General features: G+C 63.9%; 29 protein-coding genes and 1 riboswitch (2 of these 30 cut by a window edge). Of the genes, 15 read left to right on the forward strand and 14 right to left on the reverse strand.

Annotated features, from left to right (window positions below):
* Positions 1-82: the 5' end (the start) of a hypothetical protein gene (locus I7X09_RS24060; protein WP_200314009.1), read on the reverse strand. Its footprint begins 206 nt before the window's first position; the window shows 82 of its 288 coding nt (coding positions 1-82); its start codon is at positions 80-82; its stop codon lies off the left edge, out of view.
* Positions 83-131: 49 nt separating this feature from the next.
* Between I7X09_RS24060 and I7X09_RS24065 the strand changes: the two genes are divergently transcribed.
* Genes I7X09_RS24065 through galE form a run of 5 tightly spaced genes read left to right on the forward strand, consistent with a single transcriptional unit; the run spans position 132 to position 5,529 of the window.
* Positions 132-2,219 (forward strand): glycosyltransferase, encoded by a 2,088-nt coding sequence (locus tag I7X09_RS24065; protein WP_200314011.1) that lies wholly within the window; start codon positions 132-134, stop codon positions 2,217-2,219.
* 47 nt (positions 2,220-2,266) lie between these two features.
* The gene (locus I7X09_RS24070; protein WP_095970129.1) at positions 2,267-2,539 is read left to right on the forward strand and encodes a PqqD family protein; all 273 of its coding nucleotides are present in this window, start codon (positions 2,267-2,269) and stop codon (positions 2,537-2,539) included.
* A gap of 7 nt (positions 2,540-2,546) precedes the next feature.
* The gene (locus I7X09_RS24075) at positions 2,547-3,425 is read left to right on the forward strand and encodes a hypothetical protein (RefSeq protein WP_234036697.1); all 879 of its coding nucleotides are present in this window, start codon (positions 2,547-2,549) and stop codon (positions 3,423-3,425) included.
* Complete coding sequence (locus tag I7X09_RS24080) at positions 3,404-4,534, forward strand: nucleotidyltransferase family protein (protein ID WP_200314013.1); 1,131 nt, start codon at positions 3,404-3,406, stop codon at positions 4,532-4,534. The genes I7X09_RS24075 and I7X09_RS24080 overlap by 22 nt, the downstream gene beginning before the upstream one ends.
* Positions 4,531-5,529: a UDP-glucose 4-epimerase GalE gene (gene galE, locus I7X09_RS24085; protein ID WP_200314015.1), complete on the forward strand. Its 999-nt coding sequence runs from the start codon at positions 4,531-4,533 to the stop codon at positions 5,527-5,529. Before I7X09_RS24080 ends, galE begins: the two co-directional genes overlap by 4 nt.
* A gap of 7 nt (positions 5,530-5,536) precedes the next feature.
* Here galE and I7X09_RS24090 read toward each other — a convergent pair whose 3' ends face one another.
* Positions 5,537-6,520: a hypothetical protein gene (locus I7X09_RS24090; protein ID WP_200314017.1), complete on the reverse strand. Its 984-nt coding sequence runs from the start codon at positions 6,518-6,520 to the stop codon at positions 5,537-5,539.
* 515 nt (positions 6,521-7,035) lie between these two features.
* Here I7X09_RS24090 and I7X09_RS24095 point away from each other — a divergent pair.
* Positions 7,036-8,178 (forward strand): GGDEF domain-containing protein, encoded by a 1,143-nt coding sequence (locus I7X09_RS24095; protein ID WP_200314019.1) that lies wholly within the window; start codon positions 7,036-7,038, stop codon positions 8,176-8,178.
* Here I7X09_RS24095 and I7X09_RS24100 read toward each other — a convergent pair.
* From I7X09_RS24100 to I7X09_RS24115, 4 genes are all read right to left on the reverse strand, one after another.
* On the reverse strand, positions 8,167-8,640 hold the full coding sequence (locus I7X09_RS24100) for a DUF5709 domain-containing protein (protein WP_124568580.1): 474 nt from the start codon (positions 8,638-8,640) through the stop codon (positions 8,167-8,169). The two genes, I7X09_RS24095 and I7X09_RS24100, sit on opposite strands and share 12 nt — an antisense overlap.
* 73 nt (positions 8,641-8,713) lie before the next feature.
* Positions 8,714-9,889, reverse strand: a complete 1,176-nt coding sequence (locus tag I7X09_RS24105; protein WP_200314021.1) for a lipase family protein — start codon at positions 9,887-9,889, stop codon at positions 8,714-8,716.
* Positions 9,890-9,999: 110 nt separating this feature from the next.
* Entirely contained in the window at positions 10,000-36,576 is a 26,577-nt protein-coding gene (locus I7X09_RS24110) for a non-ribosomal peptide synthase/polyketide synthase (protein ID WP_200314023.1), read from the reverse strand.
* A gap of 279 nt (positions 36,577-36,855) precedes the next feature.
* Positions 36,856-37,212: a hypothetical protein gene (locus I7X09_RS24115; protein ID WP_166810175.1), complete on the reverse strand. Its 357-nt coding sequence runs from the start codon at positions 37,210-37,212 to the stop codon at positions 36,856-36,858.
* Between the two features lie 189 nt (positions 37,213-37,401).
* Here I7X09_RS24115 and I7X09_RS24120 point away from each other — a divergent pair, with 189 nt between their 5' ends.
* The gene (locus I7X09_RS24120) at positions 37,402-37,740 is read left to right on the forward strand and encodes an RNA polymerase-binding protein RbpA (protein ID WP_003944971.1); all 339 of its coding nucleotides are present in this window, start codon (positions 37,402-37,404) and stop codon (positions 37,738-37,740) included.
* A gap of 331 nt (positions 37,741-38,071) precedes the next feature.
* Here I7X09_RS24120 and I7X09_RS24125 read toward each other — a convergent pair whose 3' ends face one another.
* The 4 genes from I7X09_RS24125 to I7X09_RS24140 all read right to left on the reverse strand — a co-directional run bounded on the left by I7X09_RS24125 (position 38,072) and on the right by I7X09_RS24140 (position 42,823).
* On the reverse strand, positions 38,072-38,917 hold the full coding sequence (locus I7X09_RS24125; protein WP_200314025.1) for a hypothetical protein: 846 nt from the start codon (positions 38,915-38,917) through the stop codon (positions 38,072-38,074).
* A gap of 92 nt (positions 38,918-39,009) precedes the next feature.
* Positions 39,010-40,578: an apolipoprotein N-acyltransferase gene (gene lnt / locus I7X09_RS24130; protein ID WP_200318069.1), complete on the reverse strand. Its 1,569-nt coding sequence runs from the start codon at positions 40,576-40,578 to the stop codon at positions 39,010-39,012.
* Between the two features lie 37 nt (positions 40,579-40,615).
* Entirely contained in the window at positions 40,616-42,250 is a 1,635-nt protein-coding gene (locus I7X09_RS24135; protein ID WP_200314027.1) for an amidohydrolase, read from the reverse strand.
* Positions 42,251-42,262: 12 nt separating this feature from the next.
* Positions 42,263-42,823, reverse strand: a complete 561-nt coding sequence (locus tag I7X09_RS24140; protein WP_095970121.1) for an FxsA family protein — start codon at positions 42,821-42,823, stop codon at positions 42,263-42,265.
* Positions 42,824-43,074: 251 nt separating this feature from the next.
* On the opposite strand from I7X09_RS24140, the gene I7X09_RS24145 reads away from it, so the two are divergent.
* Positions 43,075-43,734, forward strand: a complete 660-nt coding sequence (locus tag I7X09_RS24145; RefSeq protein ID WP_095970261.1) for a hypothetical protein — start codon at positions 43,075-43,077, stop codon at positions 43,732-43,734.
* 37 nt (positions 43,735-43,771) lie between these two features.
* Here I7X09_RS24145 and I7X09_RS24150 read toward each other — a convergent pair whose 3' ends face one another.
* Positions 43,772-44,431, reverse strand: a complete 660-nt coding sequence (locus tag I7X09_RS24150; protein ID WP_003945024.1) for a response regulator — start codon at positions 44,429-44,431, stop codon at positions 43,772-43,774.
* Positions 44,432-44,488: 57 nt separating this feature from the next.
* Entirely contained in the window at positions 44,489-45,652 is a 1,164-nt protein-coding gene (locus tag I7X09_RS24155) for a sensor histidine kinase (protein ID WP_200314029.1), read from the reverse strand.
* Positions 45,653-45,690: 38 nt separating this feature from the next.
* Here I7X09_RS24155 and I7X09_RS24160 point away from each other — a divergent pair, with 38 nt between their 5' ends.
* From I7X09_RS24160 to I7X09_RS24175, 4 genes are read left to right on the forward strand one after another with little or no spacing between them, the layout of a single operon-like run.
* Positions 45,691-46,458: a TSUP family transporter gene (locus I7X09_RS24160; protein WP_095970119.1), complete on the forward strand. Its 768-nt coding sequence runs from the start codon at positions 45,691-45,693 to the stop codon at positions 46,456-46,458.
* 30 nt (positions 46,459-46,488) lie between these two features.
* A complete protein-coding gene (locus I7X09_RS24165; RefSeq protein ID WP_200314031.1) occupies positions 46,489-48,009 on the forward strand; it encodes a TldD/PmbA family protein in 1,521 nt (506 codons plus the stop codon).
* The gene (locus I7X09_RS24170) at positions 48,006-49,367 is read left to right on the forward strand and encodes a metallopeptidase TldD-related protein (RefSeq protein ID WP_200314032.1); all 1,362 of its coding nucleotides are present in this window, start codon (positions 48,006-48,008) and stop codon (positions 49,365-49,367) included. Before I7X09_RS24165 ends, I7X09_RS24170 begins: the two co-directional genes overlap by 4 nt.
* The gene (locus tag I7X09_RS24175) at positions 49,367-50,272 is read left to right on the forward strand and encodes a TIGR01777 family oxidoreductase (RefSeq protein ID WP_200314034.1); all 906 of its coding nucleotides are present in this window, start codon (positions 49,367-49,369) and stop codon (positions 50,270-50,272) included. Before I7X09_RS24170 ends, I7X09_RS24175 begins: the two co-directional genes overlap by 1 nt.
* A gap of 7 nt (positions 50,273-50,279) precedes the next feature.
* Here the strand turns inward: I7X09_RS24175 and I7X09_RS24180 are convergent, their stop codons facing one another.
* A complete protein-coding gene (locus I7X09_RS24180) occupies positions 50,280-50,660 on the reverse strand; it encodes a PPOX class F420-dependent oxidoreductase (protein WP_200314036.1) in 381 nt (126 codons plus the stop codon).
* A gap of 203 nt (positions 50,661-50,863) precedes the next feature.
* Between I7X09_RS24180 and I7X09_RS24185 the strand changes: the two genes are divergently transcribed.
* Complete coding sequence (locus tag I7X09_RS24185; protein ID WP_200314038.1) at positions 50,864-52,504, forward strand: GMC oxidoreductase; 1,641 nt, start codon at positions 50,864-50,866, stop codon at positions 52,502-52,504.
* A 39-nt stretch (positions 52,505-52,543) separates the two neighbouring features.
* Here I7X09_RS24185 and cobN read toward each other — a convergent pair whose 3' ends face one another.
* Positions 52,544-56,164 (reverse strand): cobaltochelatase subunit CobN, encoded by a 3,621-nt coding sequence (gene cobN / locus I7X09_RS24190; RefSeq protein WP_200314040.1) that lies wholly within the window; start codon positions 56,162-56,164, stop codon positions 52,544-52,546.
* A 39-nt stretch (positions 56,165-56,203) separates the two neighbouring features.
* A riboswitch (cobalamin riboswitch) is annotated at positions 56,204-56,336 on the reverse strand.
* 51 nt (positions 56,337-56,387) lie between these two features.
* On the opposite strand from cobN, the gene cobG reads away from it, so the two are divergent.
* Positions 56,388-57,530: a precorrin-3B synthase gene (gene cobG / locus I7X09_RS24195; RefSeq protein ID WP_200314042.1), complete on the forward strand. Its 1,143-nt coding sequence runs from the start codon at positions 56,388-56,390 to the stop codon at positions 57,528-57,530.
* 19 nt (positions 57,531-57,549) lie between these two features.
* A protein-coding gene (locus tag I7X09_RS24200; RefSeq protein WP_007729839.1) for a precorrin-8X methylmutase crosses the window boundary here: on the forward strand, positions 57,550-57,671 show its 5' end (the start). The gene runs 505 nt beyond the window's last position; the window shows 122 of its 627 coding nt (coding positions 1-122); its start codon is at positions 57,550-57,552; the stop codon falls past the right edge of the window.

Genomic DNA, 57,671 nt, shown 5'->3' on the forward strand with positions numbered 1-57,671 from the left:
CTGTCCCCACTGTGCCGACCGTGCCGACCACGCGCACCGAGCCGACTGTCCCGACTGTCCCGACTCCGCCGACAGATCCCACCGAGCCTGCGTAACCGATACGACGCCACTGGTTACCAGGGAGCACACCGATGACCGAGTTCGACGTCGCCTTGCACCGCGCTCTGAAGAACCTTCAGAGCGCGGGCCCAGTCAAGGTGAAGGAGACTCCGCCGCACGGAAAGCCGGCTGATCTCACTATCGCAATTGCGACCTATGACGATTTCGACGGCGCATACTTCACGATCCACTCGATCTTGGTTCATCATCGGGAGATTCTGGACAGAGTCGAGTTCGTGTTGCTGGACAACAATCCCGAAGGATTGCCGGCGCCGATGCTCGAATCGTTTGCGGGGTACATCGATCGGTTCCGCTACATTCCGTTCACCGACGTTCGATCGACTGCGGTGCGGGACGTGCTGTTCCGCAAGGCAACCGGAAAGTATGTCCTTGTCCTCGACTCGCATGTGATCCTGGCACCGGGATCGTTGTCGGCGCTGCTGACGTATTTCGACGCAAATCCGGAAACCGCCGATTTGATCCAGGGACCGATGCTCTCCCAGGATTCCTCACACATCGCGGCTACCCACATGGACCCCAAGTGGCGCAACGGAATGTTCGGCTCGTGGGGAGTCGATCCGCGCGCGAAGCAGCACCCCGACATGCCTTTCGAGATTGTCATGCAAGGCCTCGGCGCTTTCGCCTGCAGGCGTGAGGCTTGGCCGGGATTGAACTCGCACTTCACCGGATTCGGCGGTGAAGAGGGATACATCCACGAGAAGTTCCGGATCAACGGCGGCAAGGTCGTCTGCCTTCCGGCATTCGGTTGGCACCATCGATTCGAGCGTCCCGCGGGTGTTCCGTACCGCATAAATTGGGAAGACCGCGTTCACAATTACCTGCTCGGGTGGAACGAGGTCGGTTGGGACATCGATTCGCTCCATCGTCAGTTCTCCAAATACCTCGGTGATTCATATCCCGAGATTCGTCGCCGTGCCGAGTTGAGCGTCCAGCGACCCGACCTGGCCTTTGGTGGGGTGATCGTTCTCAGCGACGACCGCCGAGTCGCTCCCTGGCGTTCATGCCTGGCGGAGGCCGCGTCGATCGAACTGACCGTTCACCGTGCCATTCCGTCGCAGGACGACGGTCTGGACGGGTGGAGGACGGCGTCTGCGTTCGTCGCCGGACTCGACAAGGCAATTCTGCTGGGCTGGAAGTCTGTGGTTTTTCTGGACGAGGCGCGCGTGATCGAACCCGCCCTTGCGTACAAACTGCGAAACATTGCCGACGACCTCCCCGCTGAGGCCGATTCGGCTGTCGTCCACGCGCACGGCGAAGACCTGGTCGGGGCTGCACTGGTTGTTCGTGCGGCGGCATACCGAACTTTGCGAGACGAACTCTCACTGAGCATCAGCGGATCTCTGCCATCAGATTTTTCACTGGCAACCTATCTGCTCGAGCGGGGCGCAGTCGACGTCGTGCTCGATTGCTCTCTGTCGCCGGTGCGAGTACTTGGAGAGCCTGACCCGGTTATCGAGGATTCGAAGTCGGACCTCGGTGTTGTCGTCGTGAATCTCGATCTCGACATCGACAGGTGGAAGGCGTCCTGGCATCGATTCATTCGCTTACCGCGCGTGGCAGCGGTGGAAAGAGTGGCGGCTTTCGACGACGCCACGAATCAGGATGCCGCCTTTGCCGTCTCGTGGCGTCGTGCGGTTGCTCGCGCTACCGAGAAGGGCTGGGATTCGGTCCTCATCACTGCCGACGACGTGAATGTGCTGGACGCATCGGCGTCGATTCTGGAGCATGCACGTCGAGAGCTCGACCTCCGCCCCTGGGATGTCGTCCAACTCGGACACGACGCGAAATCGGGGGACGGAGCGCTGCTCGACGGTTCGGCGATGCTACGCACCAGTCCCGAGAACCGTGGAGTTCACGCTGTTCTCGTTCACTCGCGCGCCTTCGAGCGAATTCTCGACGCGATTGCGGATCCGGAGGCAGATCCCGAAGCATTCGGAAAGTGGGCGGGTCACCACCGAACTCTGGGCGACTACCTGGTGGAGGCGAATGCCGGGGGAATGCTCACCTGTCTGACACTCGCCCCCGGCATCGCCTCCACCCGCAGCCTGCTTCGTTCGGGCGCAATCGAATCCGAATACTCACGACGCTTCTCGCTCTGACCTCACCACCGACACGAACATCGGATTCGCCGCAACAAGGAGGTATCTTGACCGAACTACTCGAAGACGCGAGGCCCCAACGCTCACAGGCGGTGGAGAGCAACGATCTCACCGACGGTGTCGTGCTGTACGACAGCTCCAGCGAAGTTGCCCATCACCTCAACCCCGTCGCGACTTTGGTGTGGGAACTGTGTGACGGCCGGACCGTCAGTGACATCGTCCAGGCGGTCGTTGAGGTACTCGAGATCCCCGTCCATGATGCGGAGTCGGTAGTGAACGAGACCTATGGACAGCTGAGCGCCTCGCGTCTGCTGGTGTGAGAATCCAGTGACAGGCAACCACGTACCGCAATTCCGGGCGCACTACCTGTGGGTTGATGCGATTGTGCGCGGCCCCGCCATCCCTGAACTCGGTGTCGTCGAGCATCGAATTGCGAGCCCCTGGCCTGCGGGATACGACGTCGGAGTCCGGATCGAGCGAAACCGATCGACGTTCGGGCTCTGGGACGCCACCATCGAATCGACCATCGACGGCAGCAGTGACACGCTGACCGGTCTCGACGCCCTCCACCTCGCAGAGAACGTGTACCGCAGCGTGCACCGGGATGTCATGAAAGCCGCCCATGGCGAACAGTGGACTCGCCTGCACGCTGCTCTGGTCGACTGCGACGGTGTGCGAGTGGCAATCGCCGGACACTCCGGCGCCGGCAAGACCACCTTGGCTCTCGCCCTCGCTTTACGGGGCGCACAATTGCGCGCTGACGAAGGCGTCTTCATTCGTGGCACCGAATCGGTGGGCTTACCGCGTCGAGTTCACCTCAAAGCGGGTACGTTCGATGTTCTCCCCGAGGTCAAGGCACACGATTCGCTGTATCTCCCGTATGCCCCGCCGGTGTGGGCGCTGGACCCGTCAACTCTGTCGATACCGCCAGACGCCGACTCGGCGGTTCGCGGAATCGATCTGGTGCTGATTCTCGACGGTTGGGACGAGGGGACGACACGCATCGCACCGATGCCTGCAGCCCAGGCGATACAGTCACTGGCCGAGCAATCAGCCCTGTGGTCCGACAATCACGGATTGACTCTGAGAAACACCGCTGCTCTACTCTCGAATGCCCCGTGCTACAGAATGATTCGGCATCACGGCGATACCGGCGCCGACGCCGTGGAGAAACTGGTGGCGTCATGCGTGACACCCGGTACCTGATTTCCATGCTGGACTCCGAGCACGGGGCCGACCTCATCCGTTCGTGTTCGCCGCAGGATTGGCCGAGAGTCATCGACACCGCTGCCAGGCACAAGGTGTTGCCGCTGCTGGCCGCCCGCGCAGTCGACGCCGGCTTCGCCTCAGTCCTGCCTGCGAGTTTCGCGGAAATGCTGTCGGAGTCCGGAGCTACCGCGTCGAGTCCGGAATTGACGCTGAGCCTTGTCCATCACCGAAACGCGCGTCGTATCGCGGACCTCGACGCGCAGCGCGTAGAACTGCAAGAGTTGTTACACAGCAGCGGATTTCCAACGGTCGCACTGAAAGGTGCTGCCCTTCTCGAGCGAAGAATCTGGCCGAATCCGGCAGCACGACGGATGACGGACATCGACCTCTTGGTCGTCGATCCCGCACACGCCGTTCCGGCCAACGACGCGATCCTCGACTTCGGCTATCGAATGGTCCGCCCGGACGAGGTGGTGGGGGATTCCATCGATCGCGACGATCACCAGGAACCTGCGCTCCTGCGCGACGACCGTCACGGCTCCGTCGAAATTCATTCGCACTTGCTTCCGCGGTTCGCTCGTCATGCGTTGACCCGGGAGGCGGCGGTCCGAGGCATCAGCACGGGGACCGAAGGATCAAGACTCGAGATTGCCGATGTCACGCTGCATGTCATCGCTCACGCGCGACTCGCCGATCGGGCCTTGATTCGCGCCGATTTGTCGTTGAACAGCGTCTTCGACGTGGGGTACCTGCTCACTTCCGAACCGGAACTCGCTGTGACGCTCTCCAGACGCCAGTTGCCACGCGATGTCCGTCGGGCGGTGAACGTCCACTGGGCGGCGGTGGAATCGATCTTCGGCGTCAGTACCGGAGTGACGACCATCTCGGCGCGTTGGCGGTGGCAATGGACGCTGTGGTTGGCGGATCGCCCGCGGCTGCACTCGCTGTACCGCGATCTGGTTATGGTGCCGCTCTTTCTCGACCGTGATCGGCTCTCCATCCGGGACGGGTGCGACCTACGCGGATGGGACTTGGCGCGCGCACGCGTGTCTCACTTCCTCCGTCTTGCGAGGACTGCCGTCGAGGATGCCGGGGGAGCAGCATGAAAGTCCTCATCACCGGCGGAGCGGGATTCATCGGAAGCACCGTGGCGTCGAAGTGCGTCGACGCCGGGATGGATGTCATTGTCCTCGACAGCCTGCTGACCGGCCGTGCCGAGTTTGCACACCGATTCCCGTTCTACTGCGGTGACATCGCGGACGAGAAACTGCTCGACAGGATATTCGCGGATCATCCCGATATCGATGCCACAGTTCACTGTGCGGCTCTGATCGTGGTCGGAGATTCCGTGAGCAGCCCGGCGCGGTACTACGAAAACAATGTCTCCAAGTCACTGACGCTGGTCTCGAGTGTCCTTCGGAACGGGTGCAAGCGTTTCGTATTCAGTTCCTCTGCGGCGGTGTACGCGCCGAGCGACGGTGGATGTGTCGACGAACATTGGCGGATCGAACCGCAGAGTCCCTACGCGCACAGCAAAGCGCAGTTCGAAACGATGCTCGACGACATCGTGGCGGCCACAGGTTTGTCGGCGATGTCTCTCCGATACTTCAACCCTGTGGGGGCAGATCCCGAACTGCGAAGCGGAACAGCATCGGCACGCCCCACACACGCACTCGGAAAGCTGTTCGAATCATATTCGACACGAACACCTTTCAGAGTCGCGGGGACAGATTGGCCGACGCGCGACGGGTCCGGCGTGCGCGACTACGTTCACGTGTGGGACCTTGCGGACGCTCATGTTCGCGCATTGGAAAGCTTCGACCGGATCACCGCTGATTCATCACGCCTGACTGTGGTCAATGTGGGCAGTGGGCGGGGAACCACGGTATGGGAACTCATTCGCACCTTCGAGAACGTGCTCGGCAAAAACATCGACGTGGTCGTTGCAGCCCGACGCACCGGTGACACTGCCGGCGCCTACGCGTCGAACGATCGTGCGTTGCGACTACTCGGGTGGGTGCCGACGTTCACCCTGGAACAGGGGATCGAGGATACCGCACGGTGGCTGGCAGTGCGGCCGCACCTGCTGAATTCGGTGTAGCCGAACGTCAGCCCATCGGGTCGCCGTCAACGGTGATGTTGTTGCTTCGTAGCCAGAATGTAGCGTCTGGATCCCACCCGGCGAGTACGGTGGCCCCCGAGTTGGCCGACAACGGGATCGCGATGCCTGGCGTGGTCAGATAAGCCATCAAGGTCAGGTGGACGGCGTCGTAATCTGCGGCCACCGAAACCCAGTCCGGAATGAACCAGTCACGGTATTCACCGGTCGTGTCGTACCAAACGGAGCGTCGTGAAGCGGGCACTCGCAGGGGATAGGTATCGACCAGATTCGCCCAGTCCTGCGGACCAGTGATCTCGTAGATGCGGGGCGCGCCGTAGATCCTTACCGGCTGCACCCGAGCTTCGTTCGAGGAGCTGTCTTCTTCGAGAAACACCCCGAGGGCCCCGATACCGTCGCGGGCCCTGGTTGTTTCGGTGGTGCCGTTGGCAAAAGGGATAGACCACCATTCGCCTCCGATGTGGCGGTCCGGATCTTCGATCTGATATTCCAGAAACTGACGTTCGTTGTCGAGTGCCTCAGCGCGCCACTGTTCGAGGCCGTCCTTCGTGGGGTAAATCCGCAGGGGTAGGCCCGACCAGCCGTAAATGGGGTTTCGCTTTTCAACCAGATTCTGGTTCAGGCGGTCGATCGGCTCGGTCCACCAGGCGGTGTGTGGCGAGTCGAGTAGTGCTCCGGCAATCGGTCGCAGCGCCGCTGCGACATCCGGCCGGACGAAGATCAGGTCTTCGTCGTCCGGCGGCTCCCAGTAGCGTGCACAATCCACGGCATACGCAAGACAGTGCAGAATCTCGAGTTCCGACATTTCTGCGATCGCGCGGACATCAACAGCGTCGAGAACTTCGAGCGCATGTTCCGGCGATTGAGGCCAGTGTCCACCGGACGTGCGTGCGCCGGCGCGGCATGCGTAACCGACGTTCGCACAGAAGCGACGGCCACGTGGTGAACCGAGGATGAGCGCAACTAAATCCATGTGGGTAAAGCTAGCGGACAGGCTGACGGGGGACGTTCGAATAACCATTACTTGACATAATGTAGATTATCGGCGAATTGCCGACCTGGGGATATCGGCCCATGGTTCGTTTCCCGCATCCTTGTCGCACGTCACCTTCGTAGGTCGATCCGTAGGTGTATTTGCACACTGCTCACGTGCTTCCGTCCTGACTTGCCGGACACCTTGCGTGCGGTGATCATCTCGAGTCGGCTGCCCGCCGGCAGGCTGCCTTGGATTGCTACTGACCTCAGGTGGCTGTTTGGTGGCTGCCTAGTAACCTTGCCGCTCAGGTGGCAAGACCACTCGACAAGCCGTCTGATGCGGATTGATGACAATGAACGAGTCTGGGCCACCTCCAGCCACACCATCCTAATACGTCACTGTGACGTATTGAGTTGGAATCGCTGGAGGCGGCGCAGGTTCATTGTCATCGCCGCGGACTACTATCGCCGCATGCGTTGTATTCGACCGGCCGCTCATTGCCGGTGGCCACGATGAGCGGCACCGACAAGGCTGTCCAACGCTGGCTCGCAGTGCCAGACCAATTTGACCGATTCACACGATTCCTGCGCGACAACGGAATTCTGATGCCGACTCGGATAGGCATCGGCGTGTTGGTGTTCATCCTGGGCGTCACGATTCTTCTCAAGCGTCTGGGCACACACTCGGTACAAGCCATCGGATTTCCGTTGGACGTCGTCGTCGCAGTGCTCGTGATGATCGGCGGTACAGCGTTGCCGTTCACCGCGACCACCCGGGAACGGTCGTATCTTTTCGTCATCGCGGGCGACTTCGCTGTCGCGGTGATCGTGCTGGCGGAGGCCAATCCGGATCAAAGGCTGCTGGGATGCCTCGTCTTCGGACTCGTCGGATCGTACATAGCGTTCTTTCACAATCTTCGAGCTCAGCTGTGGCACTTGCTGTTTTCCGGGGCGGTCATCGTTGTTGCGAGCATCGGCGTATTCACCGATGTACCTTCCGGCCTCTCAGACGTCCTGGGACGCATTGCCTTTGCCATTCCTGTCATCACCGTCATACCGGTGGTCACGCAGATTGCTCTGGCGCTCCTGAGCAACGACGCTCAAAGCTCCGAACTCGATCCGTTGACGGACCTGTTGAATCGACGCGGACTGTCACGGCGGACTTCCGAACTCCTGCAAGCGAAATCCGGCCTCGACCAGTCCTTGCTGGTGGTGGTGATCGACATCGACAATTTCAAGCACTTCAACGACACCTACGGTCACGACGTCGGCGACCGCGTCATACTGCGCACGGCCTATCGACTTCACGACTGGGCCAGATCGGACGCAGCAATCGCTCGCGTCGGCGGTGACGAGTTCGTCGTCGTGCAGATGATGCCGTTGCCGTACGTCGGCGATTTACTGGCGCGGATCGCCCCCATCATGAACTCCCCCACAGGCGAACCACTCTCGACGACGAGCATCGGCATAGCCATACACAACGGCGCCTGGCCGGACGTGCAAGCAGCAGAAAGCGGCCTTCGCGACCTCCATCGCCTAGCCGATTCGGCGATGTACGAAAGCAAGAGAATGGGCGGAAACCGCGTCCATTCCATCGTTCTCACCGATCAGCAGCCACAGCAGCCACAACGGTCAGACGGACGCTCAGTCCTCTGATTCGTCGATCAGATGCATCGCGGCTTCCTCCGCCGATGCTGCGCCGCCGTCGATTCCGACGTCTCCGGCAACGAGTTCGCTTTCCTCGTCCTCGTATCGGCCCTCGTCTTCGGCAACGAGACGCCCGACGCGGCGATTTCCGACTTCGTCGCCGTTCGGGAATTCTTCCTCTCGTTCGAATTCGTCGGCATCTGCCGGATCCTTCAGGGGATCTCCCAGCGACGCGTACGGATCTGGTTCTTCTTCGGCAAGTCGCTCGTCGAGGGTCTCCCCCGCCGATTCCTCGCTGCCGGTCAACCCATGAGCGTCCAGTCCGAGTGGGCGCTCGGGTGGTGAGATTCCCTCGTCGAGAATGTCGTCCACGCCTCGATCGATCAGGGTGTCTTCGGGTTGAAGTTGGTCGTCGGGATCGAGACTGTAATCGCCATTGCCGGCCGCGCCGGTGTCATCCGTGTCGCTCATACGATCAACGATGCCACGGGCACACCGAGTTGGCCATGTGCCGCGCCTGCCCGATACATCACTCCGGAGACATTCAGCACGAACGTGGGGCCGGCACTCCGTCGAATCGGTCCTGCAGGTACTCGAATGCGGTGGGCAGACCGAGGACCGCCGTGGTGAGGTGGTCCGGGCTGGGGAACAGCTGAGATTGAACCGTGGCTCCGGCGGCGCAGTACCGCGAAATCGTGTTGACCACTGAATCGGTGGGGATCAGAACGTCGTCGGGCGTGTGCCATTCGAATACCGGGGCAGTCGGCACACCGGGATAGAGTTCGACGCTGTTGTCGTCCATCACCTTTCGCACTTCAGGACTGGACAACAGGGAGGTCGACGTCGACACCTGAGAGGCACTGCGCCCGGCACCGACCCTCAGGATGTCATTGGTGCACGCGTTGGTGAATTCGGCCCGCATCGACCGACCGAGGTCGTTGAGCTGGTTGCTCAGCGGAAGAAGGTCGGGATACTCGCGTTCGAGGCCCATTGCTGCGGCGAACGCGAGGCCGAATGCCGGGTGCGGATCCTGTCCGAGGCCGTTGGCCATCTTGGACAGATTCATCGGAACGCCGCCTTCGGCTACGCCGACGAGGTTGACCTCGGGTGCGTAGCTCGGGGCCAGTGCGGCCGCCCACGCGGTGGCCATACCACCGCCGGAGTAACCGGCAATACCGACAGGGCTGGCGCCACTACGCAATTCGGGGACTTTCTGAACGGCGCGGATACCGTCGAGCGTGACCTGTCCGCCCAGGCGCGCGGCGCCGTACGCGCTGTTGGGTCCGAGATGGTCGGGAAGGGCAATGGTCCATCCACGTTGAAGCGCGACGTTGAGGATGGGCGCTTCGCGGATGACGATGTTGGGATCCGACGCGTAAAGCGCGCGAGATGGCGCACATCCCGTTCCGAGTGCGTTGACGATGTGCTGATAGGAGAGCAACGGTCCGTCTTGCGCTTGATTCGGCGGGACCAGGATCGTACTGACCGCGGCAATCGGCTTGTTCTCGGAGTTCGTGGACCGATAACTGACCTGCCAGATCGCGACACCAGGGAAGGTCATCAGGTCAGGGGCCCGGCGCACGGAGATCGGCGTGCCGGCGACCCCCTCGGCCGCTGCTTGCGAATAGAACGGGTCCGGGTCAGGTGCCGGATATGCGGGATCTGCCTGTGCAGTCCCTCCGGAGAGCAGTGCGGCAGTCAGTGCAGCGGCAGTCAGCATCGATCCGGTAAACACGCGTCTGGTTCGCAGTTTCAACGTTTTCCCCTCGTCCGGACCCACCCGGGGTCCATCACCCTGTGTGTTTCACTCATACCCATGTCGAACCTGGTTCAGACACCCCACTGAGCGATAACTTCTCGCAATCGTACAGCTATGGTTGCCGCCGGGCCCGGTTCGATCATCTGGTTGTGTTCACAATCGACTTCCGTGACTCGGATGTCGCCTTGTACGAACCGTCGCCATTCGGCGACGTCGTGTCCGTTCTCCGTAGATCTTCCGGCTACGAAGAACTCGACGTCTCCACGGTGGACAGGCGGTTGGTGCCGATTCGTCAATTCGACGGAGTGGGAGTAACCGCGACTGATCCGCGCTAGATGCTCCGCTTCGATTCCGATTCCGGCGCCAAGGGTCTGCTCCAGCAATTCCGCCGCTTCCTCGAAGCTCTCGACGGCCTTGGATCCCGCGGGCATCGCGAGCCCGGCCAGTAGTTCGGAGACCGAGAGTTCTGCGGGCTGATCGGAATCCGACGACGGGTAGCTGTCGAGGATCGACAGCGTCACGTCACGGCCGGTGCGAGTAAGGCTGTGCGCCACGGCGTGTGCGATGACGCCGCCGAGCGACCAGCCGGCCAGATGGATCGGGCCGGTCGATGCCACGGCCGCAATGCGATTCGCGTAGTCGTCGGCGAGTTCGGTGAGAGAGTCGAAGCTGGGCCCGCCGCTCAGGGACGGTAGCTGAAGACCGTATACGGGTTGATCCAGCTCGAGGTGCTTGACGAATTCTGCATAACCCCAGGACAATCCGATACCCGGATGGACGAAGAACAGTGGTGCACGATCGGATCCGGCACGCAGCGTGATCATCGGGGCGAGCAGATCCGACGAATCGTCCGGCGAGTGTGCGTCCATTCCGTCGGCCGCGCGGGCGACACCGGCAGGGGTCGGGTCCAGGAAAAGCGATTGCAACGGCACGCGCATCCCGAGGCGCTTCTCGAGTTCGATGGTGATGCGAGTGGCCACGATCGACGTTCCACCCAGTTCGAAGAAGTCGTCGTCGATGCCGATGTGCTCGTGGCCGAGCACGGTCTCGAAGATGTCGACGACCGTTCGTTCGGTGTCGTTTGTCGGCGGTGCGTACGGGACCGTACGACGCTCGAAGCTCGGGGTCGGCAGTGCCTTGCGGTCGAGCTTGCCGACCGGTGTCACCGGAATGCGGTCGACGACGACGATCGCGCCGGGAACCATGTGCGCAGGCAGGCGAGAAGACAGGTGGCGGCGAAGCTCCCAGTCGTCGACGGTCTGTCCGTCCACGGGCTGGATGTAGGAGGCGATCATCGTCTCCCCCGACGGCGCTTCGTGCCCAAGTGTCGCGGCGAAGTAGACGGATGGGTGTGCCATCAGGACGGAGTCGATTTCGCCGAGCTCGATGCGGAATCCGCGGACCTTGATCTGGAAGTCGCTGCGGCCGAGGTATTCGAGGGTGCTGTCGGAGCGCCAGCGCACCAGGTCGCCCGTGCGGTACATGCGCTGGCCCGGGTCGCCGAACGGATCGGCGACAAATCGGTCAGCGGTGAGATCGGGACGATTGTGGTAGCCGCGGGCGAGTCCGGGGCCGGTCACGTACAGCTCCCCGATGACTCCCACTGGCACCGGCTTGAGGTGCCCGTCGAGGACCAGGCCGGCAAAGCCGATGGCCGGTCGGCCGATGTTGATGTCCTTGCCCGGCCGCATGGGTTCACTGACGCTGGCCTGGATCGTGGATTCGGTAGGTCCGTATCCGTTGAACATGCGACGGTCGCGGCCCCAGATGTCCACGAGTTCGGGTGGGCAGGCTTCGCCACCGACGGCGAGCACGCGGAGTTCGGGCAGCGCGGAACTTTCGATGGAGCTGAGTGCGGTCGGCGTGATGAACGCGTGTGAGACGTGTTCGTCGGCAAAGATTTCGGCCAACTCGGATCCGCCGAAGACCGTGGGTGGGATGACGACCAAGCAGGCACCGCTGCCGAACGCCATCATGAGTTCGAAGACGGAGGCGTCGAAGCTCGGTGATGCCAAGTGAGAGATCCGCGAATAGGGCTGAACATTGAACCTCTGATGTTCTTCGGCGTTGAGGTTGGACAACCCGAGGTGGGTGACGATGACGCCCTTCGGCTTCCCGGTCGAACCCGAGGTGTAGATCAGGTAAGCGGGGTGGCCGTGATGCAGAGGAATCGTCCGGTCGCGATCGGTGATCGCGGCGGCGCTCTGGTGCTCGATCTCGTCGACGGTCTCGGCTGCATCGAGGACCATCCACTCGACCGTGTCGGGAAGTTGACTGCGGTGAGCGTCGTCGGTGATGCCGAGTACGGCCCGCGAATCGTCGAGCATGTGGTTGATGCGGTCGTCGGGATAGTTCGGGTCTACGGGCAGGAATGCCGCTCCGGTCTTCGTGACCGCCCAGATGGCGATGATCTCCGCCGTGGACCGCGGCAGACCCAGAGCCACGAAGTCTTCGGGCCCGACACCGCGCCGGCACAGCACTCGCGCCAGCTTCGTCGATTCGTCGTCGAGTTCGCGGTAGGTCATCGACCTCTCTCGACTCGAGAGGGCCGGCGCATCCGGGTTGGACGCGACTGCCTCGGCGAGGATCTCCGGCCACACCCGTGCTCGAGTCGCGGCTGCACCGGACGCCGGCACCAGAGCCGCTGTTTCGTCGGCGGCGAGGATGCCGATGTCAGCGATGCGTGTCGCCGGTTCGCGTCCGACCGCGCCCAGGATCAGGCGAAGTCGGTCGGCAAACCGCCGAATGGTGGCGGGTTCGAAGAGATCGGTTGCGAAGTCGAAGGCTGCGGACATCCCGGCCGGGATGCCGAACTCGTCGAACTTCTCGTCGACGATCAGTTCCAGGTCCTCCTTCGCGAATTTGGTTTCCACGGTCAGGCCTTCGATGTCGAGGCCCGGTAGGTGGAAATGTGCGGGTTCGTTGTTCTGAAGTTCGAGGGCGACCTGGAACAACGGTGAGTACGACGTGGATCTGGTGGGGTTGATGACGTCGACGAGCCGTTCGAATGGCAGGTCCGAGTTCTGGAATGCGGCCAGGTCGATTTCCCGGACGTGCTCCACCAGTTCGGCGAACGTGATGTCGGGATCGACGCTGGTGCGCAGGACCAGCGTGTTGACGAACATTCCGACGAGATGGTCGAGTGCTGCCTGACCTCGGCCGGCGATCGGTGTGCCGATGGTGACTTCGTCGGCGCCCGACAGCTTGGACATCAGCACGGCCAGCGCGCCGTGCAGTGCCATGAACATCGTGACACCGTTTGCCCTGGTGAGGTCCGCGAGGGCGCGGTGGGTGTTCGCGTCGATGTCGAAGGTGAAGCGGTCACCGTGGAAGGTCTGTTGCACGGGCCGCGGGTGGTCGGTGGGCAGTGCGATGACGTCGTCTAGTCCGGCGAGTTGCTCGCTCCAGTAGCGCAATTGGCGACTGATGACAGATTCCGGGTCGTCTTCCGATCCGAGGACGCGATGTTGCCACAACGTGAAGTCTGCGTACTGCACTTCGAGTGGTGCCCACGTGGGCTCGGTCCCAGCCGTCCGCGCCAGGTAGGCCGTCATCACGTCGCGTGCGAGCGGCGCCATCGACGAACCGTCGGCGCAGATGTGATGGACCACGACAAACAGAATGTGAACGGGTTCACCGCTGTCGAGTCGGAAGAGTGCCACGCGTAGCGGCAGGTCCACCGACACGTCGAAGCCGGTCGTGGCGAGTCGTTGCATGCGCTCTGAGAGTTCGTGCTCCCCCACGGTCATTTCACGGACCGGCGGTACTGCCTCGTCGGCGGTGAGCACTTTCTGAATCGGATCGCCGCCGACGGCGGGGAACACGGTCCGCAGTGTTTCGTGCCGCTCGACGACGTCGGCGATCGCCTGTTGCATGGCGGTGACGTCGAGGTCACCGGTCAGGCGAACAGCTAATGGGATGTTGTACGCGGCTGAGCGTGTGTCGAATTGGTTGAGGAACCACATACGCTTCTGCGCCAACGAGAGCGGGACGTTACCGTCGCGCTCCATGGGAGTGAGCGGCACAGTGCCAACGGCAGTGACAGCGTCGGAAAGCCGTTCGGCGAGCTGCGCTGTCGTCGGCGCCTCGAAGAGCACTCGCACCCCGACGTCGATGTTCAGTGCGGAATTGAGCCGCGAGACCACGCGAGTGGCAATCAGCGAGTTGCCGCCGAGCTCGAAGAAGTTGTCGTCGACGCCTACCCGCTCGACGCCGAGTACATCGATGAAGGCATCGGCGATCCGACGCTCGAGACTGGTGCCAGGAGCCCGGAATTCCACGCCGGTTCCGGTGAACTCCGGGGTCGGCAAGGCTTTTCGATCGAGCTTGCCGACTGCGGTGCGCGGTAGCTCGTCGACGATCATGATGCTGGCCGGAACCATGTGCGAGGGAACACGTCCGGCGAGGTGCGCGGTGATCTCTGCGCCGGTCAGCGTCGATCCTTCCTCGACGGTGAGGTACGAAGCGAGAACTGTTGCGCCGGCCGGTCCGTCGACGCCGAGTGTCACGCAGTTCGTGACACTCGCCATTGCGGTGATCTGGGCGTCCACTTCGCCGAGTTCGATACGGAATCCGCGAATCTTGACCTGGAAGTCGCTGCGCCCGACGTATTCGATGGTGTGATCGCTTCGCCAGGAGGCGATGTCACCGGTGCGGTACATCCGGTCGCCTGGCTTGCCGAAGGGGTCGGCCACAAATCGTTCGCTGGTCAGGCCGGGACGCCGGTGGTATCCGCGAGCCAGGCCGATGCCGGCGATGTACAGCTCACCGGGAGCTCCGACGGGTACAGGTTGCAGGCGCGAATCGAGGATCATCTCGTGCACACCGCGGATCGGGCCACCGATCGTGATGGGTGCGCCCACCGTCATGGGTTCGCTGATGTCTGCCATGACGGTTGTCTCGGTCGGGCCGTAGGCGTTGACGAATTCTCGTCCGGGAGCCCACAGACCGACGAGGTGCGGCGGTAGAGCCTCTCCCCCGACGACGACGTGCCGGAATTCGTCCAGACCGGCCGGGTCGACGGTGGCGAGCGCTGCCGTGGTGACGAACGCGTGAGTGACGTGTTCACGGCGGATCAGACTTGCCAGTTCGGCGCCGCCGTAGATGTCGGTCGGGACGATCACCATTGTTGCTCCGACACCGAATGCCTGCAGGTACTCGAAGATGGCTCCGTCGAAGCTGGGGGTGGCGAAGTGCAGGGTCCGAGAGTGGTGATCGGCGTGGAATCGACGTTGCTGGTCGAGCGCGAAGCTGTCGAGTCCGGTGTGAGTGACGACGACTCCCTTGGGTCGGCCGGTGGATCCCGATGTGTAGACCACGTACGCGGCGTTGTCCATGACTACCGGTGCAAGCCGTTCGTCCTGGGTGATCGGCAGCGTGCAACTGGTGGCGACGTCGTCGTCGAATGCTTCTTCTCCGAGCACCAACCAGGACACGATGGGTGGCAATGTGTCGATGGCGTCGACGACCGTCAACCCGAACAACACTTCGGAGTCGCTGAGCATGTGTTCGATTCGGTCGGCCGGGTAGCTGGGGTCGACCGGTACGAATGCCGCGCCGGTCTTGGCCACTGCCCACACCGCGAGTACTGATTCGACCGACCGTTCGATACCGATGGCTACCGATGTCTCGGGCCCGGCGCCGCGGCGAATCATGGCTCTGGCCAACTGGTTCGAGCGCCGGTCCAGTTCGGCGTAGGTCATCGACCGGCTGCCGGCCGAGAGCGCGATGCGGTCGGGATACGTGGCGGAGACGTCGGCGAGGATCTCCGGGAGCGTGCGAGCAGAGCGACCCGGGGAGCCGAAGACCGGCGCAAGATCACGGCTCTCGAACTCTGTGAGAACCTGCAGGCGGGCCAGCGGCTGATCCGGTGCCGAGGCCAGCTGCTCGAGGACGATGCCCACGCGCTCGGTGATCTTCGCGACTTCGCGGGCGGAGAAGTGCGTCGGCAAGTACTCCATCTTCAGGTTCAGCGTGTCACTTTCCGACGCGACAACGGCAATCGGATAGTGCGCCGAGTCGCGTCCGTCGATGCCGAGAACGTGCATTCCCGCGATGTCGGTTTCGGCGGTCAGGGCTGCCTCGTCGACGGGATACGACTCGAATACCGTCAGTGTGTCGAAGGAACCCGCGGCGCCCACTGCTCCCGCGATGTCCGACAGTCCGATGTGGTGGTGGTCGAGCAGTGACGCTTGCTCGGATTGGACGCGAATGGCCAGTTCCGCGAGGGTTTCTCGGGCGTCGAGGCGGACTCGTACGGGCACTGTGTTGATGAACAGGCCGACGATCGATTCCACACCGGACACCTGTGGTGGGCGTCCGGACACGGTTCCACCGAAGACGACGTCGTCGCGGCCGAGGAGTTCGGCGAGCACGATTCCCCAGGCCACTTGGACCAGGGTCGCCATGGTCAGTCCACGGCTTCGCGCGAACGCGCGAAGGGTCTGGGCCCGTTCGGTCGGCAGCGAGTACGAGTGAATGTCACTGGCAACGGTTTCGGCGGCAGTGCTCGCTTGCGAGAGTTGGGTGGATGTGTCCACGCCACGTAGCGCTTCCTGCCATGCGCGCAGCGACGAGTCGGGGTGCTGCTTCGAGATCCAGGTGAGGTAGTCGCGATACGACTGAACTCTGGGCAGAATCTCGGGGTCGCCGTCGGTTGCGTAGAGAGTCAGCAGGTCTCGCAGTAACAGCGGGGTTGACCAGCCGTCGAGCAGGATGTGGTGGTTCGTCACGACGAAGCGTGCTGTGTCCGGTCCGATTCGCACGAGCATGAACCGGATCAGTGGTGCTGTTTCCATGTCGAAACGATGGGCGCGGTCGCGTTCGAGCAGCTGACCGAATGCGAGTTCACCGTCTTCGGCCCCGGACAGGTCGATCTCGGCCCAGCTGATCTCGAGACCGGAACGGATCACCTGCAACGCCCGACCTCCCGGCGCGGAGACGAACCCCGCGCGCAGGCTCGGATGACGGTCGACCAAGGCCTGCGACGCGCGGCGCAACCGCGACGAGTCCACCCGTCCGCCGAGTTCGAGCGTCAGTTGCACCATGTACGGATCGATTTCGGTTTCGTCGAACTGGGCGTGGAAGAGCATGCCCGACTGCAGGGGTGACAGTGACCAGACGTCGGTCAGGTCGGGGAATCTGCGCTCGAGCTGTTCGATGCTCTGTTGATCTGTGGTGACGAGATCGAGATCGGTAGGCGTGAGCTCGCGCTCGGAGTGTCGGTCCACGTAGTCACTCAGCGCGCCGAGTGCTCTGGCCCAGAGCTCCGCCAGTTCGGCGACCTCGGCCTCGCTGAGAATGCCGCGAGGGAAAGACCACGTAGCGCGCAGAATCGGACCGTGTGCGGTGTCGGTGGTGACGGCGTTGATGTCGAGCACCGACGCGGCGGCAAGCTCTCCGCTGTGCGCTTCGTCGAGGGTCACCTCCGAGATCGGCAGCCACGGTACTTCGCCGTGTTCGGGATCCGAGCCGGCGAAACGTCCGAGGTAGTTGAACGAGATCTGCGGCGTGGGCAGCGCCCTCAGTTCCTCGCTTCGATCGAGGTACTTCAAGATGCCGAAGCCGATTCCGTTGTCGGGAAGGTCGAGCAGCGTTTCCTTGACGAGCTTCACGGCCGAGGCGGCGGTTGATCCACCGGACAGCGCGTCGGCGACGTCGAGCCCGGTCAGGTCGATTCGCACCGGGAACAGGGTGGTGAACCAGCCGACCGTGCGCGAGAGGTCGGCGCCCGGTGCAGCGTTCTCCTCACGTCCGTGTCCTTCGAGATTGACGAGCACTTCCCCGCTGCGCTGTCCGCGCGATCGACGCCAGGCGGTGACGGCAATCGCGAGAGCTGCGAGCAGTCCGTCGTTCACCGAGCCGCCGAAATGCTGCGGCACCGTCGAGATGATGTTCTCGGTCACCGAGGTCGGTACGTCGACGCTGATGCGGTCGACTGTCGCTCCGACGTCGACGGCGGGGTCGAGCCCGCGCGTCCCGAGCAGTGGTTCGTCCGTCCGCATCTTCGACCACAGGTCGACCTCGTCGCGTCGATCCGCGGCGGTCTCGGCGAGCGCTGTCGCCCAGCGACGAATCGAGGTTCCGCCAGGCGGAAGTATCGGAGTGTCGCCCTCGAACGCCGAAGCATATGCGGTGACCAGGCCGGGGACGATCATTCGCCAGGACACGCCGTCGACCGCGAGGTGGTGGAGGACCAGGAGCAACCGTCCCGCCTCGGGCCCGTTGCCGTTCGCGCTGACGGGATCCAACCAGACTGCGCTGATCATCGTGCCGTGTTCGGGATCGAGTCGGCTGGACGCGTCCTGCATCGCGGCTTCTGCTGCGCGGACGAATTCGTTCCCGCTGGTGGACACGACAGGGGTTCTGCGCAGGACGTCCGAGGCTGCGACGGTGCCGGGTTCGCGGATCTCGAGTTGGTGAGTGGCGGCGTCCAGGCGAGCCCGCAGCACGTCGTGGCGATCGAGGATCGTCTGCAGTGCTCGCTCCAGCGCGGGGCCGGACACGTCTGACGGCAGTGCGATCAGTGCGCTCTGGCTGTAACTGCGGATCGTGCTCAGGTCACCGCGACCGCGTTCGACGAGCCACTCCATGATCGGAGTGAGCGGTAGCATACCGACTCCCCCGCCCGGCAGTTCCGTGAGAACCGGTGTGGTTTCCGATGATTCGACAAGGAGCACCTTGGTGAGTCCGGCAACTGTCTTCGCTTCGAAGACGTCCCGCGGAGTGAAGACGAGACCTGCGGACTTCGCCCGTGAGACGAGTTGAATCGACATGATCGAATCGCCGCCGAGACCGAAGAACGAATCGTCCACTCCGATATTGCCCCGCCCCAGTACTTCCGCGAAGAGGTCGGCAAGACCCGCTTCGGTAGCGGTGGCTGGTGCTCGCGTCGCCTCCGTTGTTCCGGTCACTGTGAAGTCTGGAGCCGGGAGGCTGCGTCGGTCGAGCTTTCCGTTGACTGTCAGCGGAAGCGACTCGAGGACGACGATCGCGGTGGGCACCATGTACTCCGCGAGTTCGGCGGCGACGAAGTCGGTCACCGTCGCTGAATCGACGGTACTGCCTGTTTCGGCGACCACGTACCCGACGATCCGCGGTGACGCTCCCTCCGTGCGAACAAGTGCCACCGAGGCCGCGACGCCGGGGCAGCGGAGCATTGCGGCTTCGATCTCTCCGAGTTCGATGCGGAAACCGCGCACCTTCACCTGGAAATCACTACGGCCCACGTACTCCAACTGCCCCGCGTCGTTCCACCTCGCCAGGTCCCCGCTCCGATACATTCGATCCCCCGAACTACCGAATGGATCGGGAAGGAACCGCACCGAAGTCAATGCGGGTTTCCCGAGGTATCCCCGAGTCACCTGATCGCCGGCGACGTACATTTCACCGACGACGCCTGGTGGTACCAAGTTCAGTCGCCGGTCGAGTACGTAGACGGACAATCCTGGTACGGCTCGCCCGATGATGCTCGCCGATGCATGCTCGCTGTCGTTGCGGTCGAGCGCGATTCGACTGACGTGCACTGTCGTCTCGGTGATCCCGTACATGTTGACCAGCGTCGGCGCTGTGTCCGCGCGACGGTCGTACCACTTGCGCAATTGCCCGAGATCGAGCGCTTCTCCACCGAAGACGACGTAACGCAGTGCAAGGTCGGGGTCCGTACCGTTCGGTGAGTACGCGCGATCGGCTTCGGCGAGTTGGTAGAAGGCGGTGGGTGTTTGGTTCAGCACCGTCACTCGCTCACGGCGGAGCAGTTCGTGGAACATGTCCGGCGATCTGGTCGTGTAGTAGTCGACGACGACCAACCGACCACCGTGCAGTAGCGGACCCCACAGCTCCCAGACGGAGAAGTCGAATGCGTACGAGTGGAACATCGTCCACACGTCCGTGTTGTCGAATCCGAACGTCGGGGATGTGTTGTCCATCAGGGTCAGCACGTTCCGGTGGCTGACCTGGACGCCTTTGGGGCGCCCGGTGGATCCGGAGGTGTAGATGATGTACGCGATCGAGTCGGGCAGAAGTGGTGTGGTCCGGTCCGCGTCGGTGATGCGATGGGGCGCGGAGTGATCGAGGCGTACCGCGATCTCCGGCGATCCGAGTTCGACGACGTCGATGCCGGATTCGACGATCTCCGAAGGAAGGTCGCTTCGGAAGTCTCCGGTCGTGACCAGGCATACCGGCCGCGCGTCGTCGAAGAGGAAGCGCATGCGCTCGGCCGGGTAGGTGATGTCGACCGGCAGGTATGCCGCACCGGTCTTGATGACGGCGACGAGTGCGAGCACGAGATCGGTGGTTCTGGGCATCGCGACGGCAACCACGGATTCCGGACCGATACCGCGGCCGATCAGTAGCCGCGCCAGGCGGTTCGCGCGCCCGTCCAGTTCGGCGTACGTCATCGCAGCGTCGCTGTCGTTGACGGCGGTCGACGACGGATGTGCTGCAACAGCTTCGAAGAATCGGTCCGCGATGTTGTCGGCCGGAGCCGGTTCGGCGTGAGTGTTCCACTCGGTCAGCATCTGTCGACGCTCGGCGGCGCCCACGACGTCGATGTCACCGGTAGGAGTCGACGGCTCTCGGGAGACCACCTCGAGGAGGGTGAGCAGTCTGCGTGAGAACGATTCGATCAATTCACCGTCGAACAGGTCTGTGGCGTAGATGAATTCGGCGTCGATTCCAGCGGTTCCGCCATCCGCGTCGTAACGCTCGGTGACCGAGAGTTGCAGATCGAACTTGGCGACGGGTAGGTCGAACTCGACTCCCGAGACCGACAGCCCTGGCAGTTCGAGTTTCGGTAGCGCGTTGTTGCGGAACTCGATGAGGATCTGGAACAACGGAGTGTGTGACGTCGAGCGTTCCGGGTCGAGCGCGTCGACCAACCGTTCGAAGGGCAAGTCTGCGTGCTGGAACGCACCGAGATCGCCCTCGCGAACCTGGGCGAGTACGTCCTCGAACGTCGCGGCGGGCTCGATCTGTGTCCGCAGCACGAGAGTGTTGACGAACATTCCGACCAGGTGATCGAGTTCGGCCTCTCCGCGTCCGGCGACGGGTGTACCGATGGCGATGTCCTCGGTATCAGCCAGGCGCGCTGCGAGTACTGCCAGGGCCGCGTGCATGACCATGAACATGGTGCTGCCGTGCTCGCGGGCCAGATCGGCCAGCGCTCGATGGATCTGCGGCGATACAGCGAACCGGTGGACCGAGCCCACCATGGTCGGCTTCGCCGGACGTGCGGACGAGGTCGGCAGCGCGATCGGCTCGCCCAGTCCCGCGAGGCGGTCCTTCCAGTAGTCGAGCTGACGGGTCAGGGCGGAGTCCGGATCGTCCTCGGAGCCGAGCACTTCGTGCTGCCACACAGCGAAGTCGCCGTACTGCACGGCCAGTTCCGACCAGTTCGGCGCACAGCCGGCGCTACGGGCCGCATAGGCCGCTGCCACGTCCGCTGCCAGGGGGTTCATCGAGAACCCGTCGGCGACGATGTGGTGGACGACGATAACGAGTACGTGCCTGCGTGGGTCCCCGTCGACGCGCAGGACCGCGCAGCGGATCGGAACTTCGGCCGAGGCGTCGAAGCCTGCCGAGGCCAGTTCGAGGATTCGATCGGACACTCTTGCAGCAGTGACGATTTCCGGCTCCAGGATCGGCACGACCTCCTCGCTGGACATCACCTGCTGCACCGGCTGTCCGTCGATCGAGGGGAACTTCGTCCGCAAGCTTTCGTGGCGACCCAGTACGTCCGCTACCGCGTCCTGCAATGCGGCGAAGTCCAGGTCGCCGTCGAGGCGTACAGCCAGGGGAACGTTGTAGGCAGGGGACGTCACGTCGAACTGGTTGAGGAACCACATCCGCTTCTGTGCCAACGACACGGGCAGTGGGTCCGGGCGAGATCGCCGAGTCAACGGTGGTCTGGGATGCTCACCGCGGCCGACGCTCTCCGCCAGACGCGACAGCTGTCGAACTGTCGGGGATTCGAACAATCCTCGAACGCCGATGTCGGTGCCGAGGAGTGCGTTGACGCGGGCGATGACGCGGGTCGCGGTCAGAGAGTTTCCACCGACGTCGAAGAAGTGGGTGTCGACGCCGATCGGGGACACGCCGAGCACGTCCTCGAAAACGCCCACCACCAGCCGTTCGAGCTCGGTGGCAGGTGCGGTGAGTGTTTCGGCATCGGTGTCGAAACGAGGCGCGGGAAGTGCAGCCCGATCGACCTTGCCGACGCCGGTCAGTGGTAGTTCGTCGAGCACGACGACGCTCGCGGGCACCATGTGTGCCGGCAGTACTTCCCGTGCCGCTGCTCGGATGTCCTCGGCGCTCACCGGGCGTTCGTCGTCACAGACGACGTATGCCGCCAGAGCCTGCTCGTCGGAGGGTCCGCGCACCGCCAACGTGACCGCGTACTCGACGCCCGGCAGCTGACCCAACGCCGTGTCGACCTCACCGAGTTCGATACGGAATCCGCGGATCTTGACCTGGAAGTCGCTGCGTCCGAGGTATTCGATGGTGCGGTCACTGCGCCAGCGCACCACGTCTCCGGTGCGGTACATCCGCTCCCCCGGCTCGCCGTACGGGTTCGCGACGAATCGTTCGCTCGTCAGCGGTGAGCGCCCGTGATAGCCGCGCGCGAGTCCGACTCCGGCGACATACAGTTCGCCGGGAACTCCGACGGACACCGGTTGAAGTCTGCGATCGAGGACGACCTCACTGAATCCGCGGTTCGGCGGCCCGAGATACACCTTCTCGCCGGCCGGAATCGGGTCGCTGAGGTTGCAGGAGATGGTCGTTTCGGTGGGTCCGTAGACGTTGACGAACGATCTTCCCGGCGCCCAGGTGCGCACCAGGTCTGCCGAGGGCGCCTCGCCGCCCACCGTGATGGTGGTCAGTTCGTCGATTCCCTCGGGATCCACCGACGTCAGCGCTGCGGGCGTGACGAACGCGTGGGTGACATGTCCCTCACGGAGAACGTCGGCCAGTTCGGTTCCTCCGTAGACGGTGGTGGGAGCCACGACCAGTTCGCCGCCGACGGCGAAGGCGAGCAGATACTCGAGGACGGAGGCGTCGAAGCTCGGCGAGGCGAAGTGCAGTGCGCGCGAATGCTCCGTGAGGCCGTAGCGATGACGCTGTTCGTCGGCGAAGTTCTCGAGTCCGGTATGGGTGACGACGACGCCCTTGGGCCGTCCGGTCGAGCCCGAGGTGTAGATGAGGTAGGCGGTGTTCTCCAGCCGTGGGGTTCCTCGGCGCTCGTCCGCACGTAGCGGCGCCGTGGAGATGCCGGCGAAGCGAGTGACATTGTTCGGGTCGTCGAGTGCAATCCACCTCGTCGCACCGCCGTTGCCGGGTGTGTGGGCTGCAGTGGTCAATCCGAGCGCGGATGCCGAATCCTCGAGCATGAACGAGATCCGGTCACTCGGGTAGCGAGGATCGATCGGCACGAATGCGGCGCCGGTCTTGGTGATAGCCCAGACCGCCGCGACGGATTCGAAGGACCGCTCCACACAGATCGCTATCCGTGAATCCGGGCCGGCGCCTTCCGCGATCAGCACGCGCGCCCACTGATTCGACGCCTCGTCCAGTTCTCGGTACGTCATCTTTCTCTCACCACAGGACAGTGCGACCCGTTCGGGGAATCTGCCGGCGGTGTCGGTGAAGATGCGATCGAGTGTCCTGACCGAGCGGCCTTGCTGTCCTCGCGCGGGAACCAATTGCTGCACTTGCGAATCCGGCATCAGGCGCAGTTTCGCCAGCGGGAGATCCGGTTGTGCGGTGATCAACTCGAGAGTGCGCAGCAACCGGTCCGCGATCGCGTCGATGTCGTGATCGCCCAGGACCCCCGGGAAGTACTCGAACTTGAGTCGCAAGCGCCCGTCTGCCGCGGAGGCAACGATCGCGAGTGGATAGTGCGCGGCGTCCTCGGCGTCGTGGACGTCGAGAACGTGCATTCCGGCGATGTCGGTGCCGGAGGAGAGTCCACCGCGGTCGACGGGATACGACTCGAAGACAGTCAGGGTGTCGAACGATGCAGCGGCCCCCACTGCCGAAGTGATGTGCGAAAGCCCCACATGATGGTGATCGGACAACCGCGCCTGTTCCGCTTGGACGCGAATGCACAGCGCTGCCAGTGACTCTCGCGGGTCGAGACGAACTCGGACGGGGACGGTGTTGATGAACAAACCCACCATCGACTCGACGCCCGAAACCTGGGGTGGCCTTCCGGAGACGGTTCCACCGAAGACTACGTCGTCGCGGCCGAGGAGTTCGGCGAGCACGATTCCCCAGGCCACCTGGATCAGGGAGGCTGTCGTCAGGCCACGGGAGCGGACGAATCCCCGCAGAAGTTCCGTCTCACGTTCTCCGAGGGCTGTGGTGGTCGAGCGTGAGGTAGCGCCGTCCTCGTCGACGGCGTGAGTTCCGGTGAGCAGTGTCGGGTCGTCGAGTCCGCGGAGTGCTTCGCCCCAGGCTTCGATCGACACGCTGTCGTCGCGAGTGCTGATCCAGCTCAGGTAGTCCCGGTAGGGGTGCACGCGTGGGATGGCACTGTGATCACTGTCGGTGGCGTAGAGGGTCAGCAGGTCTCGGACCAGCAATGGCATCGACCATCCGTCGAGGAGGATGTGGTGGTTGGTCAGGATCAACCGGTACGCGTAGTCTCCGGTGCGCAGAAGCAGGAACCGCAGCAAGGGCGGCGTAGCCATGTCGAAGCCTCGCACCCGATCCGCATGGAGGAGTTCGCGTATCTCGGTTGCCTGTTCGGTGGGAGCCAGCGGAGAGATGTCGATCTCGGTCCACGGCACGTCCACGTCGGCGCTGATCACCTGCACCGATCGCCCACCGGTATCGGTCGTGAAGGCCGCGCGCAAGTTCTCGTGTCTGTCGAGCAACGCCTGTGCGGCGCGGTGCAACCGGGACGCGTCGACGCCGTCGAGTTCGAGCGCCAGTTGGACGGTGTACGCGTCGACTGTGTGTTCTGCGTAGCGCGCATGGAACAGCAGTCCGGATTGCAGCGGTGAGAGGGACCAGACGTCGGTCAGCGTCGGGAACTCGCGTTCGAGGCGGTCGATGGACTCCTGGTCCAGGTCGATCAGGTCGATGTCCGACGGTGTGAGGCCGCCGCGTTCGCTCTGCTCGGCGAACGTGGCCAGAGCGCGCAACGCCTGCACCCAGAGTTCGGCGATGGCGCGAGCATCGCGCTCTGCCAGCACGTCAGTGGGATAGGCGATAGTGGCACCGATGTGTGGTGCACCCGAGATTTCGGTGGTAACGACATTGACGTCCAGTACCGAGCCCACGGGCATGTCGGACTGTGCTGCCCCTTCCAGGTCGACTTCACGGGCCAGTGCCCAGTCCCCCAGCGACTCTCCTGGTTCGGTGCCGGAAAAACGACCGAGATAGTTGAACGAGATCTGCGGTTGGCGGAGGTGTTCGAGATCCGCTCGACCCACCTCGTCGAGGTAACGCAGTACTCCGTACCCGATGCCGCTGTCCGGAACTCCCAACAGTTCTTCCTTGACACGCTTGAGCACCACCGCTGCCTCGGGGCCGCTGCGCATCACGTTCGCGATGTCGATGTCGGCGAGGTCGATCCGCATCGGGAAGACACTCGTGAACCAGCCGACCGTGTGCAGGACGTCCGCGCCGGGCACCACGTGAGCTTCGCGTCCGTGACCCTCCATCGAGACGAGTACGTTGTCGGTTCGTGTGCCCCTTGCCTGTCGCCACTGCGTCAGTGCCAGTGCGAGCGCAGCAACGAGACCGTCGTTGACCGATCCACCGAAGAGCGCTGGAAGGGTTGTCAGGACTGTGTCGGACAGTTCGGCGGGCACGTCGGCGACGACTCTGCCGACCGAGTGGAAGGTGTCGAGCCGCGGGTCGAGTGGCCGGGTTCCGATCAGTGGATCGTCACCTTCGAGGATCGAACGCCACCGGGGCAATTCGACTCTTCGGGCTGGCGCGATGTCACGGAGCGCATACGACCAACGACGGACCGACGTACCCGGGTACGACGGCTCAGGCTCCTCACCGGCATCGATGCGGTGGAATGCCGACGCAAGTTCCGGTACGAGCACGCGCCAGGACACGCCGTCCACCGCGAGGTGGTGGATCACCAGGAGCAACCGGCCGGTGTTGCGTACGCCGGACAACCAGACGACCCGCACCATCTCGCCCCGGACGGGGTCGAGTTCTCGGCGCGCACCACTCAGAGCAGCGACGATCGCCGCGTCGAACACTGCGGTGCCCGGCTCGGCCTCGACCTCGATCACCCGGCAGATGTCCTCGGCTGCAACCGATCCCGGATCGCCGACAACGAGCCTGCGCTCGCCGTCGAGTTCGAGGCGCGCGCGAAGGATGTCGTGACGATCGAGAACGACTTGAAGCGCTGCGGTCAACTGCTCCACGCTGTGCAGCCCTAGCGGCGCATTGAGAAGAGTCGCTTGGGAGAACGAATCGAGCCCCTGGAGATCGGAGCCGAGCCGGTCGAGCCACCACTGAGCCACCGGCAACAACGGCACGTGGCCAACGCCGCCTCCGGGAAGTTCCTCGAGAACCTCGGGTTCGTCGTCCTTGGTCGATGCCAGCAAAACCGCAAGACCGGCGACCGATTTCACCTCGAAGACGTCACGCGGGGTGAACACGAGCCCGGCGTCGCGGGCACGGGCGACGAGCTGAATCGACATGATCGAATCGCCGCCCATCGAGAAGAACGAGTCGTCGACGCCCACCGATTCGACACCGAGGACATCGACGAACAAGGCGGCCAGCGTGCGCTCGGTATCGGATTCGGCAGCCCGCGAGCGTGCCTGGGTTGCTCGCAGGTCGGGAACCGGCAGGGCTCGGCGGTCGAGCTTTCCGTTGGCAGTCATCGGCAGTTCGTCGAGCACGACCACCGCCGCAGGAACCATGTACGGGGCCAGAGCCGAGCCTGCAAACGCGATGACGGCCTCGGGATCGACAGTCTGAGCATCGTTGGCGGGCACGACGTATCCGACGATTCGCGCGGCGCCTCCGTCACGTTCGAGCGTGGTCACCACGGAATGCGCGACCCCGGGGTAACGAGCCAGAACTGCTTCGATCTCGCCGAGTTCGATGCGGAATCCACGAATTTTGACCTGGAAATCGCCTCGGCCCTGGTACTCGAGTTCGCCGTTCTTGTTCCACCTGGCGAGGTCGCCGGTGCGGTACATCCGCGAGCCGGCACTGCCCGCGGGATTGGGCACGAATCGTTCGGCGGTGGTGCCGGCGCGGTTGCGGTAACCGCGGGCGAGTCCGTCGCCGCTGACGTACAGCTCCCCCGTGACTCCGACCGGGACGCGGTGTAGGCGATTGTCGAGGACCCACGCCGTGATGCCTGTCGACGGGCGACCGATCGTCACTCGATCGGCCGGGGACATCGGCTCGGTGATGCTGGCGACGACCGTCGATTCGGTCGGTCCGTAGGCATTGATCATGATCCGGTGATCACTGACCCAGGCGGCGACGAGATCGGGCGGGCAGACGTCGCCACCGGTTCCGATGCAGACCAGCTCGTTCAGTTCGCTCGGATCGACTGTGGCGAGAGCAGCGGGGGTGATGAAGGCGTGAGTTATGTGCTGGTCGGCGATCAGGCTCGTCAGTTCGGTTCCGCCGATGATGCTCGGTGGAGCGATGACCATCGTGGCCCCGGCACCAACGGCCATCAGGAGTTCGAGAATCGAGGCGTCGAAGCTCGGTGAGCTGAAATGCAGCGTGCGCGAGGTCGATTCCACCCCGAATCGAGTACGTTCCTGTTCGGCGAGTGCCGAAAGCCCACGGTGAGTGACCATGACACCTTTGGGGACGCCGGTGGAACCGGAGGTGTAGATGACATAGGCAGGATTGTCGAGAGAGACCGTCCCCGACAGTTCCGAGGCCTCCAGCCGCTGATCTCCGAACTGTTCGAGGGTTGCCAGTGTCTCGGCCTGATCGAGCAGAACTGCGTCTGCCTCGTCGGGGACGACACCCACATGCTCGGCGGTGGTGAGGACGACGCCCGCTCCCGAGTCGTTGATCATGTGATGTACGCGGTCGACGGGGTACGCCGGGTCGACGGGTACGAATGCGGCGCCGGTCCGAGCAACCGCCCAGATCGCGACCACGGATTCCAGCGACCGTGGCAATGCCAGGGCGACAACGGATTCCGGACCTGCCCCGCGGCCGATCAACAGTCGCGCAAGCCGATTGGCGCGGCAGTCCAGATCGGAGTACGTCAGATGTCGGTCGCCGAAAATCAGTGCAGTTCTCTGCGGTTCGTCGACGTACTTCCGCTCGAGCAACGTCGAGAAGTGAACCTGGTCGGGAAGTTCCGGTGCAGACACGACGCTGATCGTGTCGGTGTCGACCACGAGATCGATGTCGCCGACCGGCGTGTGCGGTGATTCGGTCACCGCACCGAGGATCCGAATCAGATATCGAGCGAAACCTTCGACGGTCGACTCGTCGAACAGGGCGCTCGCATAGGTGAACCCGGCCTCGATTCCCGCGGGCCTGCCTGCCTCGTCGAACTTCTCGGCAAGCGTGAGTTGCAGATCGAAATTCGAGACGGCGGATTCGAGTTCGAGGACCTCGACGTCGAGGTCCGTCAGACGAACCGCTGGTCGACTGGTGTTTTTGAACTCCAGCATCACCTGGAACAACGGTGAATGCGAAGTCGACCGCTCGGGAGCCAGCGCATCGACGACGCGCTCGAAGGGGACGTCTGCATGAGCGAAGGCGTCGAGGTCGGTGCTGCGAACTCTGGCCAACAGATCGGTGAACGAAGCTGCGGGGTCGACGTCGGCGCGAAGCACCAATGTGCCGACGAACATACCGACCGTCGGATCGAGGAGGGCATTTCCGCGCCCGGCGATCGGTGAGCCGATCGTGATGTCTTCCATGCCGGACAACCTCGCCACGAGCACTGCGTATGCGGCGTGTATCGCCATGAACATACTGCTTCGGTGTTCGATCGCGGTTTCGCTCAGACGACGGTGGATGCCGGCATCGATGTCGAATCGAACGACGCCGCCCGAGAGATCCTGTACACGCGGTCGCGGTCGATCTGCGGGGAGCGCAAGAAGTTCGGGAACACTCGCCAGTTGACGTGTCCAGTACTCGAGCTGACCGGCAAGAGTGCTGTCCGCTTCGTCGATCCGACCGAGAGCCCTCTCCTGCCAGATAGCGAAGTCCGCGTACTGGACTGGAAGAGGAGACCAGTCGGGCGCCTCACCTCGATGCCGTGCCGAGTACGCGGTCATCACGTCGAACGCCAACGGTGCCATCGAGAATCCGTCGGCGCAGATGTGATGGACGACCACAGTCAGGACGTGATCTTCTGGGTCGACCTCGATCAGTTCCGCCCTGATCGGCGGAGCCTGCGTCACGTCGAAGCCCCTCGAGGCGACACGTTCGATCTCCCCGAGCACCGCTTCGGTGTTCGCGGCCACCACCGGCAGCGCACCCAACGCTTCACCGGGTTCCACGATCACCTGCGCCGGCACTCCCTCGATCATGGGAAACAGCGTGCGCAGCGATTCGTGGCGAGTAAGCACGTCGGTGATCGCGCCCTCCAACGCGACAACGTCCAACCTGCCTCTCAGCCTGATCGCAATGGCGACGTTGTACGCCGCGGACGTGACGTCGAATTGATTGACGAACCACATGCGCTTTTGTGCCAGCGACAGCGGGATCGTCTGTGGCCGCGGCAAGGCCTCGAGCGGAAGGACTACCGGTCCCCCTCGCGCCGTGGCGCACTCGACCGCCAACTGTGCAACGGTCGGCGCGTCGAACAACTCTCTGATCGACAGGTTCAACGACAGCGAATCGTTCACGCGCGCCACCGCGCGGGCAGCGACGAGACTGTTTCCGCCGATCTCGAAGAAGTTGTCGTGAACACCGACTGCCCCGGATTCCAGAAGCTCTTCGAAGATCGCCGCCAATTGCGCTTCGAGCGGTGTTCGCGGCGCCAGATACGTCTGCGAGCTGTCGAAGCTGGGCGCGGGCAGAGCCTTCCGATCGAGCTTGCCGGTCGAGCCGAGCGGGAACACGTCGAGGGCGATGACCACTGCAGGGACCATGTAGGCCGGAAGGAGACCTCTCAACTCGGTGCGTAGGCCGTCCGTGTCGATCGAAGTGCCGGTGGCGGCGATGACGTAGCCGACCAAGCTGTCACCGACGACGTCGTCGTGATGGACGAGAGCAGCAGCTTGCGCGACGCCGGGCAGCCTGAGCAACGCTGCTTCGACCTCGGCGAGTTCGATGCGCTGGCCGCGGATCTTGACCTGGAAATCGCGTCGACCGACGTAGTCGAGCAGCCCGTCGGCGCGCCACCGGACGACATCACCGGTGCGGTACATCCGGGTGCCAGACGGGCCGTACGGATCGGCCACGAATCTGTCTGCGGTCAGATCGCTGCGCCCGAGGTATCCGCGCGCCAGTTGTACTCCCGCCAGGTACAGCTCGCCGTGAACGCCGACCGGAACGGGATGCAGCCGCCCGTCGAGGACATAGAGCTGGGTGTTCCACACGGGCGCACCGATGGGAACGGTGACGGTCATGTCTGGGGTGAATTCGGCGGCGCTGACGTCGACGGCAGCCTCCGTGGGGCCGTACAGGTTGAACAATCCTGCAGAACTCAGACGGGTGAACGCCTCCGCAGTGGTCGGCGCAAGAGCTTCACCGCTGCAGAACACCTGACGCAGGGTCGCGCACTGCCCGGCAGTCGCGACAGCGACGAATTCCGCGAGCATCGACGGAACGAAGTGCGCCGTCGTGACACCCTTTTCCGCGATCAACGCCGACAGGTATCCGGGATCTCGGTGCCCCTCCGGTTCCGCGATCACCAACTGCGCGCCGGTCTGCAGGGGCCAGAACAGTTCCCACACCGAGACGTCGAAGGTCACCGGAGTCTTGTGCAACACCACGTCCGACGTGTGAAGTGGGTAGGTGTCCTGCATCCACAGCAGGCGATTGACGATCGAACGGTGCGATACTGCAACACCTTTCGGCCGACCCGTCGATCCGGACGTGAAGATCACGTAAGCAGCATTGTCCGGGTGGAGGGGTCCGACCCGATCAGCGTCGGTGATCGGCGCCGTCGTGGACACCTGACGATCGAGATCGACGTCGACGATCGGGACTCGCGAGGGAAGAGCTCCGTGGTCCTGGGGCCTGCTCAGCACGCAGACGGGTTCCGCGATGTCGAAGACGTACGCGATGCGTTCGGCAGGATGATCGGGGTCCACCGGGACGTATGCCGCACCGGCACGGATCACGGCGTGGACCGCGACGAGTAGTTCCGGAGACCGGCGAATCGACACCGCGACGCGCATGTCCGGGCCGACGCCTCGGCCGATGAGGGTTCTGGCGAGATCGCTCACCCTCGCGTCGAACTCCGCATACGTCAGCGTTCGCTCACCGAAGATCAGCGCGGCCTTCTCAGGTGTCCGGGCTGCCTGCTCTGCCGACAGGTCGGCCAGGGTAGTGATCGGTAACGCGTGCTCGGTGGCATTCCACCGCTCGAGGACCAATTCTGCCTCGCCCGGAGCTGTGAGGTCGACGTCGCCGACGACGGAGTCCGGATGGGCCGCTACCGCGTCGAGCAGCATCGTGAAACGATCGGCTAGGCCCGACATGGTGTCCGAGTCGAAAAGTTGACTGGCGTAGTTCATCTGGCCGTCGAGATGGTCGCCGCGATCGGTGAGGATGACCTGAAGATCGAACTTTGCCGCGCCCGTGGACAGTTCGTCGACCATGACCTCGAGCTCGGGCAAAGTGACCTCGGTGGGAGCGGCGCCCTGCATCACCAGCATCACCTGGAACAGCGGCGTCTGGCGCTCTGCGAGGGATTCGACGAGTACGTCGTACGGGACTTCGGTGTGCTGCAAGGCCGCCACGTCGACGTCGCGGACACGGGTGAGAACTTCACCGAAGGTGAGCCCGCCGTCGAGAACGGTCCTGAGCACCACGGTGTTGACGAACATCCCGACGACGTCGTCGAGGGCGCGCTCACTCCGCCCGGCTACCGGAGTGCCGATCGTGATGTCGTTCGCTCCGCATTCTCGGCTGAGCAGGACGGCCAGTGCGGCGTGGATCACCATGAACGTGCTGACATCGCTGCGCGCCGCGATCTGGGCGACGCGGCGGTACGTCGCGGAGTCGATCCGGAAATCGAGATTGCCCCCGCGCAGTGAGACGCCCGCCGGCCGCGGATGATCCATCGGAAGTTCCGCGAGCTCCCCGCGGTCGGTGAGGGCGTGCGACCAGAACCGCAACTGCTCGGCCAGAATCGAATCCGGGTCGGACGCTTCGCCGAGCGCACCGCGTTGCCACTCGCTGAAATCGCCGTACTGCACTTCGAGTGGCAGCCACGCCGGAACGCGTCCGCTCGCCCTCGAGGCGTACGCGACCATGACGTCACGAGCCAGCGGCGCCATCGACAGGCCGTCCGCTGCAATGTGGTGCACGACGAGGACCAGGGTGTGCTCACGTTCGTTCACTTCGAGCAGAGTGGCGCGGATCGGCACCGATTCACTGACGTCGAATCCCTCTCGCGCAAGTTCACCCGCCCGCGCTGCGGCCGCTGCGGCCGGCACCGTTTCGACCTCGAGATGATCGAACATCTCGTCCACACCGAGAACGTGCTGTACCGGTCCACGAGCGCTCTCGGGGAAAACGGTCCGCAAGACCTCGTGCCGAACGATCACGTCCCGCAGTGCGGTGAACAGTGCGTCGACGTCGAGGTCGCCGGTCATCGAAACCGCGATCGGAATGTTGTACGCCGGCGAACTCGGATCGAGTTGATTGGTCAGCCACATTCGTTGCTGCGCCAGAGATACCGGTATCCGGTCAGGGCGATCGATACGCGTCAATGCGGGGGCACGTGTGTTCCGCGAGTCCGCGAGGTCGGCACGTGCAGCGAGAGCGGAGACGGTCGGCGCCTCGAAGAGGTCGAGAACGCTCAGCGTCGTTCCGAGCGCTCCGTTCACCCGCGACACGACGCGGGTCGCGATCAACGAGTCACCGCCGAGGTCGAAGAAACTGTCGTCTGCTCCTGCGCGGGTGATGCCGAGCAGATCGCAGAACACCGCCGAAATGCGCTTCTCGGTCGAGGTTTCGGGGGCACGGTATTCGGCCGAGCCGCCCGCCGAGTCGATGTCCGGTAACGCTTTCCTGTCGATCTTTCCTGCCGGAGTCAGCGGAATGGAATCGAGGACGACGATCCTCGACGGAACCATGTGGGGAGCCAACGAGGATCTCGCGTGGGCGATCAACTCGGAGTTGTCGATGTGTGTGCCCGCAACCGCTGTGACGTACGCGGCCAACAGTGTTTCCCCACTCGGGCCCGCAACTCCGGCGGTGACGGCCTGCGCGACGCTCGGGTGGCGGCGCAGTACGTCGTCGATCTCGCCGAGCTCGACGCGGAAACCGCGGATCTTGATCTGGAAGTCGCTCCGGCCGAGGTACTCCAGCTCACCGTCGCCGTTCCACCGCGCGAGGTCACCCGTGCGGTACATGCGCTCTCCTGCAGCGCCGTTGGGGTCGGCCACGAATCGTTCGGCCGTGATCGTGGCACGCGCGTGGTATCCGCGCGCCAAGCCGACACCGCTCACGTAGAGCTCTCCGGCGACACCGATCGGCACCGGCTGAAGCCGCGAGTCCAGGAGTACGGCTGCGGCGCCGCGCATCGGCTTTCCGATGGTGACGGGAACATCGCTGCTCAATGGTCCGGTCAGGGTGGCGACGACGGTGGTTTCGGTCGGTCCGTACGCGTTGAACATCGAGCGTCCGTGTGACCATTGATCTACCAGCGCGGGTGAGCAGGCGTCGCCGCCGGTCACGACCACTCGTAGATCCGGTAGGCCGGCGGGATCGACTGTAGCCAGCGCGGCCGGGGTGACGAAGGCGTGGGTGACCCGGCCGACGCGCATCACCTGGGCCAGTTCGTCGCCGCCGTACACGGTGGGCGGCGCTATCACCATCGTGGCCGCGCCGCCGAAGGCAAGGAGAAGTTCGAGTACCGAGGCGTCGAAACTCGGCGAAGAGAAATGCAGCGTGCGGTCCCCTGGTTCGACTCCGAACCTGACTCGTTCTTCGTCGGCGAAGCTGCTCAGCCCACGGTGACTGACCACGACGCCTTTGGGGACGCCGGTAGATCCCGAGGTGTAGATCAGGTACGCCGGGTCGTCGTAGCGCACGCGGGAGCGACGTTCAGAGTCGTCGACCGGTGCATCCGAGCGGTATGTGTTCGGTTCGTCGGTGTTGAATTCGTCCAGAAGCAGCCAGTCCACCGAATCGGCGAGCCCTGCATGGTGCTCCCCCACGCTGATTCCGACAACAGCTCCCGAATCGGTGAGCATGTGCCGAATACGATCTTCGGGGTAGTGCGGATCTATCGGAAGGAAGGCACCGCCGGTCTTCGCCACCGCCCACGTCGCGGTCACGGATTCGATCGACCTCGACAGCGCAAGGGCGACATAGGTGCCGGGGCCGACTCCCCTGTCGATCAGTTCGCGGGCGAGTTTGTTCGACTCGGCGTCGAGTTCCCGGTAGCTCATCTCACGATCACCGAAAACGAGCGCTGGGGTATCGGGGTTCACAGCCGCGGCCCGGCGGAGGATGTCGGGAAGGGTCAACGGGGCGGACGCGGTCGCTCCCCGTGCCGGTACCAGGGACTCACGCTCGAACTCGTCGAGAAGATCGAGGTCTCCGACCGGCGTTCGCGGGGCTGCTGCTGCGCCGGCAAGGATGCGCACCAGTCGCGAGAGGAAGGCTCGGACCGTGGATTCGGCGTAATGCTGCGTGGAGTATGCAAGCTCGAGGGCGCCGGTATCCGCGTGGACCCCGATCGCCACATCGATACCGGTAATCGCTGTCTCCTGCGAGCCGTCGTCGAGATGGACGTGCAACTCGGGCAACTCGGGGACACCTGCTGCCGATCGAAGACCCAACGTTTCGCGTTCTCGAGCGAGAGAACTCACGAACTCGTCGAAAAACGCTTCCGGATCGACCTCGCAGCGCAGAGGCAAAGTCCCCCACTCGGTCCTCGTTCCGATCAACACGTCACGGCGCTCGGTCGATCTCGACAACAATGCCGCAAATGCCGCGTGGACAACGGCAAAGAGTGAAACACCTTCCGTACGCGCGAATGTGGCGACCGCGGGATCGAGCGGGACGCTCAGCCGAGTCGCGCCGGTGGGCTCCGATTCTGCGTCGATTCGCTCGAGCCCCAGGATGGAGCCCTCGTCGGCGTCCCCCAGATATCCAGCCCAGAACCTTTCGTTTTCCCTCCGCCGCGCGCTGCGTGCCCCGGCCTCGGCGCTTGCCGGATGAATTCGGCTCATCGGCGTGCCGGCCGGTGCTGCTGACAGTTCTGCGACCAACTCGGTGAACGCCCGGTGATGTTCGGCCAGTTCGTCGTGATCGTAGCGATTGGGGTTTCCGCGGAAGTCGATCAACGTCTGCGCCGGATCGCCGCTCTGGTACACGTTGACAAGCAGATCCTCGACCGGACCCGACGTGACGATGTGATATTCACCGGTCAGCGGCCCCAGAGTTATCTCTTGCCGGAAGAGCATCACATTCATCATCGGACCGGACAGACGCGCGTCGCCGACGGTCAGACCGGCATCACGTCGAATGTCCTCGAGGCTGCATCGCTGATGACGAAGCGCACCGAGAAGTTCGAGTTGGACCCGCCCGACCAGATCGTCGACGCTTTCGTCGGGGTCGACGTGGATGTGAAGTGGCGCGACGTTGACCAGCATGCCGCCGGACCGTTGCAGCGGGGCCGTCGTCCTCGCGGAAACCGGCAAGTTGATCAGAACGTCGCCGTAGCCGGTGTTGCGAGACAGGTAGCACGCCAGTGCTGAAATCAGTACCGCCGCCGGAGTCGCCCCGGAACGCGAGTTCCATTCGTCCAACGCGGCAAGGCTTTCCGTCGACATCGAGGCGCTGACGAGCTCACTCCGAGCGGTCGGGGGTCCCTCGCGGGTAGCCAACGTCGAACCGTGTTCGACGCCCGCCACTCGCTGGGCCCAGTACTCGCGGTCGGCTTCGAACCGACTCGATTCTCGGTACTTCTGATCGAGTTCGGACAGCGTCATGACGTCGAGTGCCTTGTTCACCGCAGGCTCTCGACCTTCGGCGGCTGCGGTGTAGATCGCCGCAATCCGATTGACGATCGTCATTCCACTGTATCCGTCGAGAGCGACGTGATGAATTCTGGTGTACCACAGGTAATCCCGATCACCAGTTTGGAGAATTGTCATCTCGACGAGACGATCGCGAGTCAGATCGAGCGTCGTCGCGTAATCGTTGTCCATCCACTCCGACGCAGCCTGCCGAGGGTTCTCACGCTCGCGGAAGTCGAAGTAGTCGATGCCCGGGTCGATCGTGAAGTCCACAATCTGGCACGGCTCCCCGTCCGGGTACATCAACCGTAGAAACGGCGATTCGAACTCGTGGGCAGCCTCCACTGCGGCGCGACTGAGCAGTTGCATGTCCAGATCGCCGTGGAACTCGATGTACTGCGCGATGAAGTACGGGACAGTCGGGTGAAGTTGCTGCGCGAACCACATACTGCGCTGCACCGCTGACAGGGGGAACGCTCCCGCCGGCAGGCTTCGCGATCCGGTCAGCGGATCGATCCTCTTGTCGGTATCCATCACGACCACCCCCACACAGCGTTGTGACGGTCAGCGCCGGGAACTGTGGCTCGGGGATTGAAGAGAAACATCGCACCGCCTCGATATCGAGTGGAAACCATGTGGCGATCCTGCGAGAGCGCAGCCGAAGGTCGTCGACCTCGACGAAGGGTCGCTTCGAAGTCCGAACCTCCCCGAAGGTCCGAACTCAGGATCAAAATTTGTCGTCGTCAGGCGTCAGGAGCACCGCAGTGCTGCAGTGCTCGACGCAAGGCTAGAAACCGGTTGCCCACACCTGCTTCACCGGAAACGTTCGGCTTCACGGGCAAGTTCGGTCAACCGTTCACATAACTGCGTGAGCTCGGAACTCTGGGCGCCCTCGGCGACAGCTGTCGCTACATCTTCGGCGGCGCAGCGAACCTCGAACATCCGATCCACCAGTTCGACAGCCTCGATTGCGGTCAAGATGACGGCATCAGCCGGGATGGACGTGCCCTTGACGGCGTTGCGCTGCTCGTATGCGCGCTGGCGACAGGACTGGCTGCAGTACCGGCGTCGTCGACCCACTCCCGTGACCGCAACCTCGCGGCCACACCACGCACACGGATTTCCGGAACGCGCAGTCTGCGGTGATCCGACGCGTGTGCTTTCAGCCATGAGTCGACACTGTACTCGAGATTCGGACGCCTTCGATGAACGCGCACGGCACCCGGTAAGATGGAGAGGTTGCGTCTTCTCGCCACACGGGAACCAATCGGGTGCTCGTGGCGTTGTAGATGAGTGTGAGCGTCTACTCCCCAAGTCAGGGCGCCCACCAGCGGTGACGAACGAAGAGAGGACACCACCATGGCAGATCGCGTACTTCGAGGTAGCCGTCTCGGAGCTGTGAGCTACGAGACCGACCGTGACCATGACCTCGCGCCCCGTCGTATGGCCAAGTACAAGTGCGAGAACGGCGAGATCTTCGACATCCCGTTCGCGGACGAAGCCGAGATCCCCGGCACCTGGTTGTGCCGTAACGGACTCGAAGGCACCCTCATGGAGGGAACTGCTCCCGAAGCCAAGAAGGTCAAGCCTCCCCGCACCCACTGGGACATGCTGCTCGAGCGTCGCTCGGTCGAGGAACTCGAAGAGCTCCTCAAAGAGCGTCTCGATTTGCTGAAGGCCAAGCGTCGCGGCGCATGAACTAGCACTTCGATCAAGACCGTCCGGTTCTACACCGGGCGGTCTTTCTCGTTCTTCGGGGAGTGATCGTTCACAAGTCGACGTCATACTTCGGCCCTTCTTCGACGTGGCAACTCCGGGATGCCTCGCCGTAGTGAAAAATGTTTCAGCACAGCGTCATTCAGCATCCAGGCGCACTCACGGGCCGACAGTGCGCAAATCCTGGATTCGCGCTGGAGAACCATCGGCACTGCTTCGTGCACCAGTGTGAGCTGTATCCCCCACCCTGCGACACACCAAACTTCCAGCTGTCGAGCGGCGTCCGAATTCGACTGCCCCGAATGTTCGCGGACTAGTCGACGGTGAACCTTCGCATCGCCAGATGCCCGAATACGCCGACCAGAATCAACGTGACGCCCGCGGTCACGGACACCGAGTCGGTTACCAGCCCCGCAATACCGGTCACGGCTACGAACACCGGCAGAAAGTCGAACAGCCTGAAAATCGACTGCGGGGGTTCGGTTTCGCGACCCTGCGCCTGAGCAGCCTTGTTCGGCGCGTACTCGGGATACCACTCGGTGAACGAGATCGCGAAGAACGTTCCGAGCAACTGCAGAATCCATCCGGTCCAGAAGTTGTCACCGTCGTGCAGCCGTGCATCTCCGAACAGGCCCACCGCAGCCGACCAGGTGAAGGCGAGAGCCCACACTGCCGTGATGACGTAGTTGATGCGCAAGAACAGTGGCGTCGTCCAATACTCTTCGGGCGTCGACTCTTTCGCGTACTGCAACGTAAACGGATTACGAAGCAGGATCGACCCGAACGCAAAGACCACCAGTGCGATGTTGGTCAGTTCCCCGCCCCAGAGTTCGAACCACCGAATCGTGTTCGCCGACGCGAGGAGCCCGATGGATGCCAGAACGCCGAAGAACACGACGTCGAAGACCTCCAACAGCTTCACGGTACCGCCGCGCCGGTGACTGGCCGCCAAGATCAGCAGCGACAACCCGAGCGCAGCGGCCGCGGATTCCTCGAACCTTCCCGGCCCGGAGAGCAAAGACAGCAGGATCCACGGTGACAGGCCGGCGAGAGGTGACTGCAGAACCGCGTCGACGACACTGGTCTTGCGAACTGCAGTCTGGGGCTCGGTCTTCTCAGGCTGGGCCTTGTCTGGCTCAGTCTTGTCTGGCTCGGTCACAGGAGGCCGCCTTTACGCAGGAACGGGTGGCACAGCGAGTACCCGCGTAGGTGCCCCTCGGAACATCGAGTGCCCGATATCCGTTGCTCGGCTCAGACTGCCGCAGTCTCCTCGGGTGATTGCTCAGCCTGATCTCGGCGCCGGGCTACCACGGCCATGGCAATCGCGCCGACCGCGATGATGCCGAGCACGATCTCCGGCGCCGGGCCTACTCGAGTGGCGAGAGTGGAGCTGGTCGAGAGTGGCACCTTCGCCACCAGTGCCGCCGGCACGAACAGGTCGGTCTGCGAAGTCACTGCACCATCGGGACCGATGATGGCACTGACACCACTGGTTGCGGCGACAACGACGGCGCGGCCGTGCTCGACTGCCCGCACACGAGACATTGCCAGCTGTTGATACGTCATCTCGGTGTCCCCGAAGGTGGCGTTGTTGGTCGGTACCGCCAGCACTTGCGCACCGTTGCGCACCGATTCCTGGAACGCTCGGTCGAACGCCACCTCGTAGCAGGTCGCGACGCCGATCGGCACACCCGCTGCGTGGACGACGCCGTTGCCCTCGCCGGGTACGAAATTACCCGCGCGATCGGCGTACGAGGAGAAGTTCCGGAAGAAGCTTCGGTAGGGCAGGTATTCGCCGAACGGCTGAATGATCTTCTTGTCGTGCTGTTCCTGAGGACCGTTGGCGCCGTCCCACACGATCACCGAATTGGTGGTCGTACGATCGGCATTCACGAGTACGGTGCCGACAAGAATCGGCGCTCCGATGGCTTCGGAGGCTCGGGTGATGTCGGCCGCGGCATCGGCGTTCCGCAGGGGGTCGATGTCCGAGGCGTTCTCCGGCCAGATCACGACGTCAGGCTGATCGACGCGGCCTGCGTCGACCTCGGCAGCAAGTTTCACGGTTTCGGTGACGTGGTTGTCGAGGACCTGCTTGCGTTGCGAATTGAAGTCCAAGCCCAACCGCGGAACGCTTCCCTGAATGGCGGCGACGGTGATCGTTCGGTCTCCGGAATCCATGGTGGACAGGAACGGCGACATCACAAGAGCAACGATCACGGGCACGAGTACGGCGGCAACAGCTCCGAAGAATCCGCGGTCCCATCGTTTGGCCGCGACAGCGACGGCAACTGCTGCCAAGCCGGTACCGGTCAGGGCCACCGCGAAGCTGAGCAGCGGCGCACCGCCGACACTCGCGAGTGGGAGGAGCCACCCTTCGGATTGGCCGAATGCGAGCCTGCCCCAGGGAAATCCACCGAAAGGAACGCTGGAACGAAGCCACTCGGTGAGCGTCCAGGTCGCGGCAATCCACAACGGTGCCCACGGCAATCTCGCCACCAGGACCGCAAGCAACCCGAACAGTCCGATGAACAACGACTCCACGGCAGCCAACGCGATCCACGGGACCGCGCCCACGAACACACCGATCCACGGAAGCAACGGCACCAGGAAACCGAGACCGGCCAGATACCCGTAACCGAATCCGGCACGAAGGCGCAGTCCGCCACGACCGAAGTTCGTCAACACGCATGTCAGAAGAGCGATCCCGACTGGCGCCAGAAACCACAGGGGGCGGGGTGGGAATCCGGCGAAGATCAGGAATCCACCTGCGGCTGCGTACAGCGAACGTAGCCAGGCGGAACCGGTGAGCACCGCATTCACGCGTGAGCGGTCACCGACGGGCGCCTGGGCGCCGGCCTCACTCACTCGTCGCGCCGCGCTGATAGACAACGCGTCCACGATGAACCGACTTGATGCAGACCGGAATCGGCGCATCTTCCGCCAACCTCGGCAGAGCGGGTACTCGCGAGCGCGGATCGGTAGACCATCGCTGAACCGAATCGGCCGGTGCGCTCACTTCGAGTTCGCCTGCCTCCCACAACACGTAGGAGGCCGGTGCGCCCGGATTGAGGGTTCCCGCTGCGCCGTCCCGCACTCCGCCCGCGCGCCAGGCTCCGCGTGTTGCCGCGGAGAAGGCCGCACGCGGCGAGATTCCACTTCCGTCGGTGCGGTGCTGGACAGCGGCGCGCAGCATCGCCCACGGCTCGATGGGGGTGACCGGGGCATCAGAGCTGAATGCGAGCGAGACACCCTTACCGGCAGCGGGTGCGAACGGATTCAACGCTGCTGCGCGGTCGACTCCCAGGCGTGTGGCGTACAGACCGTCGGTGCCACCCCACAGTGCGTCGAACACCGGTTGGACGCTCGCAATGACGCCCAACGCCGCGAAGGTCTCCGCGTCGGCCATCGACATCATTTCCGCGTGCTCGAGACGGTGACCCAGCGCAGCGACCTTGGGGCCACCCAGTTCGTCGGCGACCTTGCGGAACGCGGCAGCTGCCGACGAGACGGCGCCGTCACCGATGGCGTGGAACCCGGCCTGGACTCCTGCAAGCGTGCAGGCCCGGATGTGTGCGGCGATCGCGTCGACGTCGAGATAAGCATTACCCGTCGAATCTGGTTGGTCTGCATAGGGTTCGAGCAACCAAGCGGTATGCGAACCGAGCGAGCCGTCGATGAAGAGATCCCCGCCGAGTCCGTGCGCTCCGGTTTTGTCGAGGAGTGCCCGAGCATCCGACTCGCTGTCTACGCGCTCACCCCAATAGCCCCGAACCTCCACGCCGTGGTCGTGGGCCAGCAGTTCCTGGAAGTCGGTCAATCCCGAGATGTCCGGTCCTCCGCACTCGTGCACGGCAACGATCCCGCGGGAGGCGCACAGATCGAGCGCCGCGGTGCGGGCAGACGCGCGCTGATCTTCGGTCAGCAGGTTCCGAGCGGCATTGCGCGCGAGGTGGTGTGCGTCGAAGGTCAACGGGCCGTCGGCCGAGTATCCGGCAGTCTCGGCGAGGCCGGAGATCCCGTCGCGCAATGCGCTCGAGCAAGCGGCCGAGTGAACATCGATCCGCGAGAGGTACACCTTGCGGCCAGGGGCCGCCGCGTCGAGATCTTCGGTCGACGGCGGCGTCTGATCGGCCCACTCGGTGTCGTCCCAACCGTGTCCCCAGATGACTGCGTCGGGATGGGCGGTTTCGGGGTTTGCCGCTGCGAATGTTCGTACTCGCGAGAGGCATTCGTCCAGTGAGTTCGCGCCCACGAGATCCAGACCGACGAGATTGAGGCCCAGTGCAGTGATGTGGACGTGGGTGTCGACGAATCCCGGAGTGACAAACGCACCGCCCAGGTCTTCGACCTCCGCGGCGGGATGCAACGCCCGTCCGGCGCGCTCGTCGCCGACCCACACGACGGTGCCGTCGGTGATGGCGATCGAGGTCGCATCAGGTGCAAATGAACTGTAGATCCGGCCGTTGACCAGCAGACGAGTAGTCACGAGCACCCAGTCTGCCTGTTAGTACTGCGGCCCCCGCGAACGGGTGGGTGTATCCGTGTCCAGAATCTCACCCTCGAGGACCAGTTCCTTGCCGTTGCTGGCGACGTACTCGGTGGTTTCGGGTGTCTCGACGATGATCTCTCCGTCGATCACCTCGCCGTTTCCGCGCATGCGTGACGCATAGCCGACGGTTCCGGCGAAGGCGTCACCGCCGGCGGCAAATGCTGCTGCGCGCTTGCCTGCCAAGAGGACCGCCAGTGGGCGGAGCGCCCAGCGGGTCGGTGGAATCAGAAGGAGAAGTCCCAGAACGGAAGTCACGAGTCCGGGCACGAACATCAAGGCGGAACCCGCAGCCACCAAGGCGCCGTCGGCGACCGCCAGTGACGGCGACCCCTCACCTCGCGTGGCCTTGCGGAAGCCGTCCATGACTCGTCGCCACTGCGAACGCATGAGGATCAATCCGACAAGCGAACCGGCGAGAAACAGCAGCACTGTCCAGGCGACACCGATGGCGTTGCCCACGATGACCAAGGCTGCGATCTCGACGATCACGTAGAGGAGGAATACGGCGGCGATCATGACGTCCCCTTTCAGACGGTCTATTCGTTCAACGCTCGGGGGGCCGGTTTTTCTCCCGACAGCGACGCAGAGGGGCAAAAACAGTGGGGTGCCGTGAGTCACACGGGCCTCCCGTCGCTCACGTGCGACTTGCCTGGCGTTAACTAACGCTCCGCTAACGATTCTAAACCTCAAGTTGACGTTGAGACTCTGCGCATGGTCAAGTCACTTCGGGCCGCATTTCCCGGCCTCATGAAATGAAGGAGCCCGACATGAGCCGACTCCCCGGCAAGACACTCGCCCGACGCATTCCCGCTGCCATCGCCGGCACTGCCGCCGTCGTGGCACTCACCGCCGGCAGCGCGATGATCAGCGCGGGAACCGCGGCCGCAGAACCGGTAGTACCCGAAGGGATTGCCGCACTGATCGCGCAGGCCGCAGCCATCTCGCCCGAAGCCTCTGCTGCTGTTCAGCAGTTGATCGGCACGGCAGGCGCTGATCAGATCACGGCCGCCCTCGATCTGCCGGACATCGGCGTCACGAAGCCGCAGTCGTTCATGTACCCCGCGCCGACGGTCGGGTGTGGCGTGGCCGGTGAACCCGTCACCGTCACCCTCAGCTCCGCACAGGCCGGTCCGAACTTCCCGTTGCCGCCGTGGGTCGAGGCCGACCACCTTCGGTTCCAGGCAATCCCGGGTTACGTGGGCATTCCCAAGACCTCAGGGTTGAGTGTCGCCTGGATCAACATCGGCACGTTCAAGGGTGGCATCGTTCCGTTGGACGAGAAGTTGCCGGTACTCGATACGCCGTTGCTCTCGAAGGTTGTCGACACCGGTGACGGCAAGGTGTTTGCCGCCCTGTTCGGCAACGTCGACTACGCGGACGGTAAGACCTGCATCGTGCTGCCCACAGTGGGCGCATTCGATGCCTGAGCAGAGCCAAGCGCTCGCGGCCTGACCGGCGGCCGGCCTACGCGCCCGGAGTCACCAGTCCGGTCTCGTAGGCCAGCACCACCGCCTGCACACGATCACGCAGGTCGAGTTTGGTGAGAATCCGTCCGACGTGCGATTTGATCGTCGATTCGGACAGGTACAGCTGCTGTGCGATCTCGATGTTGGACAGTCCCGTGGCGACGTGTCCGAGGACTTCGCGTTCGCGTTCGGTGAGGACGTCGAGGACCACCGGATCGCGTCGCGGTGCCGGCCCGTCGACGATGAATCTCGACAGCAGCCGACGAGTCACCTTCGGGGAAACAACCGCGTCACCGGCCGCCACGCTGCGGATGGCCGACACCAGATCCTCGGGCGGGGTGTCCTTGAGAAGAAACCCGCTGGCTCCGGCGCGCAGGGCGCCGAGCGCGTGTTCGTCCAGGTCGAACGTCGTCATCACCAGGACCCTGGATTCGATCCCGGACGCGAGAATCTGCTCCGTCGCTTTCACTCCGTCGACAATCGGCATCCGCACGTCCATCAACACGACGTCAGGCTTCAGCGCCACCGCCGCGGCGACCGCCGCGGCTCCGTCACCGGCCTCGCCGATGACCGAGATGTCCTCATGTGCTTCGAGCACCATGTTCAGGCCCATCCGCATGAGTTCCTGGTCGTCGACTAGCAGCACGGTGATGGGCACGGCGTAAACCTATCGGGCCAGAGACGTCGGTGCCAACGCGATTGATCCCGGCCGGTATCAATCGTGGATCTCGAGCGGCAGCTCTGCATACACACGCCAACTGCCGTCGGGGCGTCGTCCGGTCTCGAGCGTTCCGTGCAGTACCGCCACCCGCTCACGCATGCCCACCAGTCCGTTGCCCGAGCCGTGCGCGAAGGTCGAACTCGACGTTCCGTTGTCTACGACCTCGAGCAGTACCTCGGTCTCGGTGCGGCGCACAGTGACTCGGGCCTTCGGGTTTGCGCCGGCGTGCCGGAGAACATTGGTCAGCGATTCCTGGACGAGGCGGTGAATGCCCAGGCTGACCGACGGACTGACGTCGTCGAGTTCACCGGTCAGCTCGAGGCGCACGCCGAGCCCCGCGGCACGCATCATCTCGACGACCTTGGCGATACCGGCAGTTCCGTGTTGCGGCATCGCGTCGCTGCTGACCTCGGTGCGCAGAAGGGAGACGGTACGACGAAGCTCGGCAAGGGCGTCGCGTCCGGTGCTGGAGATGTTGCCGAGCGCCTTCTTGGTCAACGCCGGATTGGAATCGACCGCGTACGAGGCGCCATCTGCTTGCACGATCATCACACTGACCGCGTGGGCGACGACGTCGTGGAGTTCGCGGGCGATTCGGGTTCTTTCCGTGGCCACCGCGTCCTCGGCGCGTCGATCCCGTTCGTACTCGGCCACTTCGAGTCTGGCGGCCACTTCCTCGTCGTAGGCGCGGCGCGCGCTCAAGAACTCGGCGGTGATCCAGGCGAGTGCATACAGCAGTGTCGCGATGATGATCGTGAGGATCACGTCTTCGCGGATCACGAGCAACGAGAGAGTCATGTCCAGGGCCAGGAAGCAGGCGAAGATCGCCCCGGTACGTCGATCGACATAGGCAACCAGGGTGTAGAGCGAGACCCCGAGAGCCAGCAGGCCTGGATGTTCCGCAGCCGGATCCCCCGTCGCCCACATCACCAGGGTTGCGAAGTACGACATGGACAAGATGGACGCTGCCGAGGTGCGCGGAAACTTGCGGCGCCACACGACCGGCAGACAGATCAGAAACCCGACGACGAGCTGAGGCCATCTCTCCTCGCGGGGCGAGCTGACGAACGTGACAACTTCGAGCGCGAAGAACACGAGCGCCAGAGCGCTGTCCGCGATCATCGGCTTTCCTCGCAGCCACAGGCTGAACCTCCGCATGTGCTCAAGAGTGTCACAGCTGTGAAAGAGTCACCGCCGTGGATATTGCTGATTGGGGACTGCTGATGACGGCAGCGACGGCGGCGGGTTGGGTGGACGCCGTCGTCGGCGGAGGCGGATTGATTCTGTTGCCCGCGCTCTTTCTGGTCGCCCCGCAATTGACCCCGCAAGCGGCGCTGGCCACCAACAAACTCACGGCGTTCACCGGGACAAGTGCCGCGGTGTACACGTTCTCGCGTCGAATCCCGATGGAGTGGCGGCAGATGGCGCCGGCAGCCGCGTTGGCTGCGGTGACGGCCGCGTGCGGAGCGGCGGCCGTTTCACTGATCGACAAGAAGTACTTCATTCCGATCGTGATGGTGGTCCTCGTCGCTGTCGCCGTCTTCGTGACACTGCGTCCGACGCTGGGGACCACGATCGCCACTCATCGTCCGACGCAGCGCAAGACCGTCCTCGTCCTGCTGCTCTCCGCCGGGCTCATCGGCCTCTACGACGGGCTGCTCGGACCCGGCACGGGCACGTTCCTCATCATCAGCTTCGCCACCTTCCTCGGAACCGAATTCGTTCGGAGCGCAGCGATGGCGAAGGTGATCAATCTCGGCTCCAATTTCGGCGCGCTCGCGTACTTCGCCGTCACCGGACATGTCTGGTGGAGTTTGGGTTTGGCGATGGCAGTCTGCAACGTTCTCGGCGCGGTCATCGGTTCGCGGATGGCGTTGAGCAAGGGATCCGGGTTCGTCCGGATCACGCTGTTGGTTGTCGTGATCGCCATGGTGATTCGCCTCGGATGGCAGCAGTTCGGCTGAGATCAGCGGTCGTCGACTAGCGTCGTGTGCGTGACCGTCACCCGAGATGTCGATGCAGATTTCCTCGCCCTCCCGCTGCGAGCCGTCGCTGATGCGGCGCTGTCGGCAGCGAGAACAGCCGGCGCCCAGCACGCCGATGTTCGTGTCCACCGCGTGCTCACACAGTCGATCCGCTTGCGCGACGGCGTAGTTCAGGCGGTTTCCGACGGAGACGAGATCGGGGTCGCCGTCCGTGTGATCGTCGACGGCACGTGGGGATTCGCCTCGCACGCCGAGGTGTCCCCTGACGTCGCGGCTGCGCTGGCACGCCAAGCGGTCGAGGTCGCGAAGGCATTGCGCTCGCTCAATCGGGATCCGGTCACCCTCGCCGACGAGCCCGTCTACGCCGACGCGACGTGGGTGTCCCCGTATCTCGAAGATCCCTTCGCGGTGCCGACGGCCGACAAGGTAGCCCTGCTGGTCGACTACTCCGGACGGCTTCAAGCCGCTGACGGCGTGGACCACGTCACGGCGAGTGTCCTCCAGGTCAAGGAGCAGACTTACTACGCGGATCTGGCCGGTTCGTCGATCACCCAGCAACGCGTGCGTCTGCACCCCGAGTTCGAGGCGACTGCCGTCGACAAGTCTGCCGGCAGCTTCGAATCGATGCGTACCTTGGCGCCGCCGGTAGGGCGCGGATGGGAGTACCTCGGAGCGGAAAGCACGTGGAACTGGGGTGACGAGCTCGCGCAGATCCCGGAGTGGCTGGCCGAGAAGACGAAGGCACCGACCGTCGAAGCGGGTCCGACCGATCTCGTGATCGATCCGACCAATCTGTGGCTCACGATCCACGAATCCATCGGGCACGCCACCGAATACGACCGCGCAATCGGCTACGAAGCGGCTTACGCGGGTACGTCGTTCGCGACGCCGGACAAGCTGGGAACGCTGAAATACGGAACGCCACTCATGCACGTGACCGCCGATCGTAACGAAGAGCACGGCCTGGCCAGCGTCGGATTCGACGACGACGGAGTCGCCTCACAACGGTGGGATCTGGTCGCCGACGGAACACTGGTCGGATATCAACTCGATCGAGTGTTCGCGCCGAGACTGGGACTGACGCGTTCCAACGGTTGCTCGTATGCCGACTCCGCACATCACGTTCCCATCCAGCGTATGGCCAACGTCTCGCTCTCCCCCGATCCTCATACGGACACCTCGACCGCAGACCTGATCTCGCGCGTCGAGAACGGCATCTACGTCGTCGGAGACAAGTCCTGGTCGATCGACATGCAGCGCTACAACTTCCAGTTCACCGGTCAGCGGTTCTTCAAGATCCGCGACGGAAAGCTCGACGGCCAGGTGCGTGACGTGGCATATCAGGCGACGACGACGGACTTCTGGGGCTCGATGGAAGCCGTCGGCGGTGAGTCGACCTGGCGCCTGCAAGGCGCATTCAACTGCGGCAAGGCGCAACCCGGCCAGGTTGCGGCGGTCAGCCACGGCTGCCCGTCCGCTCTGTTCCGCGGAGTCAACATCCTCAACACTCGTTCGGAGGCTCAGCAGTGATCGATCCGCAGCAAGTCGTCGAGCGTGCATTGGCCGCGAGGACGGTAGACGAATCGTTGGTGATCGTGACCGATGCGAGTGAGGCGTCGCTGCGGTGGGCCAACAATTCGATGACCACCAACGGAGTGTCGCTGTCCCGGACGTGGACGGTGATCTCGATCGTGCGCGAGGGAGACATCGCGAAGGTGGGCACTGTCAGTTCCAGCAGTGTCGATCCGGAGCAGATTTCTGCACTCGTGACGGCAAGCGAACAAGCTGCGCGCACAGCCACTCCCGCCGACGACGCGTCCGACCTGATCACCCAGTCGGCGGCCGAGACCGACTGGGACCTGCCGCCCGCCCTGACCGACATCGGTGTCTTCGCGCAGTTGGCTGCCGACCTGTCCACGGCCTTCGACGGCGGTGACCAGCTGTTCGGGTTCGCCCACCACCAGATGCACACCGCTTGGCTCGGATCTTCGACGGGCGTGCGACGCAGAACGGCTCAAGCGACCGGCTCCGTGGAGATCAACGGTAAGCGCGGCGACGCCAGCGCTTGGGTCGGATCGGGGACCGTCGATTTCAGCGATATCTCGATACCGAACCTGTTGTCGCAATTAACCACTCGACTCGACTGGGCGGGCAATTCCGTCAGCCTGCCTGCCGGCCGCTACGAGACGATTCTTCCGCCGTCGGCTGTGGCGGACCTGATGATCTATCTGATGTGGACCATGGAGGGTCGCGGCGCCGAAGAGGGGCACACCGCACTTTCCTCCACAGGCGGCACGCGGATCGGTGAGAAACTGGGTGCCTTGCCACTCACGCTGACCTCCGACCCCGGCGCCGAGGGCTTGCAGTCCGCGCCGTTCGTGATCACGACGTCGTCGAGCGAATCCGTCTCACTGTTCGACAACGGTATGGAGATCGAACCCGTCGACTGGGTCCGAGACGGGGTTGTCAATGCGCTGGCGTACCCACGCCACGCTGCACGAGAATTCGGTCGACCTGTCGCAGTTCCCGGCGACAATCTCATCCTGACCGGTGGTGACGACACCTCGATCGAGGACATGATCGCAGGTACCGAGAAGGGTCTACTGCTCACAACCCTCTGGTACATCCGTGAGGTGGATCCGACGACGCTGCTGTTGACCGGACTTACCCGTGACGGGGTGTATTTGATCGAGGACGGCAAGATCGTCGGCGCCGTCAACAACTTCCGTTTCAACGAGAGCCCGCTCGATCTGCTGCGGCGGGTCACCGAGGCTGGACGCACCGAGATCACACTCCCGCGCGAGTGGAAAGACTGGTTCACTCGGACAGCGATGCCGCCGATGCGCATTCCCGATTTCCACATGTCCTCGGTCAGTCAGGCGCAGTGATGGCGAAGGTCGTGATCGCCGGCGGCACCGGCGCTCTCGGCCGCCGGATCAGCGACGATCTCGCCGACCGTGGGTATGACGTCGTGGTTCTGACTCGGTCACCGAAACCCGGTCGGCACAGGCAGGTTCAGTGGGACGGCGTCACGGTAGGCGACTGGGCAGGAGAACTCGACGGCGCCGCGGTGATCAACCTTGCCGGCGAGTTGGTCGATCGCCGACCCACCCCGGCAAACATCGCATTGCTCACCAGCTCCCGAGTCGATCCGACGCGCGCGCTGGTCGAAGCGTCGAAACTACTGGCGAACCCTGTTCCGGTGTGGATCCAGGCGAGCACGCTCGCAATCTACGGCGATGCGGGTGAGACCCGATTGGACGAGGCTTCTCCTCTCGCTGACGGGCCGCCTCAGATGACCGACGTCGCAAAGGACTGGGAGGCAGCGGTCGAGGGAGCAAACACGTCACGAGTGGTGATCCTGCGAACCAGCGTCGTGTTGGAGAAGGGCACACCGGCGCTCGAGCGACTCCTGTTGCTCGTGCGTCTCGGGCTGGGTGGACGCGTGGCCTCGGGTAGTCAATGGACCAGTTGGATTCACATCGACGACTGGCTGTCGATCGTGCGGTGGGCCCTGGAACCCGATTCAGCTGCCTCGGGCGTGGTCATCGCGACTGCTCCGGATCCCGTCCGAAACTCAGAACTGATGGCCGGGCTGCGCAAGCACCTTCATCGCCCACCTGCGCCGCCGACGCCCGCATTCATGGTCAGAATCGGCGCGTTCCTTTTGCGCAGTGACGCTGCCCTGGGCCTGACGGGTCGTCATGCCGTGTCGAAAGTGTTGGCGGACAACGGCTTCTCGTTCACCTATCCGCGGTTCGATTCAGCGTTGGACGATCTGCTCGGCAACTGATGCGCGGTCAGGCTGCAGTGATGGCAAGTCCGATCGTTCCGGTCTTGCCGCGGCGCAGGAGACTGCCTTTCATGGTGATCCAGCCCAGGATTCCGTAGCGACGCGCGATCGCGTCGCGAGCATGATCGGTGCCCGGTCCGTCGAGGATCTCGGCGACGGCGGCAACCGGTTTACCCTTCGGATTTCCCCGAGCGTCACACGCAGCCACGGTGACTGACGGGTTTCGCCTGATGCGCTTGACCTTGTAGGAATCTGTGACGGTCCACATCAGGAGCTTGTCGCCGTCCGGTGCGGCCCAGAGCGGAGTCGCCACCGGCGTTCCGTCCTTGCGGAAGGTCGTGAGTAGGACGTATTTGGCCTCGGAGACACGCTTGAAGTCGGGGTTCACTCCTCGAGGATAGGTGTGAGTGCCTCCCGCTGAACACAGACCAACTTCCGCGACTATCTGGCGACCGCTCAACCTCGGCTGAAAAATGCCACTTATGCACGTTTTATCCGGTTTCCTGAGGAATTGAAGACGTCGTTTCGTCCACAAACTCCACCTCGAGTTATTCTGAGGCAAATCGTCGAACTGGGGAGTCGAACAAACACATGCAGCGTCGTGACTTTTTCAAAGCGGCCGGGATGGGCGCAGCCGTTGCAGCCGCGACACCACTCATGTCGACCTCGATCAGCCACGCCGCCCCCGCACCTCTGCGTGAGCTACCGATGGGTGCCGATCACTACCGCGCACTCGTCCCCGAGTTGTTCGCACCCTCGCCTACTCCCCCGGACCATTCCGAGGCCATAGTCGTCGGTTCGGGTTTCGGCGCCAGCGCCACCGCTCTCCGGTTGGCGCAGAGCGGCACGCAGGTCACGATCCTCGAGCGCGGACTTCGCTGGCCGCACGATCCGCAGCGGGAGATTCACACCTCCGACATGCTGGCCGACGGCCGCGGAGTGTTCCGGCGCACATCGTTCACCAACCTCACCGGACTCCCGGTGGTGTGCGACTACTTCAGCGGCGTCCTCGATGCCACCGACTACGAACACATCTCGGTCTGGCGCGGCGCTGCCGTCGGCGGTGGTTCCATCATCTTCACCGGCGTGATGATTGCGCCTGAGCGCCGATTCTTCGATGCAGTCTTCGGCAATTCCCTCGACTACGACGAGATGGCGTCCACCTGGTACCCCAAGGTGCGCCAGATGTTGCGTCTGAGCCCGTTGCCCGAAGACATCTACCAAACCCCGAACTTCGGCCACTCCCGTCGTTGGGATCAGGACGCTCGTCGTGCCGGCTTCGATCCGCAACGCATCGACGGGATCTGGAACTGGGACGTGGTGCGCTCAGAACTCGACGGCCGAACCCGAGCCTCGGCCACTGTCGGTGACAGCAACATGGGTAACTCCAACGGCGCGAAGTTCGACCTCACGCAGAACTACATTCCGGCCGCCGAAGCCACCGGACGAGCCACCGTCTGTTACGGGCATCAGGTGCTCGCGATCAGTCGCGAACGGAATGGACGTTACGCCGTCGATGTCGAATCGACGGATCCGACGGGTGCCGTTCTGGCCCGGAAGACACTCACCTGTGACCGTCTGTTCCTCGGCGCAGGCTCGATCGGCACGTCCGAGCTGCTGGTACGTGCCCAGGCGACCGGCGCACTGCCGAACCTCAACGAACACGTCGGCAAAGGCTGGGGAACGAACGGCGACGCCGGGATGGTGCGCTCGTTCGGCTTCAGTGACGGCACTGCGCAAGCGGCACCGTCGGCATCACGCATCGTCGACGAGTCGGGAATGCCACTCTCCCTCGAAAATTGGTACGTCCCCGGCCTACCCGTCAACATCGGCATGCTCGGAACCCTGGGTATGACTCTCGACCCGCAACGCGCCGACTTCGCCTATGACGGCGGCTCCGATCGGGTGGTGCTGAACTGGCCGAAGAACGGCAACGACGCCACCGTCGAGGCCCTGCGCGCCGTCCAGAACAAGATGGCCTTCGCCGGCACCACGCTGCCGTCCGCCCTGCCGTTCGCGAAAGACGTCAATTCCTCGTTCACCGCGCATCCCCTCGGCGGTGCGGTTCTGGGCAAGGCCACTGACGGCTACGGGCGAGTCAAGGGCTACGACGGCCTGTACGTGATGGACGGCGCTGCCATTCCGGGCAGCACCGGCACCGTCAATCCGTCACTGACCATCACTGCTCTGGCGGAGCGGAACATCGCTCAGATCATCAAGTCCGGACGCTGAAACACGTCAGCGCCCGGACCTGCCGGTAATGCTCGAGGTTTACTCCCCCTCGAGTTCGCCTTCGGTTTCGAGGTACACCTGACGCAAGCCGTCGAGTGTCTTCTGCTCGGGGTGCTCCCACATGTTGCGCTCGGCGGCTTCGAGGAGCCGCTCGGCGATTCCGTGCAAGGCCCACGGATTGGATTGCGTCATGAACTTCTGGTTCTGCTCGTCCAGAACGTAGGTCTCGGCGAGCTTTTCGTACATCCAGTCCGCGACCACGTTGGTGGTGGCGTCGTACCCGAAGAGGTAGTCGACCGTGGCTGCCATCTCGAAGGCACCCTTGTACCCATGACGGCGCATCGCGTCGAGCCAGCGGGGATTGACCACGCGCGCCCGGAAGACACGTGCGGTCTCTTCCGAAAGTGTGCGTGTGCGAACCGATTCCGGCCGAGTGCTGTCGCCGATATATGCCTCGGGCGACTTTCCGGTCAGCGCGCGCACGGTGGCAACCATGCCGCCGTGGTACTGGAAGTAGTCGTCCGAATCGGCGATGTCGTGCTCACGCGTGTCGGTGTTCTTGGCCGCCACGTTGATTCGACGGTATGCACTGCGCATGTCGTCGGCTGCCGGGATTCCGTCGAGCCCACGTCCGTACGCGAAGCCGCCCCAGTTGGTGTACACCTCGGCGAGGTCGTCGTCACCGCGCCAGGTCTTGGAGTCGATGAGTTGCAGCAGGCCGGCGCCGTAGGTTCCAGGTTTCGAACCGAAGATACGGGTGGTCGCACGCCTGGCGTCGCCGTGCTCGGCCAGGTCAGCCTGTGCGTGGGCGCGCACGTAGTTCTGCTCGTCCGTCTCGTCCAGTGCCGCGACCAGCTGAACGGCGTCGTCGAGCAGTGCGAGCACATGCGGGAATGCGTCACGGAAGAATCCGGAGATGCGGACGGTGACGTCGATGCGCGGGCGGCCGAGTTCTTCGAGATCGATGACTTCGAGGTTGACGACGCGTCGGCTTGCCTCGTCCCAGACAGGGCGAACACCGAGGAGCGCGAACACTTCGGCGATGTCGTCGCCGGAGGTACGCATCGCGGCGGTTCCCCACACCGACAGACCCACCGAGCGCGGGTACTCGCCGTGATCGGCGAGATAGCGAGCGGCGAGCGACTCGGCCATCGCCTGACCGGTCTCCCACGCCAGGCGTGAAGGAACTGCCTTGGGGTCGACGGAGTAGAAGTTACGACCGGTGGGAAGAACGTTGATCAGGCCGCGCAGCGGTGACCCGCTCGGGCCGGCGGCGATGAATCCGCCGTCGAGCGCGTGCAGGACCTGCTTGATCTCGTTGTCCGTCTGCCGCAGACGCGGAACGACTTCGGTGGCCGCGAACTGCAGGATCTTCACGACGGTCTCGTCGTCGCTGAGGTCCTCGGCGGCAGCGGGGTTCCAGTCGGCCTCGTACATGCCGCGAACCAGAGCGTGCGCCTTTTCCTCGACGTCGTCGACACGGCTGCGCGACTCGTCGCCGTCTTCGCTGAGCCCGAGTGCTTCACGCAAACCAGGGACGCTCTGTTCGCCGCCCCACATCTGACGGGCACGCAGCATGGCGAGAACCAGTTCGATTTCGGCGTCGCCCTCGGGCGCGCGGCCGAGAATGTGCAGACCGTCGCGGATCTGGACGTCCTTGATTTCGCACAGCCAACCGTCGACGTGCAGGAGCATGTCGTCGAACACGTCTTCTTCGGGCCGCTCGGCGAGGCCGAGGTCGTGGTCCATCTTGGCCGCCCGCATCAGCGTCCAGATCTGCTGGCGAATGGCCGGGAGCTTGGACGGGTCGAGTGCGGAGATGTTGGAGTGTTCGTCGAGCAGCTGCTCGAGGCGGGAGATGTCGCCGTAACTTTCGGCGCGGGCCATCGGCGGGATCAGGTGATCGACGAGCGTCGCGTGAGCACGCCGCTTGGCCTGTGTTCCCTCGCCCGGGTCGTTGACCAGGAACGGGTAAATCAGCGGCAGGTCACCCAGGGCTGCGTCGGTGCCGCAGTTGCTGGACATGCCGAGCGTCTTGCCCGGCAACCATTCGAGGTTGCCGTGCTTACCGAGGTGAACGACGGCGTCGGCGCCGAATCCGCCGTTGTCCGGTGTCGCGGCGATCCAGCGGTAGGCCGCGAGGTAATGATGGCTCGGCGGCAGATCCGGGTCGTGGTAGATCGCGACGGGCTTCTCACCGAACCCGCGGGGCGGCTGGACCATGAGGACGATGTTGTTGAATCGCAGTGCCGCGATGACGATTTCGCCGTCCGGATCCTGCGAGCGGTCGACGTACAGCTCGCCGGGCGCTGTGCCCCAGTGTTCCTCGACTCCGCTGCGCAACTCTTCGGGCAGGGTGGCGAACCATTCGCGGTACTTCGCTGCCGAGATTCGGATCGGATTGCCCTCGAGCTGCTCGGCGGTGAGCCAGTCGGGATCCTGGCCACCGGCCGCGATCAGGGCGTGGATCAGCGCGTCGCCGTCCTTCGCCGCCAGGCCGGGTACTGCGTCAGGACCGTCGATGGGTCCGAGGTCGTAACCGGCAGAACGCATTTCAGTGAGAAGGTCGATTGCGCTGGCCGGAGTATCGAGGCCGACGGCGTTGCCGATACGAGCGTGCTTGGTCGGGTAGGCCGAGAGCATGAGTGCAACGCGACGCTCGGTGGTGGGAATGTGGCGCAGCTTGCCATGGCGGACCGCGATACCGGCGACACGGGCAGCGCGCTCGACGTCGGGGACGTACGTGGACAGCCCGTCGGAGTCGATTTCCTTGAAGGAGAACGGGACGGTGATGATGCGACCGTCGAATTCCGGCACCGCCACCTGCGTCGCGACGTCGAGAGGCGACAGTCCGTCGTCGTTCTCGTCCCAGGTGGCGCGGCTACTGGTCAGGCACAGGCCCTGCAGGATCGGGACGTCGAGTGCAGCGAGTGCAGCGACGTCCCAGGCTTCGTCGTCGCCACCGGCGGAGGCGGTCGCGGGCTTGGTGCCGCCGGCAGCAAGAACTGTGACGACCATGGCGTCGGCGCGGCGGAGTGTGCTCAGAAGTTCGGCTTCTGCGGTTCGTAGTGATGCGCAGTAGATCGGGAGCGCGGTGCCTCCGGCCTCGGCGACGGCGTCACATAACGCCTGGATGTACCGGGTGTTTCCGGCCAGATGCTGGGCACGGTAGTACAGAACTGCGATGACGGGACCGGTCGCCGAGTCGAGGTCGGGCGCGAAATCAGCGATTCCCCAGGAAGGCAGGTGAGCCGGCGGCTCGAAACCGTGGCCGGTGAGCAGAACGGTGTCGGAAAGGAAGTGGTGCAGCTGTGCCAGATTCTGCGCGCCACCCTCGGCCAGGTAATTGTGGGCCTCGGCAGCAACGCCGGCGGAGACCGTCGAGCACTCCATGAGGTCGGCGTCCGGCGCATGCTCACCACCGAGGACGACTACGGGGAGTCCGGAGGCGAGGACCATGTCCAAGCCGTCTTCCCAGCTGCGACGGCTGCCGAGGATACGAACGATCACGAGGTCGACGCCGTCAAGCAAAGGCGGCAAGTCTTCCGAGACCAGCAAGCGTGAGGGGTTGGCCCAGCGGTAGGAAACTCCGTCGCCGGCTTCCTGGCTGGCGCGGGCGCTCAGCAGATCGGTGTCGGACGTGGAGAGCAGAAGAATCACGGGTGAAGCCTTCCTGGGGTTTCGCGCCCCGTGGCACAGATCTGTCATCGACGGCGGTTGAGGGTCTGACTCGTGTTTCCGAGCGGAAACGCGTCCCGCTCGAGCAACACTCACAGTGGCGCGACCGCACCGGACTTTCACCGGTTTCCTCAACTGCCGTCACTGGTGGTGGTGATGCTACCGGTCCGCAGAAGGCACTCATGACAGGTCGTACCCTGGAGCCATGCCCACGGACCGTTCACAGCCAGACGCGTGCCCGGGTGCACTGCAAGTTCACCACGCCGCCGACGGCGCACTGGCACGCGTGCGCCTACCCGGCGGACTCCTCACCCCCGCCCAATTGCAGACGCTCGCCGACGCAGCGCGCGATCTGGGCAACGGCCAGATGGAACTCACCTCGAGGGGCAACGTCCAACTGCGCTCGGTCTCGGACCCCGAAGCCTTCGCAGCGCGAATCGCTTCGGCCGGTCTGCTGCCGTCCGCGACGCACGAGCGAGTGCGCAACATTCTCGCGTCCCCACTGTCCGGCCGTATCGGGGGCGTCGCCGATATTCGCGAACTGGTCCACCGGCTCGATTCCGCCATCCAAGCGGATCAGGCATTGGCGGGCCTGCCCGGGCGAACCCTGTTCACCCTTGACGACGGGCGCGGAGACATCACCGGGCTACGGGGCGATTTCGGACTCCACGCGCGCAGTGCCACCGAACATTCACTGGTGCTCGCGGGTCACCACACCACTCACCTCGTACAGGCGGACGACGCCGTCGAATTGCTCCTCGAGGCGGCTCGATCGTTCCTCGACGTCCGCGACAATCATTGGCGCCTGGCTGAAGTTCCGGACGGAATCGAGCGCACCCTCGAGCAGTTGGGTCTGAGCGCCGAGTCCACCGGTGCGGCAGATCTCACGGCGGATGCACGGCCCACCATCGGTTGGCTCGAGCAGCGAGACGGAACGGTCGCCCTGGGCGGCGGCCTGCGATTCGGGCTGCTCGACGCTCGGCTGGCCGAGTTCCTCGCCGCCGTCGACAAACCCGTTGTCGTGACGCCGTGGCGATCGGTGCATATCTTCGACCTCGACGAATGGGCTGCCGAACAGGTGGTCCGGGTGTTGGCGCCGATGGGGTTGATCTTCGACGAGAACTCTCCGTGGCTCGACGTCACCGCGTGCACCGGAAGCCCGGGATGCGAGAAGTCGCTCGCCGACGTGCGCACCGACGCGATCACCGCCGTCGAGCAGGCAGAACTGCCCGTCGTCGGGCGCCAGCACTGGGCCGGGTGCGACCGCAGCTGCGGACGTCCCCGCGGGGACGTAGCGGATGTGATTGCGACGGGTGACGGTTACCGGGTGAATCCGGCCGATCGGTGATGCCTCTATCGTGTGGCACATGATCGAGTACATCCGTGACGGCGCGGAAATCTATCGCCAGTCCTTTGCCACCATTCGGGCCGAAGCCGACCTGAGCCGTTTCCCGGCGGATGTCTCGCAAGCTGTAGTGCGCATGATTCA

This window comes from Rhodococcus sp. P-2, assembly GCF_016598535.1.
In the GTDB taxonomy this organism is placed as follows: Bacteria; Actinomycetota; Actinomycetes; order Mycobacteriales; family Mycobacteriaceae; genus Rhodococcus_F; species Rhodococcus_F baikonurensis.

Excerpts from the sequence above, each read along its gene's own strand:
- I7X09_RS24065 (WP_200314011.1), top strand. The coding sequence starts at position 132 with ATGACCGAGTTCGACGTCGCCTTGCACCGCGCTCTGAAGAACCTTCAG.
- I7X09_RS24080 (WP_200314013.1), top strand. The coding sequence starts at position 3,404 with ATGCGTGACACCCGGTACCTGATTTCCATGCTGGACTCCGAGCACGGG.
- galE (WP_200314015.1), top strand. The coding sequence starts at position 4,531 with ATGAAAGTCCTCATCACCGGCGGAGCGGGATTCATCGGAAGCACCGTG.
- I7X09_RS24090 (WP_200314017.1), bottom strand. The coding sequence starts at position 6,520 with ATGGATTTAGTTGCGCTCATCCTCGGTTCACCACGTGGCCGTCGCTTC.
- I7X09_RS24095 (WP_200314019.1), top strand. The coding sequence starts at position 7,036 with ATGAGCGGCACCGACAAGGCTGTCCAACGCTGGCTCGCAGTGCCAGAC.
- I7X09_RS24100 (WP_124568580.1), bottom strand. The coding sequence starts at position 8,640 with ATGAGCGACACGGATGACACCGGCGCGGCCGGCAATGGCGATTACAGT.
- I7X09_RS24105 (WP_200314021.1), bottom strand. The coding sequence starts at position 9,889 with ATGCTGACTGCCGCTGCACTGACTGCCGCACTGCTCTCCGGAGGGACT.
- I7X09_RS24110 (WP_200314023.1), bottom strand. The coding sequence starts at position 36,576 with ATGGATACCGACAAGAGGATCGATCCGCTGACCGGATCGCGAAGCCTG.
- I7X09_RS24115 (WP_166810175.1), bottom strand. The coding sequence starts at position 37,212 with ATGGCTGAAAGCACACGCGTCGGATCACCGCAGACTGCGCGTTCCGGA.
- I7X09_RS24120 (WP_003944971.1), top strand. The coding sequence starts at position 37,402 with ATGGCAGATCGCGTACTTCGAGGTAGCCGTCTCGGAGCTGTGAGCTAC.
- I7X09_RS24140 (WP_095970121.1), bottom strand. The coding sequence starts at position 42,823 with ATGATCGCCGCCGTATTCCTCCTCTACGTGATCGTCGAGATCGCAGCC.
- I7X09_RS24145 (WP_095970261.1), top strand. The coding sequence starts at position 43,075 with ATGAGCCGACTCCCCGGCAAGACACTCGCCCGACGCATTCCCGCTGCC.
- I7X09_RS24155 (WP_200314029.1), bottom strand. The coding sequence starts at position 45,652 with ATGCGGAGGTTCAGCCTGTGGCTGCGAGGAAAGCCGATGATCGCGGAC.
- I7X09_RS24175 (WP_200314034.1), top strand. The coding sequence starts at position 49,367 with ATGGCGAAGGTCGTGATCGCCGGCGGCACCGGCGCTCTCGGCCGCCGG.
- I7X09_RS24185 (WP_200314038.1), top strand. The coding sequence starts at position 50,864 with ATGCAGCGTCGTGACTTTTTCAAAGCGGCCGGGATGGGCGCAGCCGTT.
- cobG (WP_200314042.1), top strand. The coding sequence starts at position 56,388 with ATGCCCACGGACCGTTCACAGCCAGACGCGTGCCCGGGTGCACTGCAA.